We start from the raw sequence: 46814 nt of genomic DNA, 5'->3' as shown, positions 1-46814 counted from the left end.
TTTCAACGAGGGTATTTAGTTGAGAGCAAGCGCGGCGGTGGAGGCTATATTCGAATCAGCAAAGTTAAGATTTCTGATCAGCATTATTTTTTAGAGCAATTGATGGATTCTTTTGGAAGTGAAATTTCCGAAGCAAATGCTTTTGGAATCATTCAGAAGCTATTTGAAGAAGAGATTATTACAGAAAATGAAGGTAATTTGATGTTAAGTTCGGTATCGAAGAATGTACTTGGTATCAGTCAGATTGAAAATAGACTACGCTCAAGGATTCTTCATGGATTTTTGGAACGTTTAAGTTATGAGAAAAAGGAGTGAGGGATATGGACCAGCTGTACACAGAACGTGCAAAAGCAGTATTAGCAATCGCGCAGCAAGAGGCGAAATACTTTAAACATCGCTCGGTTGGATCGGAGCATCTATTGTTAGCGTTAGTGATTGAGCAGCAAGGAATTGCAGGCAAAACATTGCGTCAAATGAATTCGAGTGAAAATGATATACGTGAAGAAATTGAACATATGACGGGGTATGGTTCTGTTAAATCTTATCCTGAAGGCGGCTACCTACCTTACTCTCCTAGAGCAAAACAAATTTTAATTTTCGCAGATGATGAGGCAAAACGGTTCAATGCTAAATTAGTTGGAACGGAACACCTCTTGTTAGGCCTTTTAAGAGATGATGAAATATTGGCTTCGCATATCTTAGTAAATCTGGGTTTGAGTTTACCTAAAATGCGCCAGCTTTTGCTTAAAAAAATGGGCGTAAATGAGGCATCTAATGCAGGTCAAGGAGCGGGGAACCGACGTAAAGCGCCAACGAAAGCTACCCAACAAAGCAATTCTCAAGGGACGCCAACCTTAGACGGTTTAGCGCGTGATTTAACTAAATTGGCGCGGGAAAAACGCTTGGACCCTGTAGTAGGAAGAGATGGGGAAGTGCGACGTGTCGTTCAAATCTTGAGCCGTCGTACAAAAAATAATCCTGTGTTAGTTGGTGAACCCGGTGTAGGGAAAACGGCTATTGTTGAAGGTCTGGCGCAACGGATCATTACCGGAGATGTTCCAGAGGATATGCGAGAGAAACGATTGATGATGTTGGATATGGGTGCCTTAGTTGCTGGTACGAAATATCGTGGAGAATTTGAAGATCGCTTGAAAAAAGTGATTGATGAGATTTATCATGATGGACAAATCATTTTATTTATTGATGAATTGCATACATTAATCGGTGCTGGCGGGGCAGAAGGTGCTATTGATGCATCTAATATTTTAAAACCTGCGCTTGCTCGCGGAGAACTACAAACAATTGGTGCGACTACATTAGATGAGTATCAAAAATACATCGAAAAAGATTCTGCTTTAGAACGTCGTTTTGCTCGTGTACAAGTCGAGGAGCCTACACCGGAAGAAGCAGAGGAAATCTTGAAGGGGTTGCGGCCTCGTTACGAAGAGCATCATGGGGTGGAAATCACGGATGAAGCATTGCACACAGCGGTGTCATTATCTGTACGATACATCAACTCACGTCAACTGCCAGATAAGGCCATTGATCTGATGGATGAATCTTCAGCTAAAGTACGGTTGGATTCTACGGATGAAGTATCCGAGTTAACAGAGCTTGAAGAAGAAGTTCAAGAATTGGTGATTGAAAAAGAGAAGGCGATCCAAAATCAAGATTTTGAATCAGCAGCTCGCCTACGATTAAGGGAGAAACAATTATCTGAGACGTTAGAACAAGCGAAGGTCAAAGCCGCTAAGCAAGAGAATGGTTATATTGATCAGGTAACGGATGAGGATGTAGCAGCGGTAGTTTCTCAATGGACGGGTGTCCCATTACAACAACTAGAGAAAAAAGAAAGCCAACGTCTATTAGATTTAGAGAATGTTCTTCATAAACGTGTCGTTGGACAAGAAGAAGCGGTTAAGGCTATTTCTAGAGCTATCCGTCGGGCGCGTAGCGGATTGAAAGATCCAAATCGACCGATTGGCTCCTTTATGTTCTTAGGACCTACAGGGGTTGGTAAGACGGAGTTGGCAAAAGCATTAGCAGAGGCAATGTTTGGTAGCGAAGAAGCGTTGATTCGTGTCGATATGTCTGAATATATGGAAAAATACAGCACAAGCAGACTAATTGGGTCGCCTCCAGGGTATGTTGGTTATGAAGAAGGCGGGCAATTGACAGAAAAAATCCGTCAAAAACCTTACTCCGTTATTTTGTTGGATGAAGTAGAGAAAGCCCATCCCGATGTTTTCAATATTCTATTACAAGTCTTAGATGACGGTCATTTGACGGATTCTAAGGGTCGCAAAGTGGACTTCCGCAACACGATTTTAATTATGACATCAAATATTGGTGCGACAGAAATTCGTGAAGAGAAAAATGTTGGTTTTAATGTAAAGGATATTACAAAAGATCATCAAGCAATGGAAAAACGAATTTTGGAAGAATTGAAAAAAGCCTTTCGTCCAGAATTCTTGAACCGAATTGATGAAACAGTTGTCTTTAAATCATTGGACCAAGAACAAATTCACGAAATCGTGAAAATCATGAGTCGTTCTGTTTTAGATCGCATGAAAGAACATGAGATCAAAGTAAAAATCACCCCTGCTGCTTATGATGTGATTGGAAAAGTTGGTTTTGATCCTGAATATGGGGCACGGCCAATCCGTCGAGCCTTGCAAAAGGAAATTGAAGATCGACTGGCAGAAGCATTGTTGTCAGGTCAAATTCAATTGGGCGACGCCGTTACGATCGGTGCTAGTAAGGGAAAGATCACACTGACTGTGAAGAATACTAATGAAGAGAAAATACCGGAAAAAGTTTAAGAGCAAAGAGGATAGCGCAGAGGCGTTATCCTCTTTTTTTATGGAGTCAGTTGGAAACTATTGAAAGCTATGATAGTATGAGAAAGTCTAAAAGGAGGATATACCATGATCGAATTAATTGCGACAGCAGAATCAATGGCGCAAGCTGAAGAATTGCTAGCTGCTGGCGTAGATACTTTATACATAGGGGAAGAAGCTTTTGGCTTGCGATTGCCGCATTCTTTTTCTCGTGAAGAACAACGAGCGTTGATTGAAATGGCCCATGCACAAGGAAAAAAAGTGAATGTAGCAATAACTGGCATTATGCATCCAGATAAGATGAAAAAAATACCAGAATATTTAGCTTTTTTATCAGAGGTCGGACCGGATCACGTCGTTGTTGGCGATACGGGTGTCATTTATTTACTTCAAGAATATGATTTGCCTTATATCTATGACGCGGAAACATTAGTAACGAATGCAAGACAAATTAATTTTTGGCAGAAAAAAGGTGCTGTGGGGGCTATCCTCGCTCGCGAAGTTCCTTTTGAAGAGATGCAGCGTTTAAGTCAGCACGTGGAGGTTCCTGTCGAAGTGCTTGTTTATGGCGCAACATGCATTCATCAATCCAAAAGACCTTTGCTGGAAAATTATTTTAATTATACAAACCAAACAGAAGTTTCTTCAAAAGAACGGGGCCTGTTTATTTCAGAGCCGAAAAAAACGGAAACGCACTATTCTATTTATGAAGATCAGCATGGCACACATATTTTTGCGGACAATGATCTAAATTTGATTAAGGAATTGGCTGAATTAAATCAAGCGGGCTACCAGACCTGGAAATTGGACGGGTTGTTTACACCTGGCGCGGATTTTGTTGCGATTGCAAAAACATTTGCACATGCGAAAAAAGCGATTGAATCGGATTCTTGGGATGAAGCAGCGGCAACCGCTGCACAACAAGATATTCAAAAATATCATCCTGTTGGTCGAGGAATGGATACAGGTTTTTACCATTTAGACCCAACAGCGATTAAATAGGAGTAATAACAGCATGACAAAGAGAACTTTGAAACGTCCAGAGGTTTTAGCACCTGCTGGAACTTTGGAAAAATTGAAAACGGCGATTCACTATGGCGCAGATGCCGTGTATATTGGCGGAGATGCTTACGGCTTGCGCTCTCGAGCAGGCAACTTCTCATTTGAAGAAATGGAGGAAGGTGTAGCTTTTGCCAATCACTATGGGGCAAAAGTATATGTAGCTGCCAATATGGTGACGCACGAAGGAAATGAAGAAGGCGCGGGAGCATTTTTTAAGAAGCTGCGCGATATCGGCATCTCAGCAGTGATTATTTCTGATCCGGCGTTAATTGAGATTTGTGCCAGTGAAGCTCCAGGTCTAGAGATCCATTTATCGACTCAAGCGTCAGCAACAAATGCAGAAACATTGAAATTTTGGCAAAATGAAGGATTGGAACGCGTGGTCTTGGCGCGTGAAGTATCCATGGAAGAGCTGGCGGAAATTCGTCGCAATACAGACATTCAAATTGAAGCTTTCATTCATGGTGCAATGTGCATTTCCTATTCAGGTCGTTGCACGCTATCTAACCATATGTCGATGCGTGATGCCAACCGCGGCGGCTGTTCGCAATCGTGCCGCTGGAAATATGAATTGTTTGATATGCCGTTTGCACAAGAACATCGGTCACTGACAGAAAATGGAGACGTGACGGAAGAGTTTTCAATGAGCGCGGTAGATATGTCAATGATCGAGCATATCCCTGACTTGATTGAAAACGGTGTGGACAGCTTGAAGATTGAAGGGCGGATGAAATCCATCCATTATGTTTCCACAGTAGCGAATGTCTATAAGGCGGCTGTAGACAGCTACATTGCGGACCCGGAAAATTATGTCTGCAAACAAGAATGGATCGATGAATTATGGAAGGTCGCGCAACGGGAGTTGTCTACAGGATTTTATTATCATGTTCCCACAGAAAATGAACAGCTTTTTGGCCCGCGTCGAAAAATCCCTGTTTATAAATTTATCGGTGAAGTATTAAGCTATGATGAAAAGAGTGGTATTGCCACCGTACGTCAACGTAATCACTTTAGAGTAGGCGATGAAATTGAATTTTATGGGCCAAAATTCCATCATTTTGAACAAACAGTGACGGAAATGAAGAATGATGAGGGTGAAAGGATCGACCGAGCACCAAATCCTATGATGGTATTGACGATGCCTGTTGCTCAACCTGTACACCCAGGAGATATGATTCGTAAGAAAAAAGATTGAGAATTTCTCAGTCTTTTTTTAATGAATTTCTATCATCAGGGCAAAAAGTAAATCTTTTTTCCAAGAATGTATTAAAATGGATGTATTGAGTCTAAATTAATCAGGTCATTTTTTTAATTTACATAGTATAACTAAGCAATTCATGCTAACTAGGAGGCAGATGAATGAAAGAATATGATTACATTGTAGTTGGTGGCGGAAGCGGCGGTATCGCTTCGGCAAATCGTGCGGGGATGCACGGCGCAAAGGTACTGTTGATTGAAGGAAATAAAATTGGCGGAACGTGTGTCAACGTAGGCTGTGTTCCCAAAAAAGTAATGTGGCAGGCGAGCACGATGCTGGAAACGATCGAGCGAGATGCGTCTAGTTATGGTGTTCAAGCGGATGTCACAAAATTTGATTTTAAAGAGTTGGTTGAACGTCGCGAAAAGTATATTGACTTCTTACATGGGGCTTATTATCGTGGGTTGGATAGTAACCATGTTGAGCGAATTGAAGGGTATGCTACGTTTAAATCGGACCACATTGTTAGCGTTAATGGAACGGAGTATACGGCGGCTAATATTTTGATTGCCACTGGCGGTCGTCCGAGTCAAATGCAAATACCTGGTGGTGAATTTGCGATTGATTCCAATGGATTCTTTGAATTGACAGAACAACCGAAAGAAGTCGTTGTTCTAGGTGCAGGATATATTGCAGCAGAGCTGAGTGGCGTTTTGCAAGGGATGGGCACGCAAGTCCATTGGGCCTTTCGTCATCGTCGTCCGTTGCGAACATTCGATACTATGCTTGCAGATAATTTGGTCGAGATTTATCGCGACAATAAAATGAAGCTGTATGATCATCATGTAGCCAAAGAAATCAAACAAAATGCCGATGGAACATATACTGTGTATTTTGAGAACGGAAATACTTTAACAGGAGACAAGGTCTTGTTTGCCGGAGGGCGGTTGCCAAACACGGATAAATTAGGACTGGAAAATACATCGGTGACGTTAAATGAAAAAGGGTTTGTCATCGTCGATAAATTCCAAAATACAACGAGTGAAGGCGTTTATGCTGTTGGGGATGTGATTGGTAAGATTGACTTGACGCCAGTGGCGATTGCAGCAGGCCGTCGTTTGTCTGAACGAATCTTCAACGGTAAATCAGAAGAGTTTTTGGATTATGAAAATGTTCCAACGGTGATTTTTACACATCCAACGATCGCAACGATCGGGTTGACGGAAGAAGAGGCGATTAAGCGCCATGGAAAAGATACTATCAAGACGTACCACTCACGTTTTACCCCAATGTATTTTGCGCTAAGCGAGTACCGTCAAAAGTGTGAGATGAAATTGGTCTGTCTTGGTGAAGAAGAAAAAATAATCGGACTGCATGCTATTGGTATCGGTGTTGATGAGATGCTGCAGGGATTTGCTGTAGCTATTAAGATGGGTGCTACGAAGAAAGACTTTGATGATACAGTTGCGATTCACCCAACAGGCAGCGAAGAATTTGTAACTATGAGATAAATAAAAAAATGTGTCCGAATGGGCACATTTTTTTATTGAATCGAGCTTAAGCTGATCTCTCCAGAGGAAAGAGAAAGGTGTTCGTTTCCTAGATCAACGACTAATTCGCCAGTGTCAGTAATGGCAACCGCTGTTCCCAAATAGGTGCGGTCCTTGCGTTTAAACGTGACTTTTTTCCCAAGTACGAAAGATTTTTTTCGATAAGAAGCTAAATACGTGCTTGGTTCTGCTAGTAATTCAAAGAATCGATTCCAGATCAGGACAATCAACTGGTTTCGTGTCGCACTTGCCTCGCCTGTTGGAAAGAGGGAGGTTGCTTTCTCTTGTAGTGCTGCAGGGTAGTTTTCTTGTGGAATTGAAAAATTGATCCCCATGCCGATAATGATATGCTTTAAGGAATTTGTTTCGATATCCGTCATTGCTTCTGAAAGAATCCCCGCTACTTTTTTATGATTCAAATAGATATCATTGACCCATTTGATCTGGCTGTCCACGCCTAATAATTCATCGATCGCTTCAGCCACGGCAACGGCCATTAAGAGGGTATATTGCGGCAGTTCTTGCAATTGCTCTTTTGGCTCCAATAACAAACTCATATAGATCCCTTGTTGTTTCGCTGCAAAAAAGGGGCGGTTGAAACGGCCGTGAGGAGCTTCTTGCATATCCGCTACGATCAATAGAGGTGTTTTTTTTCCTTCAACCACAGCCAGCTGCGCATCTTTCATTGTTGACGCTGAAGTTTCTAGCACAGACACTTTCATCGGAGGATAAATATTTTCCTGGATTTCTTTTGCATCCAAAATATCAGAAGGACGATACCGGTACCCATTGCCTAAGTGTTGGATTTGGTATCCTTTTTTTTCTAATTCTTTAATGGCTTTCCAAATCGCTGTGCGAGAGACGCCTAATTCTTGAGCCAACGCTTCGCCAGATAACACAGCATTTTCAGCTTTTAAAAAGGCCAAGACTTTTTCTTTTGTTGCCAATCGAACACCTTCTTCCTTTTTCTATTCTGGGCTCAGTGTAACAAAAAAACAGGCTACATAAAAGTAGCCTGTCACAAAAGAAGGAAGTAAAGCATGTAATTTTTACCCTAATAATAACGCATCGTCTTTCAATTCGACACCCGAATTTTGATGGAAAAGTTCCATTAATTTTGGCACAGTCAGGTGTTTTTTTTCTTCTTGTTTCAAGTCTAATGCGATTTGACCTTGGTGAAGCATGATTAGACGGTTGCCGTATTGGATAGCATCTTCCATATTATGGGTAACCATGAAAGCCGTCAGTTCCTGCTCACGAATCAGGCGATCCGTCAATTCCATCACTGTCAGCGATGTTTTTGGATCTAGTGCAGCCGTATGTTCATCTAGTAAAATCAAATCAGGTCGTTGCAGGGTTGCCATCAATAGGGTGATCGCTTGGCGTTGTCCGCCGGAAAGCAAGCCGATCTCTGCATCAAGGCGATTTTCCAAATTTAGATTCAACATCGCTAATTGTTCTTGGAAAAAGCTGCGGTCTTTGCTTTTAACACCAAGAGAAAATCCACGCTTATGCCCACGTTTCATTGCTAAGGCTAAATTTTCTTCTACAGATAAGCGTACGGCAGTCCCCATCTTCGGGTCTTGGAAGACACGGCTGATTTTTTTTGAGCGTCGAGTCACGGAATGTTTCGTGATATCCTCTTCGTTTAAAAACATTTGGCCTTCTTCAATCGGCAACGTTCCTGCCACACTGTTTAGCAGGGTGGATTTACCTGCTCCATTTCCGCCGATGATCGTCACGAATTCACCAGGGGCTAAACTTAAGTTGATGCCACGCAAGACATGATTTTCATTGACTGTTCCACGTTCAAAATATTGATGAAGATTACTGATTCTTAGTACCGGTTGCATGGACGTCCGCCCCTTTCTTTTTGGATTTAATGGTAAATTTTGAGCGAATTTGCGGTAACGATAAGCAAATAACTAAAACGATCGCTGAAGCTAACTTAGAATCGGTCGGCTCCACATTCATTTCGAAAACCAATGCTAAGATGAAACGGTAAATAATAGCGCCGGCAACGATCGTGATCAAGCGGATAAAGATAGGTCTATTACGAAGCAGGACTTCTGCGATGATGATAGACGCTAATCCTATAACGATCGTCCCTACTCCTGAATTTAGATCAGCAAACCCGTTGTTTTGCGCGAGTAAGGCACCCGAAAGCGCGATGCTGCCGTTCGAAATCATGTACCCTAACAGCTTCATATTCTCGGTTTTGATTCCATTGGCCTCACTCATATCAGGATTGTCTCCCGTTGCTCGAACCGCTAAACCAATCTCTGTTCGGAAAAATAAAACCAATAGTAAAATAGCCAGCAGTACGATCACTAATCCTACTAAAATAACGGCATTATTTTTAGTCAATCCCATATTCTGAGCCGCGGTGAATACAGTATCTTCACCGAGCAATGCGATGTTTGGTGCGCCCATGACGCGAGACGTAATCGAATATAGCCCCGTCATAGTAATAATCCCGGCAAGCAGTGCAGGAATCTTAAATTTCGTATTTAAAATTCCTGTGACCAAGCCAGCCAACATCCCGCCGCCAAACGCAAGCAACGTAGCCACTACGGGATGCATTCCATTAACGATAGCGATGGCTGCGATCCCGCCGCCAAGGGGAAAACTACCCTCGGCAGTCAGATCGGCAATATCTAAAATTCGAAAAGTCATGTAGACCCCAATCGCAAGTAACGACCAGAGCATACCTTGTGACGTCGCTGATAATAACAGAGTGATAACATTCATGATTCTTCCTTCTTTCTTCGTCGAGCTATATTAAAGGGTGATTATTTCGGTTCTTTGATGCTGTTCGGATCGATTCCTAAAGCTTCAGCCATGTCTTTGTTAACGACTAATTTAAGGGAGTCTGCGGATTCAACAGGCGTATCCGCGGGTTTTGCATCGCCATCTAAAATTTTAGCAGCCATTTTCCCAGTTTGTTTTCCGAGGGATTTGTAGTCGATCCCTACAGTTGCTAAACCGCCGCCGTCAACTTGGTCTGTTGATCCAGCAACGAGCGGGATTTTCTTTTCTTTTACGACATTTCCAACCACCGGTGCTGCACTGGCGAAGGTATTGTCTGTAGGAACATAGATGCCGTCTGTTTCATTCGCTAAAGATTCCGTTACTTGTTGCACATCGTTGGTAGTATTTGCTGTTTTGACTTTTACTTCGACCCCAGCTTTTTTCAATGCCTTTTCAGCTAAGTCTGCTTGGATTTTTGAATTGGCTTCGCCGGCGTTATACATAATGCCAATTGATTTTGCATCAGGAACGATGGACAACAGCAAGTCGATTTGTTTGTCGATTGGGACCATGTCAGTTGTTCCTGTGACATTTCCGCCTGGTTTTTTATCGCTCTTCACGAGTTTTGCTTCTTTTAGATCCGTTACGGCTGTAACTGTGATCGGAATATCTTGTGTTGCATTCAAAAGTGATTGCGCGGCAGGAGTAGCAATCCCTAATAACAAATCTGCTTTATCTTTAACTAATTTTTCGCTCATACTTTTTAGATTGTCTTGATTGTTTTGGGCGTTTTGATATTCGATCTTCAAATTATCGCCTTCTTTATAGCCGCCTTCAGCCAGCCCTTCTTTGAAACCGTCGTACGCACTATCTAATGACGCGTGCTGTACCAACTGTAAAACACCCACGGTTTTCACATCATCGTTACTTGCTGCTTCTTTGTTGCCGCAAGCTCCCAACATCAATAAACTTACTAATCCAATTCCTGCTAATACTGTCTTTTTCATCATCTTTTCTCCTCTTTCGTTTTAAAGTTTTTCCTTTTCTCTAGGAAAAGGCCTCTGCTGCTCAAACTGTTCAACCTTCATCGAACCCTTTTTCAATAAAAAAATCACCCGCTTAGAAGTCTAAAACTCTAAGTGGGTGATACGAATACAAAAATAGTATGATCCCTCAGCCACTTAGATTTCTCTATGCGGCCGTTGGTACGTTGAAATGCTCTAGCCATCATAGATACAAAAAACACTCAAGTCGTTTGTATCCATCGTGATGAATACAAACCTATCTAAAATAGCTAAAGTAATAGCGGTTATTCAGTTGTGAGTTTTTATGATTTATCATAGGAATAACCTCCAACTTGTTAAGATGTAGATTAGTATACGTTAAGAAAAATGAGATGTCAATAACAAAGAGAAGAATATTCTGAATATTCAAAAATGTAAAACGATTTGAATCAATTAATACTTGCAGAAATTTTTAAGAAAACATTATGCAAAGTGAAGGCATTCGTTGAGGCTATTGACTTTTATGTTCAGAGCGTGTATTATATTAATTTGCTAAAACTATCTGAACTGATAAAGGGCAGGAGCGAAATATTGTCCGTTCCGGCTTTTAAATAAGGAAACAAAAGTAGAAGCTCATGAATATTTTCAAGAGAACGTTCTATTTTTGGTTTTTTTTTGCCTAAAAGCCGCAAAAAATGTCGCGCGTTACAGTAATTTAATTTTTGTAATATTATTGTAATTTATCTTCGGATCGGTTTTCAAACTTTTAAGAGGGGTGAAGAACTTGGCTGGACACGTAGTGAAATACGGAAAACACCGAGAACGTAGAAGCTTCGCACGAATCAGTGAAGTGTTGGAATTACCGAATTTGATCGAAATTCAAACAGATTCTTATCAATGGTTCTTAGATGAGGGCTTGCGAGAAATGTTTGAAGACATTTTGCCAATTGAAGACTTTAATGGAAACTTGTCACTTGAATTTGTTGACTATGAATTGAAAGAACCTAAATACACGGTTGCAGAGGCTCGTTCACACGATGCAAATTATTCTGCACCATTGCATGTTGTTTTACGTTTAGTGAACCGCGAAACGGGAGAAATCAAATCTCAAGAAGTATTCTTTGGAGATTTCCCATTAATGACAGAACAAGGAACATTCATCATCAACGGAGCAGAACGGGTTATTGTATCCCAGTTGGTTCGTTCTCCTGGTGTTTATTTCCACGGTAAAGTGGATAAAAACGGGAAAGAAGGTTTCGGTTCTACGGTCATTCCTAACCGTGGCGCATGGTTAGAAATGGAAACTGACGCAAAAGATATCTCTTATGTGCGTATCGACCGTACACGTAAAATTCCTTTGACCACGTTAGTTCGTGCCTTAGGATTTGGTTCAGATGATACGATCTTTGAAATCTTTGGCGAAAGTGATTCACTTCGCAACACGATCGAGAAGGACTTGCACAAAAACCCAAGTGATTCTCGTACAGAAGAAGGGTTGAAAGATGTATACGAACGTTTACGTCCCGGCGAACCAAAAACAGCAGACAGCTCTCGCAGCTTGTTAACTGCTCGTTTCTTCGATCCAAAGCGTTACGACTTAGCAAATGTTGGTCGTTACAAAGTAAATAAAAAATTAGACCTTAAAACACGTCTTTTGAACCTCACTTTAGCTGAAACATTAGTGGATGCTGAAACAGGCGAAATCGTTGTTGAAAAGGGTACAGTTCTTACCCATCAAGTAATGGAAGAATTAGGGCCAAAACTTGAAGCTGGTTTGAACTCAGTAACCTATTATCCATCTGAAGATGCAGTTGTGACAGATCCGATGACGGTTCAAGTCATCAAAGTCTTTTCACCAAAAGATCCAGAACGTGAAGTCACTGTGATCGGAAACGCGTACCCAGATTCTTCTGTACGTACGGTTCGTCCTGCTGACATCATTGCTTCAATGAGCTACTTCTTGAACTTGATGGAAGGTATCGGCAATGTCGATGACATCGACCATTTAGGGAACCGTCGTATTCGTTCAGTGGGTGAGTTATTACAAAACCAATTCCGTATTGGATTAGCTCGTATGGAACGTGTTGTTCGCGAACGTATGTCGATCCAAGACCAAGAAACATTGACGCCGCAACAATTGATCAACATTCGTCCAGTTGTTGCCAGCATCAAAGAATTCTTTGGTTCTTCTCAGTTGTCACAGTTCATGGACCAAACCAATCCATTAGGGGAATTGACGCATAAACGTCGTTTATCTGCCTTAGGACCTGGTGGTTTGACTCGTGACCGTGCCGGATATGAAGTTCGAGACGTTCACTATTCTCACTATGGCCGTATGTGTCCGATTGAAACCCCCGAAGGTCCAAACATCGGGTTGATCAATAGCTTGGCTTCTTATGCGAAGGTCAATAAATTTGGATTCATCGAAACACCTTACCGTCGTGTGGACCGCTCAACAGGTCGAGTAACAGATACGATCGACTATTTAACAGCTGACATCGAGGACCATTACGTAGTAGCCCAAGCGAACAGTAAATTGAACGATGACGGCACGTTTGCAGAAGAAGTCGTTATGGCTCGTGCCACTTCTGAAAACTTGGAAGTAACGATCGATAAAGTCGATTACATGGATGTATCACCAAAACAAGTAGTCGCAGTCGCTACTGCGTGTATCCCGTTCTTGGAAAACGATGACTCCAACCGTGCCTTGATGGGTGCCAACATGCAGCGTCAAGCTGTGCCGTTGATCCAACCACGTTCTCCTTGGGTCGGTACAGGGATGGAATATAAAGCAGCGCATGACTCAGGGGCCGCTTTATTATGTAAAAATGACGGTGTCGTTGAATTTGTTGATGCGCACGAAGTTCGTGTACGTCGCGACAACGGTGCATTAGATAAATACGATATCACAAAATTCCGTCGTTCAAACTCAGGAACAAGTTATAACCAACGTCCATTAGTTGGACTAGGCGAACAAGTAGAAGTCGGCGATATTTTAGCTGACGGACCTTCTATGGAAAACGGCGAATTGGCTTTAGGTCAAAACGTGGTCGTAGCCTTCATGACTTGGGAAGGGTACAACTATGAAGATGCCATCATCATGAGCCGTCGTTTAGTGAAAGATGATGTTTATACATCAATCCATATTGAAGAATACGAATCAGAAGCCCGTGATACGAAATTAGGACCTGAAGAAATCACTCGGGAAATCCCTAATGTTGGGGAAGACGCATTGAAGAACTTAGACGAAATGGGTATTATCCGTATCGGTGCCGAAGTTCACGATGGCGATTTATTGGTAGGAAAAGTCACTCCTAAAGGGGTAACTGAATTATCAGCAGAAGAACGCTTATTGCATGCGATCTTTGGTGAAAAAGCCCGCGAAGTTCGCGATACCTCTCTACGTGTGCCTCACGGCGGCGGTGGGATCGTTCATGACGTGAAGATCTTTACCCGTGAAGCAGGCGACGAATTATCTCCAGGTGTGAATATGTTAGTGCGCGTCTACATCGTGCAAAAACGTAAAATTCACGAAGGCGATAAAATGGCCGGCCGTCACGGAAACAAAGGGGTCGTTTCTCGCATCATGCCAGAAGAAGACATGCCGTATTTACCAGACGGCACACCAGTGGATGTCATGTTGAATCCATTAGGGGTACCTTCTCGTATGAATATCGGGCAAGTACTGGAATTGCACTTAGGGATGGCTGCTCGCCAACTAGGTATCCATGTAGCTACGCCAGTCTTCGATGGTGCGCAAGATAGCGATGTTTGGGAAACAGTACGTGAATCTCGTATGGCGGCAGACGCTAAGACTGTCCTTTATGATGGACGTACAGGTGAACCATTCGATAACCGTATTTCTGTCGGAGTGATGTACATGATCAAATTGGCCCACATGGTCGATGATAAATTGCACGCTCGTTCAATTGGACCTTACTCTCTTGTTACACAACAACCATTGGGTGGTAAAGCACAATTTGGTGGACAACGTTTCGGGGAAATGGAAGTTTGGGCACTGGAAGCTTACGGTGCTGCGTATACGTTACAAGAAATCTTGACTTACAAATCAGATGATGTGGTTGGTCGTGTAAAAACTTACGAAGCCATCGTCAAAGGTGAACCTATTCCAAAACCAGGCGTGCCTGAATCTTTCCGTGTATTGGTGAAAGAATTACAAGCTCTTGGTTTAGATATGCAAGTCTTAGATATTAATGACAAAGAAATCGAGTTGCGAGACATGGATGACGATGATGATGACTTGATCACAGTGGATGCCTTAACGAAGTATGCAGAACAGCAACAATCTGCAAAACAAGTGGAAGAGCAAGCTGCTGCTGAAAAAGCGGAACAAAAATCTGACTTGATCCAAGAAATCGAAACTGCCGAAGACTTATAAGCAACACACTTGTCTGAAGAGGATGTGCCAGAAGTGCTCAGCTTATTTCCGAAGAAGCTACTTCTGGAACACCGTTTATGCATATGTAAGTCAGCTAGTTGTTAGCTGACTTACGATAAAATGAAATGGAGGGAAACCCTTTTGATCGATGTAAATAAATTCGAAAGTATGCAAATAGGTTTGGCTTCTCCTGAAAAAATCAGAAGCTGGTCATACGGTGAAGTAAAAAAACCGGAAACCATTAACTACCGTACACTAAAACCTGAACGCGAAGGGTTATTCGATGAAAGAATTTTTGGGCCAACCAAAGACTGGGAATGTGCCTGTGGGAAATACAAACGGATTCGTTATAAAGGAATCGTCTGCGACCGTTGTGGTGTCGAAGTTACACGTTCGAAAGTTCGTCGTGAACGTATGGGCCATATTGAATTAGCAGCGCCTGTAACACACATCTGGTATTTCAAAGGAATTCCTTCTCGGATGGGTCTTGTGTTAGACATGAGTCCACGTGCGTTAGAAGAAATCATCTACTTTGCATCTTATGTCGTGATCGATGCAGGGAATACTAGTTTAGAAAAGAAACAATTATTGACTGAACGTGAATACCGTGAAAAACGGGATCAATACGGTCAAGAATTTCATGCGGCTATGGGTGCCGAAGCCATCAAACAATTATTAGATCAAGTCGATCTAGATGGCGAATCTGCAGAATTAAAAGAAGAGTTGAAAACCGCTCAAGGACAAAAGCGTACACGCGCTATTCGTCGTTTGGATGTGTTAGAAGCTTTCCGTTCTTCTGGCAACCTGCCAGGCTGGATGGTTATGGATGTTATCCCTGTCATCCCGCCAGATCTACGTCCGATGGTTCAATTAGAAGGTGGTCGTTTTGCGACTTCTGACTTGAATGACCTATACCGTCGTGTCATCAACCGTAACAACCGTTTGAAACGTTTGTTAGACTTGAATGCACCAAACATCATCGTTCAAAATGAAAAACGGATGCTGCAAGAAGCCGTGGATGCATTGATCGATAATGGTCGTCGTGGTCGCCCAGTTACTGGACCAGGTAACCGTCCATTGAAATCTTTGTCTCACATGTTGAAAGGGAAACAAGGTCGTTTCCGTCAAAACTTGCTGGGTAAACGTGTTGACTACTCTGCTCGTTCCGTTATCGTTGTTGGACCGTTCTTGAAAATGTATCAATGTGGTCTGCCAAAAGAAATGGCGATCGAATTGTTCAAACCTTTCGTAATGAAAGAATTAGTCCAACGTGAAATTGCCTCAAATATCAAAAATGCGAAACGTAAAATCGAACGTCAAGAAGACGTTGTTTGGGACGTTCTAGAAGAAGTTATTAAAGAACACCCTGTTTTACTGAACCGGGCACCTACATTGCACAGATTAGGTATCCAAGCGTTTGAACCGATCTTAGTTGAAGGTCGTGCCATTCGTCTTCACCCACTTGTGTGTGAAGCCTACAATGCCGATTTCGATGGTGACCAAATGGCTGTCCATCTACCTCTAGGTGAAGAAGCGCAAGCAGAAGCTCGTATGCTGATGTTAGCTGCAACTCACATCTTGAACCCTAAAGACGGAAAACCCGTTGTTACACCATCTCAAGATATGGTCTTAGGTAACTATTACCTAACAATGGAAGAAGAAGGCCGTGAAGGGGAAGGAATGATCTTCCGTGACATGAATGAAGCTGTTTTAGCATGGCGCAATGGCTATGTTCACTTGCATTCACGCGTGGCTGTTGACCCTAATACATTAGGCGACAAACCATTCACAGAAGAACAAAAGGAACGTATGCTGATCACTACCGTTGGGAAAATCATTTTCAACGAGATCATGCCGCAAGAGTTCCCTTACTTGAACGAACCGACTGATTTCAACTTGACACAATATACACCTGACAAATACTTTGTCGAAAAAGGTGCAGATATTCCTGCAGCGATCAAACAACAAGAAATCATCTTGCCATTCAAGAAGAAAAATCTTGGGAATATCATCGCTGAAGTCTTCAAACGTTTCAAAGTCACTGATACATCAATGATGTTGGACCGTATGAAAGACTTAGGATATAAACATTCTACACATGCTGGTATGACTGTTGGTATCGCAGATATCATGGCGCTAGCTGAAAAACAAGAAATCATCGACAATGCCCACAAACAAGTTGGCACGATCACGAAACAATTCCGTCGTGGATTGATCACGGATGATGAACGGTATGAACGTGTTATTGCCGTTTGGAATGCAGCCAAAGATGAAATCCAACAACGACTAATGGAATCCTTAGATGCGAAGAACCCAATCTTCATGATGTCTGATTCTGGAGCCCGTGGTAACATCTCCAACTTTACTCAGCTTGCTGGTATGCGTGGATTGATGGCCGCTCCGAATGGACAAATCATGGAATTGCCGATCATCTCAAACTTCCGTGAAGGTCTATCTGTCTTGGAAATGTTTATCTCGACTCACGGGGCGCGTAAAGGGATGACCGATACTGCCTTGAAGACAGCCGATTCAGGTTACTTGACTCGTCGTTTGGTTGACGTTGCCCAAGATGTTATCGTACGTGAAGAAGATTGTGGTACTGACCGTGGTCTTGAAATCTCTGCGATTCGTGAAGGAAACGAGATCATCGAATCCTTGGAAGAACGCTTAGTTGGACGTTATACACAAAAATCTGTAAAACATCCTGAAACAGGCGAAGTTCTATTGCCTGCAGATGCATTGATCAGTGAAGCAGATGCGAGACGTCTAATTGACGCTGGCGTTGAGAAATTAACGATTCGCTCCGTCTTCACATGTAATACCAAACATGGTGTATGTAAACATTGTTACGGCCGCAACTTGGCGACTGGTGACGACGTTGAAGTTGGTGAAGCTGTTGGTACGATCGCCGCGCAATCAATCGGTGAACCAGGTACTCAGTTGACCATGCGTACATTCCATACCGGCGGGGTTGCCGGAGATGATATCACACAAGGTCTTCCTCGTGTCCAAGAAATCTTCGAAGCACGTAATCCTAAAGGTCTAGCTGTCATTACTGAAGTGACGGGTGAAGTTGTTGAGATCGCTGAAGATGCTGCGACACGTACGAAGGAAGTTACTGTCAAAGGTGAAACCGATACTCGTACCTACACTGTTCCGTATACTTCTCGTATGAAGGTCGTTGAAGGGGATATGATCCACCGTGGTGCACGATTGACAGAAGGTTCGATCGATCCGAAACACTTGCTGCAAGTCCGCGATGTGATCTCAGTTGAAACATACTTGCTTCGTGAAGTACAACGTGTTTACCGGATGCAAGGGGTAGAAATCGGCGATAAGCATATTGAAGTAATGGTTCGTCAAATGTTGCGTAAAGTCCGCGTAATGGACCCAGGTGACACAGATATCTTGCCAGGTACATTGCTGGATATTGCTGACTTTAAAGATCAAAACTACAATACCTTAGTTGCTGGCGGCACACCTGCGACATCTCGTCCAGTCTTGCTTGGTATCACGAAAGCTTCATTGGAAACAAACAGCTTCTTATCTGCTGCATCCTTCCAAGAAACAACACGTGTCTTGACGGATGCTGCGATTCGCGGTAAGAAAGATCCGTTACTTGGATTGAAGGAAAATGTTATCATCGGTAAGATCATTCCTGCTGGTACAGGTATGGCTACTTACCGTAACATGGAACCAAAAGAAGTCGTTGTAGCTAGCGAAAATGTTTACAGTATCTCTGATATTGAAGCACAAATGGCTGCGGAAGACGCTTTGAACAATCCATTAAACTAAATCCAAAGGCTTCACGAATTCGTTTATGAAGCTAGGTATAGTTAACATGTAAGACCACAAGATTCAAAAGAATCTTGTGGTCTTTTTGTTTTCGCGCTATTATAGGAAGGTATCTGGCAAAATGAGAGCGGTCACTTTAAACAGATATTAAATTTCGTTTAGAGCATCAGGCAAATGCTATTGCCAACGGTCTTTTTGTGAGAAAATGACGGAAACTCTACGGAGACGTAAAAATTTTTGAGGTGCTACATGAGCAGAACAAAGAAAATCATCTTGATTGTCATTGGAATTATTGTACTATTTGTCGGAGGCGCCACTGTCTATTTATTGAAAGTAAATAACGATGTGGATCAGGCAATCACTAAAATGACAAAAAAAATTGACTATAAGAGCAAGCGATCAGACGCAGTGGATTTAAAAAGCGGCGAGCCTTTTTCTATTCTCTTGATGGGGACGGATACGGGAGACAAGGGACGAACATACCAAGGGCGTTCGGATTCGATGATGTTGGTCACGATCAATCCGAAAGAAAAACAAACCTTGATGACCAGTCTAGATCGAGACATTTATACGCAGATCGTTGGGTATAAAGGCGATGAGAACAATTACGTTGCCAAAGGGGATACCTATTATGATAAATTGAATGCGGCGTATTCGTTGGGCGGAACAAAAATGGCGATTGAATCTGTCCAAAAAATGATGGATGTCCCGGTGGATCACTATATTGAGATCAATATGAAGGGATTAAAAACATTAGTAGATGCCGTTGGAGGGATCGAAGTCGACAATAAAATCGACTTTACCTTAGATGGGGTGCATGTGAAAAAAGGGGAGCAGATCTTAGATGGCCGGCACGCATTAGAGTATGTGCGGATGCGCCACGAAGATCCAAAAGGAGATGTCGGCCGGCAAGCGCGACAACGGGAGATCCTTTCAAAGCTTGTCCATAAAATCCTCTCCGTTGATTCTGTGACAAAATATAAAAAATATTTACGTGCAGTAGAAGATTACGTGCGGACAGACCTTACTTGGAACGAGATGCTGACTGTCGCAAAAGACTATACACCAGCGGCTGAGAATATCAAGCAAACACAAGTAGAGGGACAAGGTGAGATGATCAACGACATTTACTTCCAAGTCCTGGGATTGAACAATTTATTGGAAGAACAAAACGTCGTGAAGAAACAGTTGGGACTGCCAACGAAGAAAAAATTACCGAACTTAGATGAAGACGATGACAATCAATTATTCTTTGATGACAGCGAGGTAGACAAAATAAGCGCGGGAACACATTACGATTATACTGGCTACGGAAAGATCCTGTATCCAATTGATAAGGACAATTATTAGGAAAATAGCGGCTGCCAAAATTTCGGCAGCCGCTATTTTTTTTATTTTGGAAAAATCGGTTGAGCAGATTCGTTTCAATTTCTCTCAAATTGGTTATGATGAAGTCAAAAGGGGGATTCTCTCATGAAAGAAGAAAAAGCAATTTTTGCCGGCGGCTGCTTTTGGTGTATGGTGAAACCATTCGACCAAATGCCTGGCATCAAGGCCGTGGTTTCAGGATATACAGGCGGGCACGTACCGAATCCGACGTACGAAGAAGTTTGCAGCGGTACGACAGGTCACACAGAGGCAGTCGAGATCACATTTGATCCATCTGTTATTTCGTATCGGCAATTGGTAGATATTTATTGGCAGCAAACAGATCCGACAGACGCTTTTGGACAATTTGCGGATCGCGGAGATTCTTATCGTCCGGCCATTTTTTATGCATCCATGGAACAAAAAGAAGCGGCCGAAGCTTCGAAGGAACAATTACAGGCTAGCGGACGCTTCAAAGAACCTATTGTGACTTCAATCGAACCGGCACAACCCTTTTATCCAGCGGAAGAGTATCACCAAGACTTTTATTAAAAAAATCCTGGGCACTACAATGCGTATAGTGAAGGGTCAGGACGCAAAGGCTTTATTCGTCAGCATTGGGAGGCTTAATGCTTTTTGATCAGCAGGAATAGCAGCCCGATAAACAAAAAGGGGAGAAAAGGAAGCTGTTTTGGCTTCTTTTTTCGAAAGGCTTCCAGAGCGAAAAAGGCCAAGCCGCTGAATGAAGCAATGAATAAGATCTGCAGCAGTTCGTAGCCAGACAAAAAGAAACTCCACAAACCAATCACCCAAAGATCTCCCAGACCTAAGCTGTTTGGGAGAATTTTTTGACTAAGATAAAACAGAGCCCCGATGATCAGCGGGTGAAGCCAATTCAGATGAAATAGATATGCCCCGCTGAGCAGCAGCAGCCCCCCTGTACAATAAAAAATCCGCATCTCGACAATCAAATAATCCCAGTCGATCACTGCTAAAACCAAGGTGCTTAGCAACCAAAAGAGTTGCCAGAGAGCGACCCATTGAAAATTCGGCAAGAAGATCGCAAATAAAATGCCGCATCCGAGTTCTATCCAAAAGCTCCTTGCAGGAAATGGCTGATGACATTGTGTACAACGAAAGCGCAGAAAGACGGCGGAGACCAGCGGGACCAGTTCCACTGGTCTAAGTGTGTGTCCGCAGTGTTCGCAATGTGACGGTGGGGAAAGCAGGGATTCTCCTTTTGGGATGCGGGAGCAAACGACAGCTAAAAAGGAGCCAATGATTGTGCCAAAAATAAAGTGTATGATTTTTTTCACCTTCCTTCTCAAATAAAGTACGAAAAAAAATCAATTTTACAGCATTTCCTTTGTGCTTTTGCCATAATTGTATTATGCTTTTATTGGAGCAAAAATTAGGAGGTATAAAGGAATGAAATTCGAAAAAACAAAAGAAGTACTGAACCAACTAGTTGCAGACTTGAGTCAAATGTCCATGGTCATTCACCAAACACATTGGTATATGCGTGGTCCTGGTTTCTTGACATTACACCCAATGATGGATGATTTTATGGATGATGTGAATGATCAATTGGATGAAATCTCAGAACGCTTGATCACATTAGACGGCTCACCATTTTCAACATTGCGTGAAATGGCTGACCAAACAAAGATTCCTGATGAAGTAGGACGTTGGGATCGTACGATGGAAGAACGCTTGTCAACACTTGTTGAAGGCTACCGTTATTTAGCAGATCTTTACCAAAAAGGAATTGAAGTTACTGGTGAAGAAGGCGATGATCCAACACAAGATATCTTCATCGAATTCAAAACAGCGACTGAAAAACGTATTTGGATGATCCAAGCACATTTAGGAAAAGCACCAGAAATTGATGCGTAAGTCTATTTAAAAATGGAAAGAGGCACCTATCGTGAATTCGATAGGTGCCTCTTTTTTTTATGAAGAGGGTGTATCTATGTTTAGTCCGATCACACCATCTACAGGAATAGACATTAAGATTCCTTGCGCCTCACTGAGCAGTCCGCACTGTTCACTGATGGCTTTCATGATCGCCAATTTCTTTTCTTGTTCGACTAAGATATACACCATTTCTTTTTCTGGCTGAACACTGATGCCCCATTTTTTTAGTGTTTCTTGAGAATCCAGTCGGCGGGCATGGACAACGGTTCCGCCAGCAGCACCAGCCGCAGTGGCCGCGATCATGACCTCTTCGCTAAATCCTTGATTGATAGTGACCATCAGTAAACAATGCTTTGCTTCATGAATCATTTGTCTTTCCTCTCCTTCATGTTCCTTCTGACTCGTTTTTGGCAGTTCAGAGGCCAAAATTTTCTTGATATATGAACTTGCTCCTGAGATAGGAAATGTGAATGCGCACCCTCGATTGGGTTTATGCAAACACAGCCCTTCAGCGAGTGCGCGGAACAGCTCCGGTACTTGAAGTTTTAAAACAGGACAAAAGAGAATAACTTTTTCAGAGATTCCTAAGCCTAAAACATCCATGACTTCGCTTGTTGCTGTTCCTTCACCAATACAGAGATATTGGACGGGGGCATTGTGGGCATCAAAGATCGCATGCGCCTTTTTTGTATCCTTGTGGCCGATAATCAAGACCAGCATTCGGATCGCAGGTTTATTCTGTGTCATCCTCGGAGTCCTCCCATTCTTCAATTTCATTTAGTTCTTCTACAGATAACGCGGCATTTCCTGTCGCGCGTGCGTCCTTCCATTTATAAACGAGACCCATGATCTGCACCGCGATCAAAGGCGTCAATGCGACAAGGGCTACGACCCCAAAGGCATCCGCCATGATATTTCCGCCAAGGGATTCGCTGACCCCTATACAAAGAGGCAGGAGAAAGGTGCTGGTCATGGGGCCGCTGGCGACACCGCCAGAGTCAAAGGCGATCCCGATAAATAGTTTCGGAACGAATCTGGAGAGAAGTAAGGCGATGATGTACCCGGGAATGATGATCCAGTAAATACTGAGTCCAGTCAATGCCCGCAACATTGCCAATCCGACACTGATGGCGACACCGATCGAAAGGCTGGCATTCATAGCAGTCGCGGAAATGGCCCCGCCTGTGACATTATCGACTTGATGGTTCAAAACTTGGATCGCCGGTTCTGCTTTTACGATAAAGTAGCCGATCAGCATGCCGATCGGGATCAGCAGCCATTTGAATGGGCTTGTCGCTAATTCGCTGCCCAGCAGACTGCCAACAGGTGCGAAGCCGATACTCACGCCCGTTAGAAAAAGGACCAAGCCAATATAGGTATAGATGAGTCCGACGATCATTCGCAGGTATTGTCGATGATGGTAGCGTCGGCTGATTAATTGAAAAATAAAAAATAAAAGAGCGATAGGGAGGATGGAAATGAAGACTTCTTTTGCGTAATGGGGCAGTTCCCACATAAATTCACGCATGACGTCTTGTGTTGTGGTGACGTTCAAAAATTCAATAGGCGAGTAAGAGGCATCGGTAGGTCGGAAAAAGATCCCTAGCAGCAATACTGCCAGAATAGGTCCGATACTGGAGATAGCGACGAGTCCGAAGCTGTCTTCGGAAGCATTTTTGTCACTACGAACAGAAGCCAGACCAACGCCTAATGCCAGAATGAAAGGGACAGTAATGGGACCAGTCGTTGCCCCGCCGGAATCAAAGGCTACGGGAACGAAATCATTTGGGGTTAAGAAGGAAAGCAAAATCACGACAACGTACAAAATCATTAGTATCAAGGATAAATTGATTTTAAATAAAATCCGTAAGACAGCGATCGTTAGACAAAGCCCGACCCCGATGGCGACGGTCCACACTAATAAATCGCTGGGAATGGCGGGCATTTGATCCGCCAGCACTTGCAGGTCAGGTTCGGCGATCGTAATAACAGCGCCGATAATAAACACACTCACTGCTAGGATGCCGATTTTTTTACTTTTGGATAATTGGACCCCCATCCCTTCTCCGAGGGGTGTCATGGCGATTTCAGCACCTAGCTGAAAGAATCCCATGCCGATGATCAGCATGACAGCCCCCATTAAAAACATCGCGAATGTCCCGATTTCCATCGGGACTAAAAGGACGCTTACGAATAGAACGATCACTGTGATCGGGAGGACAGAGGATAAGGATTCAGAAATATTCTCTTTTAATTTTTGATTCATTGATTCACTCCTTTGACTGAGTTCTGTACGTAGTTCAATTATCAGTGACGCGCAGCGCATAGGAATCGAGTAAAATACGTGCGATGATTTGCAGCGGCAATCTTGAACGAACTTCATAATCGGGGAAGTAGGAACCTTCGGATTTGAAGCCAACTAAAGGAATTTCACAATAGTTCATTAGACTGGACGTGTTGCTTGCCGTTAGTAAGATCGTGCCGATCTCCGCATCGTAACAATTTTTAGCCGCAATTACGAGCTCCTTCGTCTCCCCGTTCAAGGAAATGAACAGGACAATGTCTCGTTTCGTTAATTTTCGGCTGATATTTTTGATGATCTCTGGATCTGTGTGCATCTGACAATTTTTTCCGGTCAGTTGAAATTTTACCATCATTTCCTGTCCGATCATTTCTGAGAACCCTCTGGCAAAAATAATGACCCGTTCCGCAAATTTGATTTTTTGGATGGCGTCCTCAATATTTCCGATTTTCATCATGTTAATGGTACGAACCACTTCTTGTTCATTTTTGAGGATCGCTTGTCGAATGCCTTTGTCTACCTTATCTAAAGAAGAAAAATTGATGTTTTTATTTTCCTGCTCCTTTAAATGATGCTTAAAGGCGGTGAATCCTTCATAGCCTTTCTTTTTCATCGTGCGAACGATCGTGGCCGTGGAAACATTGGCTTGTTCACTCAGTTTGACGATGGAATAGTTGGGGATCTCGAGAATATGACTTTCAACAAAGTCCCAAAGATAGTGTTCAGTACTGCTCAATTTAGAGTCCATGGTTTCGTTTACCCTTCTTTCACATGTAACGCTACTTAAAAAGTATCACGTTTCGTGAAAAAATGTAAAGCTTTTCATGGAAATCTCTTGATCGTGAAAACCTTTTCTACGTCTTATCCCTCATAATAAGGTCAAGGAGGTCATCATTCATGTCTATTTATACATGCACTATGAATTTAGCGATTGATCTATTTATTGAAACAGATACCATGATTCCTTTTACCGTAAATCGAACGAAAGACGATGACATACAAGCGAACGGCAAAGGGGTGAATGTGTCCCTCATATTGAACATGTTGGGAACGCCCACTACTGCTTTGGGGTTTCGTGCGGGATTTACAGGGAATTATATAGAAGACTATTTACAGGAAAAAGCAATCAATACAGCATTTATTGAGGTTCCGGGCATGACCCGCATCAATGTCTTCACGCAAGTCAATCAAACGGAGGAGGAGTATAAATTAGTCAATCAGGGGCCAGCGATCCCGCCTGAAAAAGTCCAAGAATTTTTGACTCAAATCAGAAGTCTTAAAGCAGACGATTACCTTTGCTTTTCGGGGAGTTTGCCAAAAGGCGTGGAGCCTGGGATTTTAGTGGAGATCAGTCGTATCTGCCAGGAGCGAGGCGTTCACTTAATTATTGATAGCAGTTATCACGAGATCATGGATTGTCTGCCGTACCATCCCTTTTTACTGAAGCCCAATGAGGAGGAATTGTCTGATTGGTTTGGACAAGTGATCGATACTGAAGAAGCTTATTTATTTTATGGGCAGCAATTATTGGAAGCAGGGGCACAAAATGTACTGCTGTCTCTTGGTGAAAAAGGAGCCATTTTCTTTACACAAGAAAAAATCCTTCGAGGCAATTCGCCCAAGGGGAAAGTCGTGAATACTGCTTGTGCCGGCGATACATTATTAGGAACGTTTTTGGCGGGGTATTTATCGGAGCAGCCGTTAGAAGAAACATTAAGAAAAAGTCTGGCTGCTGGAAGCTCCACAGCGTTTCGCAAGGGATTGACCGATTTTTTAGATGTGGAAGAATTAAGCAAACAAATTGAAATCAAAGAAGAGGAGTTACAAACATGGGAAATTATCAATTAATTGCAGCAACTGGTTGTCCGACAGGCATTGCTCACACCTATATGGCTCAAGAAGCTTTGGAACAAGCCGCTAAAAAGAAAGGAATCACGATCAAGGTTGAGACACATGGACAGATTGGTGTCGAAAATGAGTTGACTCCAGAGGAAATCAAGCAGGCTGAGGCAGTCATTATCGCAGCGGATAAAGACGTGCATCCAGAAAGATTTGCGGGGAAGCGAATCATTGATGTCTCTGTCAGCACCGGCATCAAAGACGCGGAACGTTTGATCGATGACGCCTTGGCTGGAAAAGGTGTTCTTTCTGCTGAGAATCAGGCTGTGGATGCATTGGAGCAGGAAACGGGAAATAAGACCAGCTTTGGGCGCAGCATATATAAGAACTTGATGAATGGGGTATCCCATATGCTGCCTTTCGTCGTTGCTGGCGGTGTGTTGATCGCGATATCTTTTGCTGTTTGGGGAATTTATTCGTTTGATCCAGACAATGCACAGTACAACGCGACGGCGGCAATGCTGAAAAGTGTCGGTGATGCGGCGATGGGAATGATGGTTCCTGTGTTGGCCGCGTATATCGCTGAAGGCATCGCTAAACGTCCAGGATTAGTGGTCGGTTTTGTCGGCGGTATCGTTGCGATGAATGGCGGGACTGGATTCTTAGGCGGGATCTTGGCTGGTTTCTTAGCAGGCTATTTCATTTTACTGCTGCAAAAAGTTTTGGATGTTCTACCGAAACAGCTAGATGGGCTGAAAGCAATCTTCCTGTATCCAGTGATCGGAGTAGCTGTCATTGGTATCGTCATGTCTTTATTGGCAGGCCCGATGAAAGCCGTGAACGAGGGAATGATGAGCTTCTTAGCTGGATTTGAACATTCGAATCCATTGGTTCTAGGAGTGATCGTCGGCTGTATGTGTGCCTTTGATATGGGCGGGCCGATCAACAAGGCAGCCTATGTTACAGGGACAGCCTTGTTGGCTCAGGGAAACACGACCTTTATGGCTGGCGTTTCTGCGGCCTGTATTGCACCGCCGCTGATCACAGGATTTGCCACGCTCTTTTTTGGCAAGTATTTTGATACGAATGATCGGAATGCGGGATTAGTCAATTTCATTCTCGGCTCCACGCATATTACGGAAGGGGCGATTCCATTTGCTGCAAAAGATCCGATTCGGGTCTTGCCAACAATGATGCTAGGGTCTTCTATTGCGGCGGTACTGACCTATATGTTCGGTGTCCAAGTACCAGCACCACACGGCGGCTTCTTAGTACTGCCAGTCGTAACGGGGAAAATCCAATGGGTCCTTTCTATTTTAATTGGTTCCATCGTCGGCGGAGTCATTCTAGGATTGATTCAAAAAAGCAGTGTCGCGGCAAAGGAAAAGAAAGCGAACGCCGAACAAGCAGATAAATCAGCGATCGCAGAATAGAGAGGAAGTCAGGATGGAAATGCTTCGAGAAGAAAATGTCTTTTTAGATCAAGCGTTAGCGACACAAAAAGAAATTTTCGAGTTTTTAGCAAAACAGGTTGTTCAGTTGGGGATAGCTACTGAGGAAGAGCAAGTTTTTCAAAAGCTGGTTGAACGAGAAAACGAGGGCACGACAGGAATGATGGACGGGTTTGCGATTCCTCATGCCAAAGATGCCTCCATCGTTGAACCCAGTCTCCTCATCGTTACCTTGGAACAAGGGATCGAGTGGCACAGCATGGATGGCCAATTGATAAATTTTGTCATTGCGTTGTTCATTCCAGACTCGGAAGCTGGAACGACCCACTTAAAACTATTGTCGGCGGTTGCACGGTTATTGATGCGAAAGGAAGTAACGGAGCAATTAAACGCAGCACAAACGGAAAAAGATATCGTGACATTATTAAATGAAAACATAGGAGATCGTAAATGAAGACAATGAGTACAGGGAAAAAGAAGTATTTAGACCAATTAACGAATGAAGAGGGGATCATCGGGGCGTTGGCGATCGACCAACGAGGGGCCTTGAAAAAAATGATCGGCAAGTATAAAGAAGCGACGACAGAGGATGTCATTAAATTTAAGGAACTGGTCTCTCAGCAATTAACACCCTATGCCTCCGCGATCTTATTAGACCCAGAATATGGCTTGCCCGCAGCCCAAGCGCGTGAGCAGACTTGCGGCTTGTTGCTTGCTTATGAAAAAACAGGCTATGATGCGACCACGCCAGGACGATTGCCAGATGTGCTAAATGTTTGGTCTGTCAAACGCCTGAAGGAGTCTGGTGCCGATGCGTGCAAATTCCTGCTTTATTATGATGTGGATGAACCGGAAGAAATCAATGAGCAAAAGCGCGCGTACATGGAACGGATCGGTTCAGAATGTACAGCAGAGGATCTACCGTTTTTCTTAGAGATCGTTTCCTATGACGCGACGATCACAGACACGACATCGGTGGAATATGCGAAAATGAAGCCGCGGAAAGTCATCGAGGCGATGCGGGAATTTTCGCAAGGGCGTTATCAAGTCGATGTGTTAAAAGTGGAAGTACCCGTAACGATGAACTATGTTGAGGGATACGGACAAGAGGTCTGCTACAGTCGCTCCGAAGCAGCAGCCTATTTCAAAGAACAATCGGACGCGACAGAATTGCCATTCATCTTTTTAAGTGCAGGAGTGAGTGCAGAATTGTTCCAGGAAACGTTGCGCTTTGCGAAGCAGTCCGGCTCAACCTTTAACGGCGTTTTATGCGGCCGGGCAACTTGGGCCAATGGTGTCGCGCCTTTTGTAGAAGAAGGGGACGAGCAAGCTATCACCTGGCTGTCTGAGCAAGGGAGAAAAAATATTGAAGAATTAAATGCGGTATTAAAAGAAACCGCGACATCTATTTATACCAATGTATAAGAAAACGACTATCCCACTCGGATAGTCGTTTTTTCTTATAGCTCTGTTTTGGCGAATGCAATTTGTTTTTTGACTTGATCAAAGCCCGTACCGCCGAAGGAATGACGACGAGTCACTGCTGTTTTGGAGGACAGCGTGTCATAGATGTCGTCTTCGATCACAGCGTTGATGGCTTGATAGTCTTCCAATGGGACATCTTGTAAGTAGATGCCTTTTTGTGTACAAGCTAAGACCAGCTTCCCAACGATTTCATGGGCTTGACGGAAGGGAACACCTTTTGTTGCCAAATAGTCGGCTAATTCCGTTGCGTTGGAAAAATCTTTTTCTGTGGCATCGTGCATGGTTTGCGTGTGCACCTTCATCGTGTCGATCATACCCGCCATGATATCTAGGCTTGTTGCTAACGTGTGGACGGTATCGAACATGCCTTCCTTGTCTTCCTGCAGATCTTTGTTATACGCCAGTGGCAATCCCTTCATCACGGTTAATAAGCCGATCAAATCACCAAACACTCGTCCAGATTTTCCCCGGATCAATTCGGCCATGTCAGGATTTTTCTTTTGCGGCATGATCGAGCTGCCTGTCGAGAAGGTGTCTGTCAGTTCGACAAACTTAAATTCATGGCTGCACCAAAGAATGATCTCTTCACAAAAACGTGAAAGATGCATCATCAAGATCGAGCTGTTGCTCAAAAATTCAAGAATGAAGTCACGATCACTGACACCGTCAAGACTGTTTCGATATAGATCACTAAACCCAAGTTCATCTGCGGTCATTTGACGGTCGATCGGGAAGGTCGTTCCTGCTAAGGCCGCGCATCCTAAGGGGGAAATATCCACACGCTTCATACTTTCTTCCAGTCGTGCCTGATCGCGGGTAAGCATGCCGTAATACGCCATTAAATGATGACCGAAAGAAATCGGCTGTGCATGCTGCAAATGGGTATAACCCGGCATGATCGTATCAATCTGCTCTTCGGCTTTATTGACTAGGACAGCTCTGAAATGATGCACTTTTTCAATGATCGCCTGTAAATGTTCCTTTAAGTATAAATGCATATCGGTGGCGACTTGATCGTTTCGGCTGCGGGCAGTGTGGAGTTTGCCGGCGACAGGTCCGATCTCGTCGTGAAGCATTTTTTCCAAGTTTAAATGAATGTCTTCATTTTCAATCGTAAAATGAAGGTCATCCTGTAAGGCTTTTTCTGCTAAGATGTGCAATCCAGCGGAAATTTGCTGCGCTTCTTCTTTCGTAATAATGCCTGTTTCGCCAAGCATGTTGACATGGGCTAAGCTGCCGGTGATATCTTGTGACGCTAATTGCTGATCGAAGGGAATCGAAGCGCCAAATGCGTCGATCCATGCTTCGTTTTTTCCATCAAAGCGTCCACCCCATAATTTTGCCATTGGTTTATCCTCACTTTTATCTGCGAATTTTTAACAAAAAAGACCGCATAGACGGTCTTTTTTTACTATCCAGCTTTACGAACGGGCTTTTTGCGCAAGTGGCTATCCGATGACTGCTAAACCTGATGTTAGACAGAATAATCATCGCGCAAAAAGCAGCACGTGTTCGTAAAACGTGTTCTTTAGGGAGGAGGCATCTTTTCAGACACCTCAGGATGAAAACATTGCTGGTTTCCTTATTTCCTGACAGGAAAAGAAACTCTCCTAAGAGCAATGGCAAGATGTGAAACCGGACGGCTTTATTTACCGGCAAGTAAAAGCCGCCTCACATCTGGTTTCTCTTGCACTTTCATAGCTGTCTAGCCGTTCTTGCGACTAGACAGTTGTTTGTTTGCTTTCCGCTTGTACTTCTGCGTTCACCTTTGTTGGCAAGCCCCAGAGTTTAATGAAGCCGATCGCTGCATCTTGATCGAAGGTGTCGGCTGAAGTATACGTCGCCAAGTTTTCGTTGTATAAGCTGTTGTCAGACTTCCGTCCTTCAACGATCACATTGCCCTTGAATAGTTTCACACGCAATACGCCATTTACCACTTCTTGTGATTGCTTTAAGAAGGCGATCAAGGCATCCATCGTTGGATTGAACCAGAGGCCATCATAGATCATTTGGCATAATTGCTGTTCGATCACGGGTTTGAAGTGCGCCATTTCACGGACAAAAGTCAAATCTTCCAGTTCTTTATGAGCCTTCATCAACACCTCTGCACCTGGACATTCATACACTTCACGAGATTTGATTCCCACTAAACGGTTTTCGATATGGTCGATTCGGCCGATGCCATGGACACCAGCGAGTGTGTTCAATTTCATAATTAATGAAGCTAAAGAAAGTTCTTCTCCATCTAAAGCTGTCGGTACGCCTTTTTCAAAAGTGATCTCAACGATCGTCGGTTTATCAGGCGTATCTTCTAATTCAGCAGTAATAGCGTAAGCACCCGCGGGCGGTGTGGCCCATGGATCTTCTAAGATGCCGCATTCGCAGGCACGTCCCCATAAGTTTTGGTCGATCGAATAAGGATTGTCCAAATCAGCAGGGATCGGTACCCCTTTTTCAGCGGCATAATTGATCTCTTCTTCACGGGACCATTTCCACTCACGGACCGGCGCGATGATCTTCAAGTTCGGATCAAGTGCGGCGATGGAAACTTCAAAACGGACTTGGTCGTTTCCTTTTCCTGTACAGCCATGAGCGATGGTCGTTGCTCCAGTATCATGAGCCAACTCAACCAATTTCTTCGAGATCAGCGGGCGAGACAATGCAGAAACCAATGGGTAAGAATTCTCATAGTAGGTGTTTCCTTGCAAGGCGATCAAAACGAAATCCTGTGAGAACTCCTCACGAGCATCAATGGCATAAGATTCAGTTGCTCCGACCTGTAACGCTTTATTCTTAATAAACTCCGTGTCGCGGCCTTCGCCGATGTCTAAACAGCACGCAATCACATCATATCCTTCGTCAACGAGCCATTTGATAGAGACAGACGTATCTAAACCACCTGAATAGGCTAAAATCACTTTTTGTTTCATCCTGCATTGCTCCCTTATCGCTTTTTCATTAAATTCTAATTAATGTGTTGAAGCCATATTAGCATCGTAAAATACAAAAAGCAAGCACTTTTTAAATATTTATGCAAAAATATTTTGATATTTCGTTTCTTTATTCATTATTACCTGTATATATCGAAAGAAACTGTATAGTAGAAGAAACATAAAGAAATGAAACTATTTTGCGTTTTCAAGGAGAAAAACATTGACATGACAAGGCTTTGCAAGTATTATGGTAAATGGTATTGTTTGCCCCACAAGAGCCCCGGAAACTCAAGTGTTTGTCAAACATTCGAAATTGAAATTGGAGGAAAAAAACGTGCGTACAACATATATGGCTAAGCCAGGCGAAGTAGATCGCAAATGGTACGTAGTAGACGCAACTGATGTTCCTTTAGGACGTCTTTCAACAGTTGTTGCATCTGTACTACGCGGAAAAAATAAACCAACATTCACACCACATATTGACACTGGTGATTTTGTAATTGTAATTAATGCAGATCAAATCAAATTAACAGGTAAGAAAGCAACTGACAAGATTTACTACCGTCACTCAAACTTCCCTGGTGGATTGAAATCAATCTCAGCAGGCGAATTGCGTGCTAAAAATTCTCGCCGTTTGGTCGAAACTTCTGTTAAAGGTATGCTCCCTAAAAACACTTTAGGCCGCGCTCAAGGCATGAAACTTCACGTATACGGTGGAGCAGAGCATCCACATGCAGCACAACAACCAGAAGTATTAGACATCACAAACTTAATTTAAATAGGAGGGAAATTCATTGGCACAAGTTCAATATAACGGCACAGGCCGTCGTAAAAATGCAGTTGCTCGCGTACGTTTAGTACCAGGAACTGGTAAAATTACTGTAAATAAAAAAGACGTTGCAGAATATATCCCACATGCTGACCTACGTTTAGTAATCAACCAACCATTTGGTGTTACTGAAACTGCTGGTTCATACGATGTATTTGTAAACGTTGATGGTGGGGGCTACGCAGGTCAAGCCGGCGCTATCCGTCACGGTATCTCACGTGCTTTATTAGAAGTAGATCCTGATTTCCGTGCACCACTAAAACGCGCTGGATTGCTTACTCGTGATTCACGTATGGTTGAACGTAAAAAACCAGGTCTTAAGAAAGCCCGTAAAGCTTCACAGTTCTCAAAACGTTAATCCGTTTATACAGAAGATCAAAACACTTTCCATTTTTGGAAAGTGTTTTTTTGTATGGAAATAAACGTGTTCTTCAATATTACTTTTTTGTTCGTTTAAAGAAAGAGGATTCGATGTTGGAGAGGGGCGTCCCCCTATAAACTGAGGATAGAACGATTAATTTGGGGGATGGACATGAAGAAGAAGACAAAGATCATTATTGCTGGCGTCACTGGTTTGGTTATAGCAGGGGGTGCTTTTTTTGCATTCGGTGGTAAAAAGGATGCAGCTTCGTATCAGGTGTATACAGTAAAAACAGCAGATCCTTTGCAGTTGAAGGGGAAAGTGGAACCGTTGAAGCGTCAGCTTTATTTTTTAGATGCGAATAAAGGAACGATCAAAAATGTTCCTGTAAGCAATGGGCAAGAAGTGGCGGTGGGCACGCCTTTGATCGAGTATCAGAATGATACGGCTCAAAATGAAACGATCACGCAGCAGCATGCGGTGAATAAGAGTTCTCTTGATGCGTCTCAGGCTGAAGCGACTGTTGCTGCTGGGGAAAGACAAGTGAAAACGCTATCGAATCAAATTGGTGAGACGCAGCAGAAGCTGGCTCGTGCGAAAGATGAGGAAGAAAAGGCTGCTTTGAATGAACAATTAAAGCAGCAGCAAGGGGAATTGCAGACGGCCAATGACCAGTTGAGTCAGTCTCGTTTTGCGGTGCAGGGGGCTTATGAGGAAGTCCAATCTGCTAAAGATGTGCTTGCTGGGCAGCAAAAGCAAGCGTCAGCGACGGTGAGTGCTGAAATTGCGGGCGTGGCGTCTGTGGATGAAAAGGGAAAGGGCTCTCCAGAGGTTCCAGTAGTCGCAGTTTCCAGCAAAGAAAAGCAAGTCAAAGGTACCGTCACGGAATACGATCTAGACAAATTGGTGCCGGGGCAAACCGTTCAGGTCACGACGGTGGGCAATGACAAAAAAGTGGAGGGAACGATTAAATCGATTGCTGCGAGTGCTATACCGACGAGCGGGGACAACAGCAATGTTGCCTCTTATGCATTTACTGTGGAGGGGAATTTCCCTTGGACGGATGATTTATCGACATTGATCACGTTGCAGCAAAAACAGCTTCTATTACCGTCGTCTGCACTTAAGAAAACAGGAAATGAACAATATGTCTATAAGTATGAGGATGGAAAAGCGAAGAAAACGGTCGTTCAAACGTTGGCTGTCAATGGGCGCACGATCATTCAAAAAGGATTGAAGGACAAGGATCAAATCATTGAAAATCCAGATGACGCGTTGAAGGACGGATCAGAAGTTCAGGTGAGTGCCAATGATTAGCTTGGCACATATCTATAAGTATTATGAAACAGGGGAAACAAGAGTGCCTGTTTTAGACGACATTAATTTTTCAATCGAAGCTGGAGAATTTGTGGCTATTATGGGGCCTTCTGGCTCAGGAAAATCCACGTTGATCAATTTGCTGGGGTTCATCGATCGACAGTTTGAAGGGGAGTATTTGTTTAATGGTCGGGAGATCACGCATTTCAAAGACGATGAATTGTCTGAGATACGGAATCGTTCTGTTGGCTTCGTTTTTCAAAATTTTAGTTTGATCGAGAATTTAACGGTTGCGGAAAATGTTGAATTGCCTCTTTTGTACAGCGGTGCGAAACACAATGAGACGCAGAAGAAAGTAAAGCATGCGTTGGCTAGGGTCGGATTAGCAGACAAGTTAGATCAATTGCCGAAGCAGTTATCCGGTGGGCAGCAGCAGCGTGTGGCGATCGCCCGAGCATTGATCAATCGTCCCAACTTTATTATTGCGGATGAACCTACGGGGGCGCTAGACACCCATACAACAGAGGACATCATGCAATTGTTCAAGCAGTTGAATGAGGAAGGGGTGACGATCATCTTGGTGACGCATGATCCAGAGACAGTCGCCTACTGTGACCGCTTATTGAAAATCCGAGATGGAAAGATGATCGAGGAGGTGCTGCAATCATGAGAAAATACATTCTCTGGCGGACTGCCTTTCGTTCGATCTTCAAGAACAAACGCCGCAGTTTTTTAACGATGGTGGGTATTATTATAGGAATTGCCGCCGTGATTACGATCGTGGCTTTAGGAAATGGGTTTAAACGAAATATTTTATCTGAGACGACGGGCGCGGATGAAACTGGACAAACGAAGTACGTCAACATCAAGTACAACGACTTTGATAATCTAGTCAGTGAAGATAGCGGGATCTCGCAGACCGATAAAAATATGGTCGCCAACCTTCCAGAAGTGAAGGAGGTTTCTTATTACAAAGCGATGAAGAAGGACGGGAATCCTACCGTTGATTTTTATGATAAAAATACAAAATTAACGATGACAGTCCATCCGGCGAAAGAAACCGCCGTGTCTCTTTTAATTGGTCGCCAATTGAACGCCGCGGACAGCGATGGGCTAAATAAGGTGGTCGTTCTTGATGAGGCGGTCGCAAAGCAAGTATTTGGGTCGAAGGAGGCCGCGTTAAATAACGGGTTCGAGTTAAAGGGGCAAGTCTTTACCGTTGTGGGTGTTTCGGCGAATACTTCTGGAGAGATCGGGCCGCAAAATTATGAACCGCTTGCTTATTTTCCGAAAAAAACCTATACGCATTATTTAGGAAAAAAAGACGACCATTCCGTATTGGCCCTTAAATTTAATACAGGGGTCAATCAGGATACAGCGATGACGAAAGTCTTAAAGCAGTTGAACATGAACGGAGAAAGTCGGGCGCAGGGGGAGTATCAAGCCTATGATCCGACTTCTGAAATCAAGCAGTTGGGATCTATGCTGGATCAAATGACTCTTTTCATCAGTGCAGTCGCAGCAATCTCGCTATTTATTGCCGGCGTGGGCGTCATGAATATGATGTACATCTCTGTTTCTGAGCGGACCAAGGAAATCGGTATTCGACGTGCACTTGGTGCGAATGCGAAGTCGATCAAGCGCCAATTTCTATTTGAAGGGATCGTTCTGACAGTGAGCGGCGGAGTGATTGGGTATATTCTTGGTATTTTGATTGCTTTCGCAGCGTCCTTTGCCTTGCCGTTTTCTGTGCGGCCAGACATGATGACCGTGCTGATCTCGATTGGGACCTCCGTGGTGATCGGCGTATGCTTCAGCTACTTGCCCGCTTCAGCAGCCGCGAAAAAAGAATTGATCGATATATTGAAATAGCAGAAAATTCAGATTGGGTCGCGGGTAACCGTTGCTCAAGGAACGGTGTTTTAAAAATAGATAAGAACTTCCCTTCAAGCTAGGCGTAGTCCAATGACTAAGGCTTAGCTTGAAGGGAAGTTCTGTTTGTTTAATGAATACTTTTCAATTCATCACGCGTTCGCTTTTCTGACTTGCCACACAAAGTAGGAGCCGAGCCAGAGGGCAGCGAACAGAAGGATCATGTAGATTCCGGCTTTATTAAAATCGATCGTTGAGATCCAGAGCCCAAAGTTGTTGAGGGGTCCTAGGGTGCTGATTCCGACTTGCGCCAATTCGACTGCTCCGATCGTAAAGGCCACGATGATTGAGACAGAGGTGACGATCAGATTGTAGTTCATTTTACGTTCGGGCATGGCAAAGGCCCAATTGTATGCGCCGGACATCATGACGGAATCACTGGTATCCATGAGAGACATCCCTGCTGCGAACAATAACGGAAAGACCATGCTGTTCCAGCCTATCAGTGTGTGATTGTTTTCGGCAGAAAGAGAAATCAGACCGATCTCCGTAGCGGTATCAAAGCCTAAGCCGAATAGGAAACCGATGGGGTACATATGCCAGGCTTTCGTGACCATATGTAAAAAGGGCGTCAAAATTTTTGCCAGTATTCCTCTTGAATTTAAGAGATTTTCCACGTTTTCGTGTTCGAGTTGTTCGTCTGTTTTTTTCTTACGGATAGTTATCAGATGGATAAGAATGATCAAGTTATTGATAGCTAGAAAGAGTAAGAATGTTCCAGAGATGATGCCCCCTGCTGTTCCGCCCAATACTTTTAAGAAAGATAAATGCTCTTTAAAAAAATCAGCAGATAGATTAACTAAAAAAATAATGAGGAGCACCACGCTTGAGTGTCCCAAGGAAAAGTAGAAACCTACGCCGCAGGATTTTTGTTTCTGATGGATTAATTTTCTGACGGTATTATCGATCGCGGCAATATGATCGGCATCAAATGCGTGCCTCAGGCCCAATGTATAGGCGACAAGTCCTAAACCGATCAGAGAGGGTCTTTGTCTTGCGATCACCCATAGCCATGAGAACGTACAAAGATGCAGGGCTAAAATGGCTAAGTAATAAGGAGCAGAAGCGATCCCTATCTGTTTTTTCATGAGTATCTCCTTTCAGGAAAAGCAGTCCAGCGACAGGTGCCGGCTGAACGGCCTTTAGTTGACGATGAGTTTGTACAGCATCGTAGCAGTGATGGCACCGCAAATGGGCGCAAGGACTGGGACCCAGCTATAGTTGAATTGAGAGCTTCCTTTAAATTTAAAAGGCCACAAGGCGTGCAAAAGTCTGGGTCCTATATCTCTAGCGGGATTTAGTGCGGGTCCAGTAGGCCCGCCGAAAGAGATGACTAAACACATGACCAAGAACCCTAAGCCAAGAAAGTCGGCACGGGGGTCGATCGTGTCAGCCGTGATGAATAGTGCGCCGAATACTAATAAAAAAGTGCCGATGTATTCATTGATAAATCCGTTTAATTTACTGTTTGCGGCATCGATCGTTGCGAAGGTCGCTAAAATCGCTTCGGAATTTTCAGTCTGATCATAATAAGGCTTATAGGCGAAGACGACGAGCAACTGTCCTAAAATTGCACCGAGGACTTGCGCAAGAACGTAGGGCAGTACGTCTTTCCAAGGAAAGCTGCCGCTGACGGCTAAGGCGATGGTCATGGCTGGATTGATCTGGGCGCCAGATATGGCAGCGAACATGAGGGCAGGGATCATCACACCGATCCCGTACCCAAAACCAATCAAGATCCAGCCGCCTTGAAAGCCTTTTGTTCCACGTAGTTCAACATTTGCTACCGAACCATTTCCCAAAGCGACCATAATGGCTGTGCCCATCAGTTCGGTGAGGGAACGTATAAATAATGAGTCATGCATTTTTTTCTACCCCGCTAATATGGTTGATTTTTCTTCTTCTGAAAGTGTCTGATTCATTCGACCGCTGATAAAACCGTCAAGATCGACTGAAATATAGTCGTAGCCTAGTTCGCTTAATTTTTTAGTGATCGCGGCGCGTTGAGCCACCACTTGCGCGATAGCTTCTTCAGGGACTTCGATGCGGGCCAATTTTTTATGGACACGGACTCGTACCGTAGGAAATCCTAGTTCCTTTAAATATTTTTCAGCAGCTAAGACTTGCCGCAGCTTTTTGCTCGTCAATTTTGTATTGTAGGGAAAGCGTGAGGAAACTGAACATGAGGGGGCCTTGTTCCAGTTTTTCAAGCCTAAGAGTTGTGCGAGCTGGCGGACTTCGTCTTTGTAAAGGGTCGCTTGCTGCAAAATGGAGACCGCTCCTGCTTCATTCCTCGCGCGAAGACCTGGTCGGAAATCTGCGCCGTCATCCATGATGATGCCGTCAACTACAGCATTTGCCCCAAATTCTTCGGCGATTTCTGTCAGCTTGGTATAGAAGATTTTTTTCATGTAATACCACGAATCCGGCTGGTTGTTTTTGATATGCTCATCTGCTAAATAATCTAGTTGCACCCCCATCACCCGCGCACCCATTTCTTCGGCTAATTGAAGGGCTTCTTCGTATTCATCGTCCGCAAAAAATTCAGAGTCGGCAACGACAGCGAGAACATTTTCTTTGCCTAGTGTGTCGAGAGATTCCTTTAATGCGAGTGTCGAGTCGATCCCGCCGGAAAAACTAACGACGACTTTTTGATAATGGGATAAAATTGCTTGCAGCTTTTTTTCTTTTTCTTTTAATAAGGTCATTTGAAGGCTTCTTTCTTTATTCGTTCTTTTGAAGTTGTTCCATTAATTGATTTTTTACCTCAGTGATCGTGCACCTTTTTTCTTTGGCTAAGGCGAGAAGCTCGTCATGTTCAAAGGAAATCTTTGAAAAACCCTGATAAGACAAGTGTTTAACATGAACGTCGCCAAGAGCTGTTTTTTCTAAACGAACAGTTCGTTGCATGATTTTTCTGTCTAGCAGTTGTTGCCTAATGCCGATCGAAGAAGTCGTTTCAAATAAGATTTTGACCATTTCGTCGTTTTGGGCAGGGGCTGCTAAGAGACTCAGCTTGTAGGCAGGACGTCCTTTTTTCATGGTAATGGGTGCTGTCCAAACGTCTTTTGCTCCTTTTTCAAGCAGGAGCTGCATCACGTCGGATAATTCCTGTCCTGTAGCATCATCTAAATTCGTCTCGATCAACAACACATGATCTTGTTCGCGGGGGACTTGCTGATTGCTCAGTAAAGAATTACAGAGACAGCCTCTGAGGGCGTTCAAGCTGCCGGTCTCTCGCGTTCCAAACCCGTATCCGATCTTTTCGATCATCACATTTTCTGGGAGGGTGCCGAAGGTCTCTGCGGTGTGCTTGATCAGTCCAAATCCAGTTGGTGTAACCAGCTCAGTGAGGACATCTTCTCGCTGACGAAAAGGGACATTGCTATTCAGCCGCATCTGCATGACTGCGGGAACTGGAACGGGCATGACGCCGTGAGCCACGGTGATCGTCCCAGTTCCATCAACAAGAGTGCCGCAAAGGACGTGCTGGATTTGTAAAAGTTCTAACCCAATAAAAAAGCCGACGACGTCCACGATCGAATCGATCGCACCGACTTCATGGAAATGGATCTCATTGATCGTTTTTCCGTGGACACGCGCTTCCGCTGCTGCGATCTCTTCGAAGACGGCACAGGCGCTCTGTTTGATGGACGCACTCAGCTCTGAAGCATGGATAAGTCCTTCGATGGCCGCAAGATTTCTTCCGTGATGATGGATCATTTCCGCACCTTCATCAGGGTGATGCCCCTTGAACTCGTCGCTTAGCACGACTTCAAATAAATGCCCGTCAATCGCTGATTTTGTTGTTTTGGTCAGTGATAATTGGTATCCTGTCAGCTTTAGTTTGGCTAATTCGTGGGTGAAGTCCTCAACGTCCAGCCCAAGGTCAAACAAGGTCCCTAATAACATATTTCCGCTGACGCCTGAAAAGGGGTCAAGATAGAGAGTTTTCATTTCGCAGCCTCCGCTAAATGGTTGATTTTACTAGCCGCATATCCGGCACCGAAGCCGTTATCAATATTTACGACCGTGATACCTGTGGCACAGCTGTTGAGCATCGTGAGGAGTGCAGCCAAGCCATTGAAGGCTGTTCCGTAGCCTACACTTGTCGGTACTGCAATGATCGGCGTACTGACCAGTCCTCCAACCACGGAAGCCAGCGCTCCTTCCATTCCAGCAATCACGATCACCACTTGTGCCGCCCGGATTTGTTCAAGGCGAGCAAACAAGCGATGGATTCCTGCAACACCGACGTCATAGATTCTGTCTACGCTGTTTCCGAAGGCTTCTGCTGTAATCGCAGCTTCCTCAGCAACCTTCAGATCGGAGGTTCCTGCGGTGACTATGGCAATCTTTCCTTGTGTCTTCATTTGTGGATTTCTTTCCCACAGCAAGATTTCTGAAGCCGTATCGTAGTGCAGGTGGGGGAGTTTCGTTCTAACAGCCGCAGCTTTTTTCCCGTCGACTCTTGTGACTAGGATGTTGTTTTGTTCTCCTAGCATGGCTTCGACGATCCCGATGATTTGATCAGCGGTTTTTCCTTCCCCATAAACGATTTCAGGCATCCCTGTTCGCTGGCCTCTCTCCGTATCGATCTTGGCAAAGCCTAAATCAGTGAAGCCGTCGTTATGAATCGTTTCTGCCGCATCTTCCGGGCTTAGTTTTTGTTCCGAAACAAGCTTTAAGAGTTCTTTTATTTTTTCTGCGTCCATCTTAATGCCTTCCTTTGACGATGACGCCGAGTCCATCTGGAATAACGACGACCTTCGCTTCTTTTCCTTCACGATCGTAGGCCTTTTCTAGCGCATCCTCTAAGGATGTCGAAAGCGCCATGTGCATATCGGTGACTAATTGAGGATCAACGAGGTCAGACACCAAGATGACGTGATGGTTCACCAAAATACGAGCAAGGATCTGAGACGTCCATTGATCTGGGACGGTTTCTAGTCGCGGGGTGTGGATGGCTTTGTCGAGAAATTCCTTAGGATCGGCAACATCCGCAATATTATGATAGAAGCCTTCGCCGCCGTGTCCGTCTCGACAGCCGGCAACCATGATGATCGTTCCCCCCAGTTTATTTGTAGCTTCAGCGGAGGTCATGCCTTTTACTGCTTGATAGATGTTTTGATCAAGGGGATACCCGCCATTGGTAGAGATCGTGATGTCGGATTCGATCGCGTCGACTTGAGATAAGGAATCAACGAACACTGTGCCTTTTTTATGTGCTTTTTCCAAGTCGCCGGCGAAGGAGCCGATGATTTTCTTATCTTCGTCAAGAACGACGTTCAGGATAAAGGCTAAATGCGCCGTTTTGGCCGCGTAAGCCATGTCTTCATGGATCAAATTATGCTTGAGGTTCCCTGTCCGCGAATGTTTATCATTGATAAACTCGCCTGAATGATTGGCCATGATCGTTTTATAAGAAGAAATACCCGGTAAGACAGATTTTCTGCCGCCAGAAAAACCAGCGAAGAAGTGAGATTCAATAAATCCTTCTGACAGTAGTAAATCTGCCTCCATTGCCACTTTATTAATGATCAGATCACCGCCAGAAGGGAGTTTACCCAGGGTCACCATGTCTTCGTCTCGTTCGGAATAATGCATAACGATTTCTTCATGGGCAACGATGTCTTCGCCATATTTACTGATCAGCTCTTCTTTTGTGGAAGGTCTGTGGAAACCTGTGGCAACTAAAATTCGGATTCGTGCATCAGGAGCAACGGAACGAATGCGGCGTAAAAGAATCGGTGTGATGATCTTTGAAGGAACGGGTCTCGTGTGGTCGGAAGAAATAATGACGATGTTTTTCTTTCCCTTCGCCAGCTCTTCTAGTTTGGGAGAAGCGATAGGAAAATCTAAAGAGCGTTCGACTAGCTCCTCTTCTGAATACTCCGCACGGTAGGTAGCGGCTTGAGAAACGAGAGACCCCGCAAAACGGTCGTCTTCTATTTTTGCAGTTATTGTTTTGTTGTCGTAAGGAAGTGCTAATTCAATCATTTGTTCTTCATCCTCTTTCTATTTGGTACAAGACTTATGATAAGGCCCAAGAACGACGCTCACCTTGTTGATAGGCATTGTTTCTGAGCATTATCGAGAAGCATCGTCCTTTGACATTACCAAATGGTAAGAGGATATGATAAAATACAACAGATTCTTTCATTCATAAATGAAAGTAGGGATTGGAAGGAAAACTATGAATAATAAAGACATCGATTACCTCGTTAATTTTCTGGAAGATAAACAAATTCCGGTTATTACGAAGGACTATCATACGTATCTAACTTTTCACGGCTTGAAAGCGGCGAGTGTGTTCATCCTGAAGGAGGGCGTTATCAAAACGTCGGTCATTTTGCAGGATGGTCGAGAATTTAATATTTCCTACATCAATCAGCCAGACGTCATTTCACTGCTGCATGACGAAGCGCTTCAATATGATGAACAGCCCTTCAACGTACGGATCGAATCACCGACGGCTACTTTTTATCAGATCAATCGGGTGCAATTTTGGAAGTATGTCAACAACGATCCGTATCTTCAAAACTATGTAAAACAATATTACCGCCATCGCTTGTCTGAAAATTTTTCGCGTTTGCAGCGTTTGACCATGAATGGCAAATTAGGAGCGTTGGCGAGCTTTTTAAGAGATCTGGTCCTGAAATTTGGACGTGAATTAGACGGCGGATCAAAGATCTTGATTGATTTTGAGGTCACTAATGAGGATATTGCAGCATTTTGCGGTATCGCTACGTACGCAAGCGTCAGCAGAATGATGAAGAAGCTGAAGGAAGAGGGCGTGATCGCATTTACCAATAGTGACAACGGCAGACGAAGAATCATTGTCTGCAATGTCCAAAAATTGGATGATTATATCGCCTATTGAGAAATAGCCGCTCCGTTTGCAGAGAGCCCAGTAAAAATGAATAAACTTTAACGATGTAAACCTTCTGGTCATGGTAAAATTTAAGTACTCAACGCATGGTTGAGCTTAGTTTTCGCTATTTCAACAGAAGGTTTATTGTCTGTTTACACACTGGAGGGCTATAGTCATGGTAGAGATCGGAGCAAAAATCAGGGAATTAAGAGAAGTGAAAAAGATGTCACAGAAAGACTTGGCTGATTTTCTCAGCGTCACACCGCAGGCGGTTTCGAAATGGGAACGGAACAAGAGCTACCCCGATTTGGATATGCTGGTGAAGTTAAGTGATTTTTTTCAGGTGACGGCAGACGAACTGCTGGGAAATTCCAAACCGTCCTTTTTTGCCTCTTTCTTCTCTAAAACAAAGGGAGACGAGGAGATGGATAAATCGATCGAGATAAAACAGTATCCAGAAGGTGACGTACCGAAAGCGACAAAAGTGGAAAATGTCTCTAGTTTTTTACGAATCACGTTCGACACTGGTGAGATTCGCTATCTGAGGTCGCATTTGTACAAGGATATTGTTGATGTTTTTTCTCCTTGGCGCTGGAAACGCAAAGGGGGACTGTGGATGTTCGGCGGTCCGAAAGCTCACTATTGGTTGGGCTCAGAGTTTGAGATCAAGGAGACGGGGGAAGTCATCCTCAATGGGACGGATCATTACTCACCGGAGGAACTGTGGTACGACAGCAAAGAACATATCCATGAGATCAAGTACACTTAGTGGAAGCTGAGTGTATTTTTATTTTGTGATTTGTATTTTTGCTTCTTCCCGCAAACCTTAGTATAATAATGTTGTTTTGTATACATAGCGATAGTAGGAGGAAATCTACATAATGAAGAATAATTTTTGGGCGGAATTGCCGAAGCCCTTTTTTGTTTTAGCTCCGATGGAGGATGTGACGGACGTGGTCTTCCGTCATGTGGTGAAGGAAGCGGGCGCACCGGATGTATTTTTTACGGAATTTACGAATTCGGATAGTTTTTGTCACCCTGATGGGATCGAGAGCGTTCGCGGCAGGTTGATGTTTACAGAGGATGAGCAGCCGATGGTAGCGCATATCTGGGGAGACAAGCCTGAATTTTTCCGCGAGATGAGTCTTGCGATGGCGGAGATGGGCTTCAGCGGAATCGATATCAATATGGGCTGTCCGGTGCCGAATGTGGCGGAACGAGGAAAAGGCAGCGGCTTGATTTTGCGGCCAGAAGTGGCGGCGGAATTGATCCAAGCAGCAAAAGCTGGGGGATTGCCTGTAAGTGTGAAGACACGTCTTGGATTTACAGATACCGCGGAGATGACGGAGTGGATCAGTCATTTGCTGGAGCAGGACATCGCCAATCTTTCTGTTCATATGCGGACGCGCAAAGAGATGAGCAAGGTGGATGCGCATTGGGATCTGATTCCTGAGATCGTGAAACTGCGGGATGCGCTGGCACCGCAAACGCTGATCACGATCAATGGGGATATTTTGGATCGTCAGATGGGCTTGGAGCTGGCGGAAAAATATGGTGTAGATGGCCTGATGATCGGCCGTGGGATTTTTAAGAATCCTTATGCCTTTGAAAAGGAAGCTAAAGAACATTCTCCCGAAGAATTGATTGGACTGCTGCGTTTACAGCTTGATTTGCAAGACCGGTATGCGGAAAAAGTCCCTCGTTCGATCGTTGGCTTGCACCGATTCTTCAAAATTTATGTTAAAGGGTTTCCCGGTGCGAATGACTTACGCGTGCGCTTGATGAATACGAAATCGACGGCTGAAGTTCGTGAGATTTTAGACGCCTTTGAGCAGGCTGAACAGCACTAATGGAGGACTGCCTTCAAAGACACTTTTTCCCGTTGAGGAGAAGGTGTCTTTTTTTATGACAATGGTCTGAACGTTAACAGTTGCCCCGCAAGCCAGAAGGACTGTAGGATAGAAGGAGCAGAACAAAGGAGGAGAAGACGGTGATTCAAGTAGTAGTGGGAGATATCGCGCATTTGACCTTTCAAGTAGAAGCTATCGTCAATGCGGCGAATGCGGCTTTGATTCCCGGAGGCGGTGTGGATGGCGCATTGAACCGTGCTGCGGGACCGAATTTGAAAAAGGCGATGGGGGCGATTGGCGGAACACCGACAGGGACGGCGGTGATCACGCCAGCTTTTGAGCTGTCTGCGACGTATGTGATTCATGCGGTTGGCCCGCGTTATCAGGATGGCGAACACGAGGAAGAAAAGTTGCTTTACAGTGCCTACGAAGCGGTCTATCAGCTAGCGCAGGAATACAAGCTCGAGAGCCTTGCAGTGCCCGTGTTGAGTGCAGGGATCTATGGTTATCCAAAAAAAGCAGCGGCGCGGGTGCTTTATGAAGTAGCGGGACGCCCTGAAAATCAAGGGATCGCTACGACCATTGTTGTCTTTGAGGAATCGTGGCTGGAAATTTTCGCGGCGCTCCAACAGGGCAGCTGATGGAACTGGGGATTTTTTCTTGGTGTTCAAATAAGTGATAAAATAAGGATAAATAAGAAAAGTGAGGCGAATCATTTGAAAGCTATTTCGATTCATCCTGAGCCGGTCATGGACATTCTTTCTGGGAAGAAAACCGAGGAATACCGTTCGTGGTCTACGCATCATCGCGGTCCGTTATTGATCTGCTCAACAGCCATCAAAACACCTGGATGTATCTCTGGTCATGCTGTCTGTATCGTTGATCTGGTCGCTGTAAAGGAAACGCCCCATTCCTATGCGTGGGTGTTTGAAAATGTGCGCTGCATCAAGCCTTTTCCTATCAAAGGTCAGCGTCGTCTGTACCATGTTCCTGATGATCGAATCGTCGAACCTGAAAAGGGCGAGTTTGTGATTGAGGATGGAGAACGGGTCGTTACGGACGAATTTTGGGAGAAATACTACGTAAATTTGATCAATTAAGCCTGTCTAAAACACCTCCCCTAATAACGAACAAGCAAATGTAATCGCTGTTATAACGGGGAGAATAGCCGTTTTTGAAAACACTCATTGAGGAAATGAGTGTTTTTATTTTGTCTAAACAAGCGATTTAAAAAAACTTAATTCGTAATTAAAAATAATAAAAAAAGGTTTATAACGGATTCTTTCCAATATTAGTGATAAATGCCTTTAAACAAACGGTTTTAAATCTTTAAAAATAACTACGATTGATTTTTTTGTGAAAAAGCACGTAGAAAAGAAGTTGTTTAAAATATTATTTGTGCAGGTGGGGAAGGTCATTCCGTTGAAAAATAAAAATTCTGAGCGTTCAGTTTTTGCTGGGGAAAGTTCTTCTATATAAAGGGAAAATTCGTTGAAACGGTGGCGCAGGCAGTGAAGGAAGAATAGAGAGAGGGGCTCGTACTTGAAAAAATTAAGTCTTATCTGTTTAATGATCGTCTATTTTTTTTATGGGAATTCGGCCTTTGCTTCGGAAGCCGCCGTTTCGGTGTCGATCGATACGAAGCGCGCTGGAGAATTCGTTGCTGGAACGGAAGCGCTCACCTTTGATGTGTACGATCTGACCGAGTGGTGTCAAAAAAACAATCAAAGCGAAAAGAAGAGCAAGCAATTTTGGCT

General features: G+C 43.9%; 40 protein-coding genes and 1 pseudogene (2 of these 41 only partly in view). 25 read left to right on the top strand and 16 right to left on the bottom strand.

The genetic code is table 11. The features are described 5' to 3' along the window. The 5 genes from I592_RS14985 to gor form a co-directional block, all read left to right on the top strand. Positions 1 to 315, top strand: the 3' portion of a protein-coding gene (locus tag I592_RS14985; protein WP_279625400.1) for a CtsR family transcriptional regulator. The gene continues 153 nt to the left of window position 1, outside the view; 315 of the gene's 468 nt are visible here — the last part of the coding sequence; its start codon lies beyond the left edge, outside the window; the stop codon is at positions 313 to 315. Between the two features lie 5 nt (positions 316 to 320). After that, on the top strand, positions 321 to 2822 hold the full coding sequence (locus tag I592_RS14980) for an ATP-dependent Clp protease ATP-binding subunit (protein ID WP_010779368.1): 2502 nt from the start codon (positions 321 to 323) through the stop codon (positions 2820 to 2822). Positions 2823 to 2927: 105 nt separating this feature from the next. Then, entirely contained in the window at positions 2928 to 3842 is a 915-nt protein-coding gene (locus I592_RS14975) for a peptidase U32 family protein (protein ID WP_010779369.1), read from the top strand. A gap of 13 nt (positions 3843 to 3855) precedes the next feature. Beyond that, positions 3856 to 5097 (top strand): peptidase U32 family protein, encoded by a 1242-nt coding sequence (locus tag I592_RS14970; protein ID WP_010779370.1) that lies wholly within the window; start codon positions 3856 to 3858, stop codon positions 5095 to 5097. Between the two features lie 164 nt (positions 5098 to 5261). Then, positions 5262 to 6611, top strand: a complete 1350-nt coding sequence (gene gor, locus I592_RS14965; protein WP_010779371.1) for a glutathione-disulfide reductase — start codon at positions 5262 to 5264, stop codon at positions 6609 to 6611. Positions 6612 to 6643: 32 nt separating this feature from the next. Here the strand turns inward: gor and I592_RS14960 are convergent, their stop codons facing one another. From I592_RS14960 to I592_RS14945, 4 genes are all read right to left on the bottom strand, one after another. Further along, positions 6644 to 7597 (bottom strand): biotin--[acetyl-CoA-carboxylase] ligase, encoded by a 954-nt coding sequence (locus tag I592_RS14960; RefSeq protein WP_010779372.1) that lies wholly within the window; start codon positions 7595 to 7597, stop codon positions 6644 to 6646. A 102-nt stretch (positions 7598 to 7699) separates the two neighbouring features. Further along, a complete protein-coding gene (locus I592_RS14955) occupies positions 7700 to 8503 on the bottom strand; it encodes an ABC transporter ATP-binding protein (protein ID WP_010779373.1) in 804 nt (267 codons plus the stop codon). After that, positions 8478 to 9401 carry an ABC transporter permease gene (locus tag I592_RS14950; protein ID WP_010779374.1) on the bottom strand — a complete coding sequence of 308 codons (924 nt, stop codon included), beginning with the start codon at positions 9399 to 9401 and terminating at the stop codon, positions 8478 to 8480. The genes I592_RS14955 and I592_RS14950 overlap by 26 nt, the downstream gene beginning before the upstream one ends. Positions 9402 to 9442: 41 nt before the next feature. Next, on the bottom strand, positions 9443 to 10408 hold the full coding sequence (locus tag I592_RS14945) for an ABC transporter substrate-binding protein (RefSeq protein ID WP_010779375.1): 966 nt from the start codon (positions 10406 to 10408) through the stop codon (positions 9443 to 9445). Positions 10409 to 11189: 781 nt separating this feature from the next. Between I592_RS14945 and rpoB the strand changes: the two genes are divergently transcribed. The 4 genes and pseudogenes from rpoB (at position 11190) to msrA (ending at position 20597) form a co-directional block, all read left to right on the top strand. Then, on the top strand, positions 11190 to 14804 hold the full coding sequence (gene rpoB / locus I592_RS14940) for a DNA-directed RNA polymerase subunit beta (protein WP_010779376.1): 3615 nt from the start codon (positions 11190 to 11192) through the stop codon (positions 14802 to 14804). A gap of 141 nt (positions 14805 to 14945) precedes the next feature. Then, entirely contained in the window at positions 14946 to 18599 is a 3654-nt protein-coding gene (rpoC, locus tag I592_RS14935) for a DNA-directed RNA polymerase subunit beta' (RefSeq protein WP_010779377.1), read from the top strand. A 249-nt stretch (positions 18600 to 18848) separates the two neighbouring features. Further along, positions 18849 to 19949 carry an LCP family glycopolymer transferase gene (locus I592_RS14930; protein WP_010779378.1) on the top strand — a complete coding sequence of 367 codons (1101 nt, stop codon included), beginning with the start codon at positions 18849 to 18851 and terminating at the stop codon, positions 19947 to 19949. Positions 19950 to 20072: 123 nt separating this feature from the next. After that, positions 20073 to 20597, top strand: a pseudogene (msrA, locus tag I592_RS14925) (peptide-methionine (S)-S-oxide reductase MsrA). On the opposite strand, the gene I592_RS14920 reads toward msrA, so the two are convergent. Then, complete coding sequence (locus tag I592_RS14920; protein WP_010779380.1) at positions 20594 to 21283, bottom strand: prepilin peptidase; 690 nt, start codon at positions 21281 to 21283, stop codon at positions 20594 to 20596. The pseudogene msrA and the gene I592_RS14920 sit on opposite strands and share 4 nt — an antisense overlap. Before the next feature lie 112 nt (positions 21284 to 21395). Here I592_RS14920 and I592_RS14915 point away from each other — a divergent pair, with 112 nt between their 5' ends. Then, positions 21396 to 21863, top strand: a complete 468-nt coding sequence (locus I592_RS14915) for a Dps family protein (RefSeq protein ID WP_010779381.1) — start codon at positions 21396 to 21398, stop codon at positions 21861 to 21863. A 57-nt stretch (positions 21864 to 21920) separates the two neighbouring features. On the opposite strand, the gene I592_RS14910 is transcribed toward I592_RS14915, so the two are convergent. From I592_RS14910 to I592_RS14900, 3 genes are read right to left on the bottom strand one after another with little or no spacing between them, the layout of a single operon-like run. Next, positions 21921 to 22631 (bottom strand): hypothetical protein, encoded by a 711-nt coding sequence (locus I592_RS14910; RefSeq protein WP_010779382.1) that lies wholly within the window; start codon positions 22629 to 22631, stop codon positions 21921 to 21923. After that, the gene (locus I592_RS14905) at positions 22618 to 24150 is read right to left on the bottom strand and encodes a DUF1538 domain-containing protein (protein ID WP_010779383.1); all 1533 of its coding nucleotides are present in this window, start codon (positions 24148 to 24150) and stop codon (positions 22618 to 22620) included. Before I592_RS14905 ends, I592_RS14910 begins: the two co-directional genes overlap by 14 nt. Positions 24151 to 24184: 34 nt before the next feature. Further along, positions 24185 to 24934: a MurR/RpiR family transcriptional regulator gene (locus I592_RS14900; RefSeq protein WP_010779384.1), complete on the bottom strand. Its 750-nt coding sequence runs from the start codon at positions 24932 to 24934 to the stop codon at positions 24185 to 24187. 149 nt (positions 24935 to 25083) lie between these two features. On the opposite strand from I592_RS14900, the gene pfkB reads away from it, so the two are divergent. The 4 genes from pfkB to lacD are packed head-to-tail and all read left to right on the top strand — an operon-like array spanning position 25084 to position 28901. Then, entirely contained in the window at positions 25084 to 26034 is a 951-nt protein-coding gene (pfkB, locus tag I592_RS14895; protein ID WP_010779385.1) for a 1-phosphofructokinase, read from the top strand. Next, positions 26016 to 27458, top strand: a complete 1443-nt coding sequence (locus tag I592_RS14890) for a PTS fructose transporter subunit IIC (RefSeq protein WP_010779386.1) — start codon at positions 26016 to 26018, stop codon at positions 27456 to 27458. The genes pfkB and I592_RS14890 overlap by 19 nt, the downstream gene beginning before the upstream one ends. 13 nt (positions 27459 to 27471) lie before the next feature. Continuing rightward, positions 27472 to 27930 carry a fructose PTS transporter subunit IIA gene (locus tag I592_RS14885; protein ID WP_010779387.1) on the top strand — a complete coding sequence of 153 codons (459 nt, stop codon included), beginning with the start codon at positions 27472 to 27474 and terminating at the stop codon, positions 27928 to 27930. Beyond that, on the top strand, positions 27927 to 28901 hold the full coding sequence (gene lacD / locus I592_RS14880; protein WP_010779388.1) for a tagatose-bisphosphate aldolase: 975 nt from the start codon (positions 27927 to 27929) through the stop codon (positions 28899 to 28901). Before I592_RS14885 ends, lacD begins: the two co-directional genes overlap by 4 nt. A gap of 35 nt (positions 28902 to 28936) precedes the next feature. On the opposite strand, the gene argH is transcribed toward lacD, so the two are convergent. After that, a complete protein-coding gene (gene argH / locus I592_RS14875; protein WP_010779389.1) occupies positions 28937 to 30307 on the bottom strand; it encodes an argininosuccinate lyase in 1371 nt (456 codons plus the stop codon). Between the two features lie 375 nt (positions 30308 to 30682). Next, positions 30683 to 31891, bottom strand: coding sequence for an argininosuccinate synthase (locus I592_RS14870; RefSeq protein ID WP_010779390.1), 1209 nt, complete (start codon positions 31889 to 31891; stop codon positions 30683 to 30685). A 352-nt stretch (positions 31892 to 32243) separates the two neighbouring features. On the opposite strand from I592_RS14870, the gene rplM reads away from it, so the two are divergent. From rplM to I592_RS14845, 5 genes are all read left to right on the top strand, one after another. Next, positions 32244 to 32672, top strand: a complete 429-nt coding sequence (gene rplM, locus I592_RS14865; RefSeq protein ID WP_071875867.1) for a 50S ribosomal protein L13 — start codon at positions 32244 to 32246, stop codon at positions 32670 to 32672. Between the two features lie 16 nt (positions 32673 to 32688). Beyond that, on the top strand, positions 32689 to 33081 hold the full coding sequence (rpsI, locus tag I592_RS14860) for a 30S ribosomal protein S9 (protein ID WP_010779392.1): 393 nt from the start codon (positions 32689 to 32691) through the stop codon (positions 33079 to 33081). 174 nt (positions 33082 to 33255) lie between these two features. Next, a complete protein-coding gene (locus I592_RS14855; protein WP_016250201.1) occupies positions 33256 to 34401 on the top strand; it encodes an efflux RND transporter periplasmic adaptor subunit in 1146 nt (381 codons plus the stop codon). Continuing rightward, positions 34394 to 35071, top strand: a complete 678-nt coding sequence (locus tag I592_RS14850) for an ABC transporter ATP-binding protein (protein ID WP_016250200.1) — start codon at positions 34394 to 34396, stop codon at positions 35069 to 35071. Before I592_RS14855 ends, I592_RS14850 begins: the two co-directional genes overlap by 8 nt. Further along, on the top strand, positions 35068 to 36273 hold the full coding sequence (locus I592_RS14845) for an ABC transporter permease (protein WP_016250199.1): 1206 nt from the start codon (positions 35068 to 35070) through the stop codon (positions 36271 to 36273). Before I592_RS14850 ends, I592_RS14845 begins: the two co-directional genes overlap by 4 nt. Before the next feature lie 152 nt (positions 36274 to 36425). Here the strand turns inward: I592_RS14845 and I592_RS14840 are convergent, their stop codons facing one another. From I592_RS14840 to larA, 6 genes are read right to left on the bottom strand one after another with little or no spacing between them, the layout of a single operon-like run. Continuing rightward, complete coding sequence (locus tag I592_RS14840) at positions 36426 to 37421, bottom strand: HoxN/HupN/NixA family nickel/cobalt transporter (RefSeq protein WP_010779397.1); 996 nt, start codon at positions 37419 to 37421, stop codon at positions 36426 to 36428. 54 nt (positions 37422 to 37475) lie between these two features. After that, the gene (locus tag I592_RS14835; protein ID WP_010779398.1) at positions 37476 to 38198 is read right to left on the bottom strand and encodes an MIP/aquaporin family protein; all 723 of its coding nucleotides are present in this window, start codon (positions 38196 to 38198) and stop codon (positions 37476 to 37478) included. A gap of 6 nt (positions 38199 to 38204) precedes the next feature. Beyond that, positions 38205 to 39041: an ATP-dependent sacrificial sulfur transferase LarE gene (larE, locus tag I592_RS14830; protein WP_010779399.1), complete on the bottom strand. Its 837-nt coding sequence runs from the start codon at positions 39039 to 39041 to the stop codon at positions 38205 to 38207. 16 nt (positions 39042 to 39057) lie between these two features. Continuing rightward, positions 39058 to 40290, bottom strand: coding sequence for a nickel pincer cofactor biosynthesis protein LarC (larC, locus tag I592_RS14825; RefSeq protein ID WP_010779400.1), 1233 nt, complete (start codon positions 40288 to 40290; stop codon positions 39058 to 39060). Next, positions 40287 to 41048, bottom strand: a complete 762-nt coding sequence (gene larB, locus I592_RS14820; protein WP_010779401.1) for a nickel pincer cofactor biosynthesis protein LarB — start codon at positions 41046 to 41048, stop codon at positions 40287 to 40289. Before larB ends, larC begins: the two co-directional genes overlap by 4 nt. Before the next feature lies 1 nt (position 41049). Then, positions 41050 to 42333 carry a nickel-dependent lactate racemase gene (gene larA, locus I592_RS14815; protein ID WP_010779402.1) on the bottom strand — a complete coding sequence of 428 codons (1284 nt, stop codon included), beginning with the start codon at positions 42331 to 42333 and terminating at the stop codon, positions 41050 to 41052. A 196-nt stretch (positions 42334 to 42529) separates the two neighbouring features. On the opposite strand from larA, the gene I592_RS14810 reads away from it, so the two are divergent. The 6 genes from I592_RS14810 to I592_RS14785 form a co-directional block, all read left to right on the top strand. Then, positions 42530 to 43216 carry a Crp/Fnr family transcriptional regulator gene (locus I592_RS14810; protein ID WP_010779403.1) on the top strand — a complete coding sequence of 229 codons (687 nt, stop codon included), beginning with the start codon at positions 42530 to 42532 and terminating at the stop codon, positions 43214 to 43216. A 166-nt stretch (positions 43217 to 43382) separates the two neighbouring features. Then, the gene (locus I592_RS14805; RefSeq protein WP_010779404.1) at positions 43383 to 43976 is read left to right on the top strand and encodes a helix-turn-helix domain-containing protein; all 594 of its coding nucleotides are present in this window, start codon (positions 43383 to 43385) and stop codon (positions 43974 to 43976) included. Between the two features lie 112 nt (positions 43977 to 44088). Next, on the top strand, positions 44089 to 45057 hold the full coding sequence (locus I592_RS14800) for a tRNA dihydrouridine synthase (protein WP_010779405.1): 969 nt from the start codon (positions 44089 to 44091) through the stop codon (positions 45055 to 45057). Positions 45058 to 45197: 140 nt separating this feature from the next. Further along, on the top strand, positions 45198 to 45698 hold the full coding sequence (locus I592_RS14795; RefSeq protein WP_010779406.1) for a macro domain-containing protein: 501 nt from the start codon (positions 45198 to 45200) through the stop codon (positions 45696 to 45698). A gap of 75 nt (positions 45699 to 45773) precedes the next feature. Then, positions 45774 to 46157 (top strand): ASCH domain-containing protein, encoded by a 384-nt coding sequence (locus I592_RS14790; protein WP_010779407.1) that lies wholly within the window; start codon positions 45774 to 45776, stop codon positions 46155 to 46157. Between the two features lie 442 nt (positions 46158 to 46599). After that, positions 46600 to 46814, top strand: the 5' portion of a protein-coding gene (locus I592_RS14785) for a pilin N-terminal domain-containing protein (protein WP_010779408.1). The gene runs 355 nt beyond the window's last position; 215 of the gene's 570 nt are visible here — the first part of the coding sequence; the start codon lies at positions 46600 to 46602; its stop codon lies off the right edge, out of view.

This window comes from Enterococcus gilvus ATCC BAA-350 (assembly GCF_000407545.1).
GTDB lineage: Bacteria > Bacillota > Bacilli > Lactobacillales > Enterococcaceae > Enterococcus_A > Enterococcus_A gilvus.
This window is presented reverse-complemented; position numbering and strand designations above follow the sequence as displayed.

Coding starts and splice junctions, on each gene's coding strand:
- I592_RS14980 (WP_010779368.1), top strand. CDS start 321: ATGGACCAGCTGTACACAGAACGTGCAAAAGCAGTATTAGCAATCGCG.
- I592_RS14975 (WP_010779369.1), top strand. CDS start 2,928: ATGATCGAATTAATTGCGACAGCAGAATCAATGGCGCAAGCTGAAGAA.
- I592_RS14970 (WP_010779370.1), top strand. CDS start 3,856: ATGACAAAGAGAACTTTGAAACGTCCAGAGGTTTTAGCACCTGCTGGA.
- gor (WP_010779371.1), top strand. CDS start 5,262: ATGAAAGAATATGATTACATTGTAGTTGGTGGCGGAAGCGGCGGTATC.
- I592_RS14955 (WP_010779373.1), bottom strand. CDS start 8,503: ATGCAACCGGTACTAAGAATCAGTAATCTTCATCAATATTTTGAACGT.
- I592_RS14950 (WP_010779374.1), bottom strand. CDS start 9,401: ATGAATGTTATCACTCTGTTATTATCAGCGACGTCACAAGGTATGCTC.
- I592_RS14945 (WP_010779375.1), bottom strand. CDS start 10,408: ATGAAAAAGACAGTATTAGCAGGAATTGGATTAGTAAGTTTATTGATG.
- I592_RS14930 (WP_010779378.1), top strand. CDS start 18,849: ATGAGCAGAACAAAGAAAATCATCTTGATTGTCATTGGAATTATTGTA.
- I592_RS14915 (WP_010779381.1), top strand. CDS start 21,396: ATGAAATTCGAAAAAACAAAAGAAGTACTGAACCAACTAGTTGCAGAC.
- I592_RS14910 (WP_010779382.1), bottom strand. CDS start 22,631: ATGACACAGAATAAACCTGCGATCCGAATGCTGGTCTTGATTATCGGC.
- I592_RS14905 (WP_010779383.1), bottom strand. CDS start 24,150: ATGAATCAAAAATTAAAAGAGAATATTTCTGAATCCTTATCCTCTGTC.
- I592_RS14900 (WP_010779384.1), bottom strand. CDS start 24,934: ATGGACTCTAAATTGAGCAGTACTGAACACTATCTTTGGGACTTTGTT.
- pfkB (WP_010779385.1), top strand. CDS start 25,084: ATGTCTATTTATACATGCACTATGAATTTAGCGATTGATCTATTTATT.
- I592_RS14890 (WP_010779386.1), top strand. CDS start 26,016: ATGGGAAATTATCAATTAATTGCAGCAACTGGTTGTCCGACAGGCATT.
- I592_RS14885 (WP_010779387.1), top strand. CDS start 27,472: ATGGAAATGCTTCGAGAAGAAAATGTCTTTTTAGATCAAGCGTTAGCG.
- lacD (WP_010779388.1), top strand. CDS start 27,927: ATGAAGACAATGAGTACAGGGAAAAAGAAGTATTTAGACCAATTAACG.
- argH (WP_010779389.1), bottom strand. CDS start 30,307: ATGGCAAAATTATGGGGTGGACGCTTTGATGGAAAAAACGAAGCATGG.
- I592_RS14870 (WP_010779390.1), bottom strand. CDS start 31,891: ATGAAACAAAAAGTGATTTTAGCCTATTCAGGTGGTTTAGATACGTCT.
- rplM (WP_071875867.1), top strand. CDS start 32,244: ATGGCTAAGCCAGGCGAAGTAGATCGCAAATGGTACGTAGTAGACGCA.
- I592_RS14855 (WP_016250201.1), top strand. CDS start 33,256: ATGAAGAAGAAGACAAAGATCATTATTGCTGGCGTCACTGGTTTGGTT.
- I592_RS14850 (WP_016250200.1), top strand. CDS start 34,394: ATGATTAGCTTGGCACATATCTATAAGTATTATGAAACAGGGGAAACA.
- I592_RS14845 (WP_016250199.1), top strand. CDS start 35,068: ATGAGAAAATACATTCTCTGGCGGACTGCCTTTCGTTCGATCTTCAAG.
- I592_RS14840 (WP_010779397.1), bottom strand. CDS start 37,421: ATGAAAAAACAGATAGGGATCGCTTCTGCTCCTTATTACTTAGCCATT.
- I592_RS14835 (WP_010779398.1), bottom strand. CDS start 38,198: ATGCATGACTCATTATTTATACGTTCCCTCACCGAACTGATGGGCACA.
- larE (WP_010779399.1), bottom strand. CDS start 39,041: ATGACCTTATTAAAAGAAAAAGAAAAAAAGCTGCAAGCAATTTTATCC.
- larC (WP_010779400.1), bottom strand. CDS start 40,290: ATGAAAACTCTCTATCTTGACCCCTTTTCAGGCGTCAGCGGAAATATG.
- larB (WP_010779401.1), bottom strand. CDS start 41,048: ATGGACGCAGAAAAAATAAAAGAACTCTTAAAGCTTGTTTCGGAACAA.
- larA (WP_010779402.1), bottom strand. CDS start 42,333: ATGATTGAATTAGCACTTCCTTACGACAACAAAACAATAACTGCAAAA.
- I592_RS14810 (WP_010779403.1), top strand. CDS start 42,530: ATGAATAATAAAGACATCGATTACCTCGTTAATTTTCTGGAAGATAAA.
- I592_RS14805 (WP_010779404.1), top strand. CDS start 43,383: ATGGTAGAGATCGGAGCAAAAATCAGGGAATTAAGAGAAGTGAAAAAG.
- I592_RS14800 (WP_010779405.1), top strand. CDS start 44,089: ATGAAGAATAATTTTTGGGCGGAATTGCCGAAGCCCTTTTTTGTTTTA.